The sequence below is a fragment of the Catonella morbi ATCC 51271 genome, from assembly GCF_000160035.2.
GTDB lineage: Bacteria > Bacillota > Clostridia > Lachnospirales > Lachnospiraceae > Catonella > Catonella morbi.
On the sequence record NZ_KI535367.1, the window covers coordinates 435,088 to 492,758 of the forward strand.

A 57,671-nucleotide genomic window follows, 5' to 3' on the forward strand; every position below is an offset into this window, starting at 1 on the left:
AAAAGAACTGCTACACTGCTGTAAGCGACGGAGAAGTACTAACTGTTCTCATCATCTTCGCCGTCGGTAACGACCTTCCAGCAGTTCTTGTTGTGCTGTCAAGGGTGGCGTGCTGTTAACACAACCTAAAATATCTACAGTTTTCAAGGTGCAAAAGTGCTTTTTTTCTTACTAACGTTTTTTCATATGTCAGTTGACACTATCACTATAATAACCCTAGCCTTATCTTATCTACAATTATACTTCTCATCAGAGTTTTTTACAATAAGATAAAATTCAAACTTTCTGCTTTATCTGCTTCCTATAAGTTCACCTATAGAGTATCCATAAGATTTCACCCTTTCATAGGCTTTTTCCTGCCAGTCTTCTTTTATTGTTCCGTCTTCACTCACAAAAAAGTTTGGATCCATATAGCGGATTATCATAAATTCAGAGGTTTTTTGCCCGAAACCGTCTCCTTTACTAAAATCTATTCCCTTGCCCGTGTTCCTTGTCATAACAGCCTCAAGCAAAGGCAGGGTGATTTCATTTGCCGGTATTACCATATCAGGTGTATCAAAGAAACCACCCTTTTCCTTTGTGTAGATTGTCAAATTACTGATTGCTCCATTTGTCATGCATTTCACCCTGCGAATCATATCAATATCAACCTTGTGTTTTGCCCCACTAATAACTCCGTTAGAAATTCTTATTTCCTTTTCCTTCAAACTAAATGCCAAAGTGATATCTAAATTGTGTAAATTATCAGGAAATGCTTTTGATAATTTACTTGCTGCAAAAGCCACCAGAATCATTTTAGTTTCAATAATATTATGCCCACGGTTATCCGCTTCTGTATCCGTATCTATCTCACATATATTTTTTCCTTGCAGATTTCGCAAATACAAGGTATAGTGCTGATTAGAATTACAGTATGTCATTGGAAATATAGAACCAATCTCATAAAATTTCAGTTCTACGGAATTTTTCCCGCTAAGGCTTGTATAAGAAACTCCCTCACAGTCAACAGAAATTTTATGTGTTTTACTTTCACGCACCATTTTCTGATTATCAAATATAGTCTTCATAGATTTTATCCTCCGGGTGTTTTCAAGATAAATCCATTATACTACAAATATCAGTCTGACACCATCAAAAAAAATGAAATTAAATCAATTTTTTCTTACTCTGCCTCTTCTCTTATAATCTTCTTCAATTTCTCTTTCCCATCCACTTTCAGACAGGCAGCTCTCCACATCTGACACCCTGCTTGCAGACATTACTGCACAAACTGCCTTCGATACACCTGCATATACATTTGCAGTACCAACCTCGTCACAAACATAGTTTACAGCCCTGTCTTTTCTTATACCAAATCTCTGTGCTTCTTCAAAAGCATCAATATTTGCCCCGATGAAGATGAATTCCCATCCATATTTTTCCTGCTGATGTTTTACCATCTTCTGAACCTTGTCATAAGAATATCTGCCGCTTGCATTTTCCATTCCATCGGTAGTAATAATAAAAATAGTCTTCTCAGGTCTGTCTTCCGCTCTTGCATACTTATGTATATTTCCGATATGATGTATTGCTCCGCCAACCGCATCAAGAAGGGCTGTGCAGCCACGAACAAAATACTCCTCTTCTGTCATCTTGCGGACTTTTTCAATCTCTACTCTGTCGTGTAATACCTCACACTCATTGTCAAACAGCACGGTCGAAACCAGAGCCTTTTCTCCTGTACTTTTCTGTTTTTCCATCATCGAATTAAATCCGCCTATGGTATCAGCCTCAAGTCCACCCATAGAACCGCTTCTGTCCAAAATATAAACTATTTCAGTATATCCTTTACTCATAATCTTACCTCCGTTTTTCCTGTTTGTTTTGTTTTTGTTTCTGTGACATCATCATACAATTAAAACAAAGGAAAAAGGTCAACCCTAAGGCGACCTTAAAATTTTTATATCAAATTGTGGTTTATCTAAACATTTGACAACGGCTCTAAGCCATAGTCAAACAGTACGATATCAATTTTTAATACATTATATTCCTGCTTTCGGATGAAATATTCTACAACTGTATCCGTTTGGGATATAGGCGACAGAGCATATCCCGCTATACGAAGGAAATCTACTGTTTCATCCATATTTAAGTGAAGCCCCACAGCCAAAGCAAGCATCTTTTCCTTTGACGGTTTTACCTGTCCTTTTAAAAGCTTTGAAAAATACTGTTTGGATATATTGGCTGCCGCATAAACTTCAGAATTCTTAAGTCCTTTTTTATTGATTAGTTTTTGCAAATGCTTTTCAAAAGAATCCGTATAAATATTTTTTAGCACATCTTCCAATGAAACCTGTGGGGCACAGCTTGCTAACGGCTTTTCCTCTGCCATATAAGGAATTTTCGATGTATATAACTCCTTAACATCTTTCACACCTTCGTTAACCGGTACTAAGGAGGCCGTCTCCGCTCCAAATCTTCGCTCCCTCCGGTATGGCCTGTCCTCTGTGTATTCCTCTATTAAAGCCTCTTCCACCAACCGGTCATCTATAAAACTTCGTACCTCTTCCACCAGCTTGCCGGAAATGCTTACAGCCTCGCTTTCAAAAACTACGAGGGTTATTTCCATCTCGTTCTCTTCCAAAAATGCTGTGAATGCGTCTACCGCGACCTGTACTCCCACTTCCTTCGGAAATCCGTATGTACCTGTCGCAAGCAGAGGGAAGGCAATGCTCTCGCAGCCATAGTCTTTTGCGGTTTTAAGTACCTTTTCATAGCAGTCCCGCAAACATTTAATTTCTCCCTTATTTCCACCCTTCCACCGGGGGCTGCTTACATGAATAATGTATTTTGCCGCTAAATCAAAAGCTTCTGTGACCCCCACTTCTCCGGGCTGCAGAATTCCTATTTTTTTACGTTCGTCAAGCAGTTTTTTCTTTCCCGCAGCACTGTATATGGCGGTTTCTACTCCACCACCGATGGCTACCTCAGGATTGGCAGTATTTACTATGGCATCTGCTTTTACTTTTGTTATATCATTTCTAATTATTCTAAAAGGCATGGGGTGTTCTCCTCAATATTTTGTAGCTTTCACTTATTTGCAAAACCGACAACTTTGAAAGCAAACGCAGTACTTCTAATTAAATATCCAGTTCATATATTTTTGTCGGTCTTCCCTTAGTGTTAGTTGTTTTTTCCAATATAACCTTTGCATACCCACCTGTTACAAGCTTTTGAAGAATCCTGTTAGCATTCCTGACTGTGCCGGTTAATTGCTTTGACAGTTCAGCCGTAGTTATTCTTTTGGACTGATTAAGTTTGGTGATTGCCATAATTTTTTGTACCGTTGTTGTAGATAAATTACAAGTCCTGGCAATTTCAATAGTATTATCATCAAGATTATTCTCAACTCTTAAATAGTTTTCAGAGTCTAAAGGACCAATCAGGGTTTCATTTTCATCAACCACATAGCTTGAATTTCTTAAAATTGACTCTTTTGCTGCTATATATGAATTCTCAAGAGCTTTGTTAAAATTATCGCCAATACCGTAAGAAACCACAAATTTGCCGTTTTGTTTATCTGACAGGTATTTAGTAATTTTTGAAGTTTTACAATTATCCGTAATAAACATAAATTGTGATACTGTAAGTTGGATTTTTATATTATCATCTTCAATCCGGCTATTATATACTATTAGGTTTTCAGCAAAAAAACTCTTTGCAGATTCATTTATTTTATCTGCTGATTTAGCATTTTTATTTAATATATCAATTCTTAATATTACCGGAAAATTACCCCGCATTCTGTCTATGTTAATCATTGTAATAAGTTTTTTTATCGACAGACGCATTTGTTCCCTTGTTGGAAGAGGATAATAAAAAGGTATTCCCTGCTCTTCAAGTGATTTAATAATGCTGCTGTATTGACAAACGACATAATCAATAGCATTATGCTTCCATAAATGTACTATTTCTTTTCTCAGCTGTTCTTCAATTACTGTTATATGGTCTAACCTCAACTCTTTATTCCATTTTTCAATATTAGACAAAAAAAAGTCCTTTTCAACATTCTCTAAAACCGAAGAAGCTGATATCTCATCACATATAGGTATTAAAAAGTCAAATATTACTCTATTCAAGTCAATATTTCTGTCCTTAAGCATCAGGTTAATAATTGACCTGTATATTTCAGCAACTGTTATGTCAAACGAAACTATCGGCTTTCTTACAACCATTTTGTTGTTCAAGATTGCTTCCTTGGCAATCTTCCCACTTACAATAAAGCCATCCACTTCAGATGCATAGGTATTATATATATCTGATATATTAGAAAAATTGTCATAAATTTTTACATCTATTTCGTGTTCTGCACCTATTTTATCAATCAGTTCTTTAACATATGAATATAAATAATTACTGGTAATAATCATAATTTTTAATTTCATTATTTTCACCTCGGCTGTGCTCTATGACATAGGATTGTACAATATTGCTTCACACAACCCCAAATCAAATTTTAGTACTCTCTACACCGGTATTATTATACACATAAAATCCTCTTTTAATCAATAAATCTCATCAGAATTAATAACACATTGATTGACTCTTTGCAAAAAAATATAAAAAACTTGAATTTTATTGTTGACTTTTTCGAGAAAGATGCTATTTTGTATATAGAGTTCTTTATATGTTCCATAAATAATATTTTTATTACTGTTATTATTCTTAAATCAAAGGAGGCTTGTATGGATTATTTAAAACGTGCTCTTGAATTAAACGAAGAAACTCTTGCGAACAGAAGACACATTCACCAAAATGCCGAGGCCGGATTATGTTTGCCTAACACCAAAGAATTTGTCAGAAAAAAATTATCAAGTTATGGTATAGAAGCAAGTGACTGTGGTGAAGGCTTGGTTGCTACAATCGGAAACAAAGGAAAAGTCATACTCCTTCGTGCAGATATGGATGCTCTTCCTATGGATGAAGAGAGCGGCGAAGAATTCTCAAGCAAAACTTCCTGTGCCCATACCTGCGGCCATGATTTACATACAGCCATGCTTCTAACCGCCTCCAAGTTGTTAAAAGAAAATGAGGCTAATCTAAAGGGGACTGTAAAGCTTATGTTCCAGCCGGGCGAAGAAATATTTGAAGGCGGAAAGAACATGCTCGAAAACGGTATTCTTGAAAATCCGAAAGTAGATGTGGCTATGGGATTCCACGTTGCTGCCGGACAGTTTCCTGTAGATATGATTATGTATAACAAAGACTCTACTATGATGGCTTCGGTTGATGTCTTTAAAATTCTTGTGCACGGCAAAGGCGCACATGGTGCATACCCACATCTCGGAATTGACCCAATAAATATTGCAGTAAATATTTTTAATGCTTTACAGGAATTAATTGCAAAAGAAACCGATCCTACCCATTCCTGTATATTAACAATAGGTAAGATACAGGCCGGTACCGCACCAAATATTATCCCGGAGACCGCACTCCTTGAAGGAACAATCCGCACAAACAATGCCGATGCACGGGAGAAGCTGGTAAGAAGACTTAAGGAAGTCTCCGAAGGTATGGCTAAGGTATTTGACGGAAGTGCTGAGGTAAAAATGGTGGCCGGGGTTGCTCCATTAGTTTGTGATAAAGCTCTTACCGAGGAAATAGTTTCTTATATCAGGGGAATAGGAATAGAGAATTTGGCAGAATATCCGGGGGTAACTTCAAGTGCATCCGAAGACTTTGCTTCTGTTGCAGAAAGGGTACCAAGCACATTTATATATGTTTCGGCAGGCTTCTTAGATGACAGAGGAAAATATGCTGTTCATAATCCAAAAGTCAGGTTCAATGAGGAAGTTTGCCCAAGAGGAGCTGCATACTTTGCCCATTGTGCTACGAAATGGTTAGAAAACCACACAGAACAATAAATCGGAGGTTAAAATATGTCAGATAATAATTCTTCAAGCAGTGTCATTGCATTGTCAAAATCTCAAAAATTTAAGGTACAGGCAGGCTGTGTCTGTCTCATGATTGCAACTTCAATGGTTTGGCTTAGTTTGGCGACTATCCAGGCTCCGATTCTCCAAAAAATGGATGCTATGAAATATTTTTCATTGCTTTCAATTTTTTCTTCGCTGGGATTGTCAATTATGACGCCTATAGGCGGAAAACTAAGCGATCTTATCGGCAGGAAAAATATTATACTTATTGCCGGCTCCATATCTGCTATTTGCGTAATTGGGCTTGGTGTAGTCCATACAATACTTCCTTTTATGATACTTAGGTTATTGCTGGGTGCAGCGCAGGGAACATTTCTTTCAACCCCGTATATATTGGCAAGAGAAATAAATGAACCAAAAGATGTTCCAAAAATAATGGGACTTTTATCCAGTTCAATTGCTTTGGGCGGATTTATGGGAAGTATAATAGCCGGTTATTTAGCCGACATGGGGCATTTAAGTTTAGCCATAATGTTTCCTGCAGTGCTTCTCATTCTTGGTTTAATATTGATAGGAGCAAATCTCCCAAATCACAGAAGAGAAGGCAAGGTCGATATTGATGTCAAAGGCATTATTTTCCTTGCAATAGCCCTTTCAGGAATCCTTCTTGGACTTAATTACGGTCCTAAAATCGGTTGGTTTGATATTAAAATCATCGTCGGATTCATAGTTGGCATAGTTGCATTAATTATTTTTATTCAGATTGAAAAAAGTGCTACAGAGCCTATAATTCCTCTATATTTATTCAAAAACAGTAAGTATATTGTACTGCTTTTAGTCGGTTTTATCTGCTATTTTTACATGAACGGAGTATATGCATATGCTCCGTTGGCTGTAAGGGATGTCCTCGGAAAGTCCTCTGCAACAGCAGGTTCATTACAGTTACCAAGAACCATCATAACACTGTTATTGCCTATATTTGCAGGAGCTTGGGTAGGAAAAAGCACAAAAAACATTTGGAAAGCAATCGGAATAGCTACTTTACTTGTTGCATTACCACTTTTGGCTATGAGTTTCACCGGTCAGAATACAAATGTATTATTATATTTTGTGGCTATTTCTATAACAGGTATAGCAGAAAGTTTCCGTTCCGTTTCCATTACACCTGCTGCCCAATCCGCACTTGAAAGAAAAGACCTTGGTGTCGGAACATCTCTTGTAAACTTTGTTAATACATTGTCAGGTCTGATTGCCGCTGCTGTCTTCGGTGTTGCTTACGATATAAATACTAAGGCAAACCCAAATGATGTAGGCAACATTATATCCGGCATAAACTCAATCTTCTTGATATCTGCAATAGTAAGCTTTATAGGATTTATTCTTGCAATTTTTGTGGTAAGAAAACTGATTGAAGTTAAGGAATAATTTATACGCTAAATCCCCAGGCCGGCAACCGACAGTCTGGGGATTACTGTTATAAATTCTTTTGCAAAGTTCATTTACAACATAAATCTAAATCAAGAGTAAGTTATTTTCTAACTATGCTCTAATTTACCTCACCGAAATCAAAATTTCTTCAAGCATATTACAGCTTTCATCTGGACACTCTTCATCAACCCAACTCCAAGATTCAATATAAGGAATTACATCATGCTGATCTTCTACACATAACATTCCAAACTCTAAGCATCCAAACTCATCTTCTCCACCGGCAAATACAAAGTGATGTGGATCTGTACCAGTATTTTTCACAGTACCTACCCTGTTAGAAAAAGCAGCTTCGATATTCTCTTTAAGCTGACTTAACAAATCCGTAGGAACATCCTTTTTTAATTCAATTATTGTCCTGTACATACAAACTCCTTCATTAGCGTTTATAACCCTATTATTTAAGAGTTTAAACCACCTGCATTCTTCATTATACAATGTCCAGCTACCATTTTCATATCTAGCAATTTTATTATATGCTTTAGAATTATCATAAACTACAACAAAATCGCACAATTGCGCTACTCTCGTTAACATGTCTAAAGATGTCGCATATCGCTTTCTTATGACATCTTCAGGTATCCCATGTCCACCATTTGCAACTCTACGCTTAACTCGTTCTATTGCCAGTTCCGGACTATTTAATCCAATATAATATAGATTAACTAAAAATCCGTTTTCTTTTACCTTCTCAATGGTTCTCAGAATAGTCTGTCCGGTTAAGATTGATTCCTGATTAAATGAAACACCCTGTTTAATAAAGGAGTCCAGTCGTCTTAATGCTTCCCTACCTGCCTTTATCTGGTCTTCCCGATTACTCCAATCACCACCATTTGCAACAAGAATTTCATCTGCATTCACTCTATTTTCATTTTCATCAAATCCCATTGTGCGGTAAATGGTTGTTTTCCCAGCACCGTTTACTCCCGCAAACAAAGTATAAATTTTATTATTATTTTCCATGTTTTTCCTGTCCTATAATCTCCATTTGTTTTCTTTGTAAGAAAAAGTCACCCACGATTTTGTAGAAAAATTCTTCTTCCTCATTTTTAAAATCTACACTATTATTTACCATTAAATAGTTTGGATCAAAAACAGACTTGCATCTTAAATATGCTTCATGCATATTTTTAGCAGCTTCATCAGTTGTATATTCCATAGTTTTTTCCTCCCTTTTCTTTTTTTATTTGGTGATATCATCATACCTCGAAGGGCGTAAAAAAAGGTCAACCCTAATGCGACCTTTTAAATTTACATGATGCAAGCGTCAAATCAGCCATTTGAAAGTGGTTCCGGACCATAGTCAAACAGTACGATATTTATTTTTAAGACATTATATTCCTGCTTCCTGATGAAATATTCAACAACTGTATCCGTCTGAGATATCGGCGACAATGCATAGCCCGCTATCCGTAAGAAATCCGCCACCTCATCCATATTTAAGCGAAGCCCTACGGCAAGTGCAAGCATTTTTCCTTTGACGGCTTTACCTGCCCTTTAAGGAGCTTTGAAAAATACTGTTTGGATATATTGGCCGCCGCGTACACTTCAGGATTCCTCAGTCCTTTTTTATTGATTAATTGTTCAAACGCTTCTCAAAGGACTCCTTATAGATATTTTTTAGGTCAGCTTCCAAGGCTTCTTTAACATACTTGTCATCTACAAAGCTTCTAACCTCGTAGGCAAGCTTTCCACTTACATTTACAGCATCATTTCCAAATACAACAAGGGTTATTTCCATCTCGTATTCTTCTAAAAATTCCGTAAATGCGCTGACTGCAACATCTACTCCGATATCCTTATGAAAACCGTATGTACCGGTCGCAAGAAGGGGAAATGCTATACTGATTATTCTCATTATACTACAAATATTCACTCAGAACTACCATATTAACCTATCTTCTAATACAGTTTCCTATAGTAACTGTCTATCCAAATCTATGATTTTTCTTATTTTTATTCGCCCTTTTCTCAGTCTACTCGTCTAGAAAAATGTTACGAAGCAGGAAATATTCCCCTAGAAAAGTGTAGTAAATCCTCAAATACTCCCCTAGAAAAGTGTAATAATCACTTGAAATCTCCCCTAGAAAAGTGTAATAATTACTTGAAAACTCCCCTAGAAAAGTGTAAAATCATTATAGGAGGTACTTATGAAACGCAGTATTTACAAGGATTTATTAAGATGGAAAGAGAGTCCTGACAGAAAGCCATTAGTCTTGGAAGGAGCGAGACAGGTCGGGAAGACTTGGATACTCAAAGAGTTTGGTTCTAATGAATATAAAAATGTTGCCTATGTCAATTGTGACAACAATCCACTACTTGAAGACCTTTTTATAGATTTTGATATTGACAGAATTATAAGGGCACTGTCTGCAATTACAGAGATTAGTATCAGTGAAAATGATACTCTTATTGTAATTGATGAAATTCAGGAACTTCCAAAAGGTCTGACTGCATTAAAATATTTTGCAGAAAGCGAAAGAAAATACCATGTTGCCGTAGCAGGCAGCCTTTTGGGACTGCAGATACATGAGGGTACGGGCTTTCCTGTTGGTAAAGTAGATGAATTATACATTCACCCAATGAGTTTTCAGGAATTTTTGATGGCATTAGATAAAAATATTATGGTCAGTCAAATAAACGAACATAGTTGGGAAGAAACAATCCCTCTTCACGAAAAATTTGTGGAATTGCTTAGACAATACTATTATACCGGTGGAATGCCTGAGGTTGTAAAGTGTTATGTTGAAACCGGTGATTTAGCCAAGGTCAGAAACCTGCAGAATACTATTCTTAAAGGATATATGCGCGATATTTCAAAGCATGCTCCAAAAGAAGAAGTAAACAGAATTCATGCCGTCTGGGAAAGTCTTCCCTCGCAACTTGCAAAAGAAAATAAAAAATTCATATATGGCGCATTAAAGAAAGGGGCCAGAGCCAAGGAGTACGAAACGGCTATACAATGGCTTATAGATTCAGGCTTAATTATGAAGATAAATAAAGTTAATCAGCCAACCTTGCCTTTAAAGTTTTACGAAGATTACAGTGCATTTAAGTTATTCGCACTTGATCTCGGACTGCTTGGCGCTATGCCTGATGTACCCGCCAAGGAAATATTGGTAGGCAGTAATATTTTCAGCGAATATAAAGGTGCATTTACCGAACAGTTTGTCGCACAACAGTTATATTTTGAAAATCATAAATTATTTTATTATACAAATGAAAATTCTACACTTGAGATTGATTTTGTGCTACAAAAAGAAGATGTATACTTGCTTGAGGTTAAAGCAGAACTTAATGTTCACTCCAAGAGTTTAAAAACTGTTCTTGACAAAAATATAAATTTAAAAGGAATCAGATTTTCTATGCTGCCTTATAAAATTCAGGATAGAATAGAAAATATCCCCCTTTATCTTTGTAATACCTGGGGACGAAAACTAAAACTTTCACAGAAAATAATGTGAATTTTTTCGTAATTTTTTTATTTTTATTTGCCTTTTTCCTCAACTAATGTTATAATCCATATAATATCGTATGGTCGATAGAAACCAGATAAATTAGGAGGTTTGACATGAGTAATAAAAATGAATTTAAAGACATTGCAAAGAAAATAGCATATACCGGCATAGGAGCTATTGCAGTAGCTGCCGAGGCTGCAGGAGGAGTTGTCGAAAAACTGGCTGAAAAAGGCGAGAAGGTTGCTACAGGCAGCAAGGTAATTAATGAAGGTAAAAAAGCTGTCAAAGACTTCAAAGAAAATGTATCCAAAAGTAAGGCTAAAAAGGTTATGGATGCCGTTATTGACATGACAAAAGAAGAACGTGAAGCACTTCGCAAAAAGCTTGACGAGTTTGAAGCAGAAATCGAAAAAGCAGTTGGTGAGGTAGACGGTGTTGAAAATGATGACGATGTTGAAGTAGAATTCTATAACGATTTGAAGTCGGATGACTCCTGCAAAGAAGAATGCAATGCTGACAAAAAAGAAGACAGTGTTGATGACGATGATGAAGATTCCTCTTCACTTGATGGTTGCTGCTGCTGTGACGAGCACAAAGAGAGATAAATACCGGCAATAATTGTTGAATTACAGCTCCGAATGATAACGCTTACTCTGCGTGTTAAGCATTATTATTCGGAGCATTTATTTTAGGTAACAAGCAGTTTACAAGTCTCCTATGGTTTTACTTTTCTCCATTCTGCTATATATTGCCTAAGCATTTTTCTTAAAATTTCAATATCCGTTTCATCAGTCAGGTGAATTCTATCAAATTCCAATATACCGCTGTCATCCAGTTCATCAAATTCTTTTTCAGAAATAGCATTATAAAGGATGTTCCTTGCTCCCATTAAGTCATCCCATATATTCATTTCTTCATAACCAAGGGCTAAAGAATAGGCTCTTGTATCCGGATTATCTCTGCTTTCACTCCTATGTAAAACATAGATTACTTTTTCCAGAGCATTAACTAACTGTATGTATTTATCTTTTGATAATGTAATTTCATCACGCATTTTTGCTTTCCTCCCATAAGGCATCAGTATCATAAGCTTCCAAGGTTATGTTTGTATTATCTATCTATTTACCTTTTATGCTTTCCAAACTAAAACGATTAACCTTCGGCTTACCCATTTTTACTTATCTATTGTCACAGCAAATATATTCTGTATTTAAGTTTGTGCCTCTTCTTTGCAAACTTTGCTTATATAATAATTTCATACTCAAATACCACCACTGATAAGTTTCATGGCGTAGTCTTTCCAAAAATCAGCCTTAATAGTAGCCCAGACTTTTTGACTTGACGGATTATCAAACCCTGAAGTTTTAACATGCCATATTTTATTATTTCCTTCCCCCATATGTTCTAAATGTGTCAATATGGCAAGTGGCGAATCATTACTTTGACCAATATGGTGTAACTCATAAGGTATTCCTGTAGGATCCAATGGTGATTTCTTATTCATAATGCGTTGTAAGTTTGTCATACCATTTTTGTCAACATAGTTTAAATCAATTTTTCTTACCAATGCTGTTCTACCATTAATCATCTCAGGAAACAATCCTATCTTCTTAGATTCTTTATACTGAGCCATATTATTAAATCTTTCGATTATTTCCATAGGATATTTTGATTCCTTCTGAATCTGAGCAACTTCGTTCAGGCTCAATCCGCCTTTAGTTCCTTTCTTCAGAACAAACACTTCTTTTCCGCCACCAATAATAGCCCCACTGATTGCTCCCCACTTAAAGCTTTCTGAAGCTTCCATAGAAGAAACCTTAATAGCCTCATTAAAGTCACCTGTCTGGATACCTCTAACAACACCTGCAGATACCCCTCCAAATGTAGCTGATGAAAGTGCAAAGACTGTCGCAGATTTAGCAGATGCCGCAAATACCACACTTAAGGCAGTCACTCCAGTACCTGCCGATACAACAGAAACTGTAACACATACAAGAATAACACCTGTTCCAATTGCCACATTTTTTATCATCGTTTCAGTCGAAACATCTTTAATTTCTTCAAGTTCTTTTACTGTGGTTGTTCCATTATCACTTAGAGTAAAAATATACTTTTTCCCCTGAAATAATCCATCCAATTCTGCTAATGTATAGCCAAAATATATATTCCCCTGTGAATTAAACGCAACTTCATCAAGATATTCCTTAGATACATAAACTGCAGATACACCTTCAACAACATATTCATCACTGTTAAGCTTTGTAACTGTATCTCTGTAGACCAAATCCTCGATATGTCTTAGGAGTTCTTTATCATCTAAAGACTTATAAACAGGCTCATTTTCTTCTAATGCAAATTTTGATTTGAGTTCTTCAACTTTAACTGTAGAGTTACCAGAACTATTGGTGTCAGCAGAACCGGTCTGTTCATGTACCATTCCACATCCGTTTAACAACAGCACAAAGCTGAGTAAAATCAGAATTATCCTTCTCATTATTCTTCACTCCCACTTTCATTATTATTTAATTCCATACTCCTCACTTCTATCTTTTTCTTCTTGACCTTTAGCACTATAACAATGCAAATAACAACTACAAATATGACAATTCCAATGATAGCTAAATATGGCATCAGTTTTTGTTCCGGTTTACTGTCTTCTATATTATCATCAATCCCAGACATTTCTTCAGATTCCTGAGATTTCTCCGGTTCTATCTCTTGCGTATCTATCTTTTCATCCTCTTCCTCAGCTGCCTTTACCGTAGCAACTTTAATTGTACCATCATCTGCAATTGATGCTCCATCAGCAATAAGTTTATTAATTTCTGTAATCGGTAAACCCGTAGTCATATGAGCACGTATAATGTTGTTTGTACCTACATAAATCTTTTTTGTAGTAAACACCCCTGTATACTGATTACTGACAGTTATATTATAAATCCCTTCATCGGTATATTCGGCTCCATCCTTTGCTGAGCCATTAAAGCGTGTATCTTCTACAAGCCCATCAGCACTATCTTTCAACACTTCTTTTTTAATGTTAATTTTTAAATATCTTGATTTAGCCAAATCAAGTTTGAAGCCGTTTTCTGTCATAGCACTATTAGTTAGTTCATTGCCTGTTTTAACATCAAATGGATAAACCATACAATTACTGTTGCGAACAGAAAATTTGAAAAAAATACGGTAATGACCTATTTTATCAATAAATTCATCACTGGTTATTTCATAATTAAGGGCTACCTCATAGTCACCCTCTTCAAATAATTTTACCTTCGTATCTGCTCCAACAGTTGCATTGGCTTCAAGATAGTTAGTATAAATAGTCGGTTCTGTTTTAACATTATTATGGTCAGTATAACGAATAATTAAAGCACCGCGACCAAATTTCATTTTAGGTGTCTCAAAATACTGATCGTATCCCTCATTATCAGAGGTAACAGTTATCTTTTCATTACCGTTTAACCCATTAATATTCTGTTTCAGCTTAAACCACAGTGTAACTTTATCTCCGACATTTTTAAGAAATACAGTATTTTCATTATTATCTGTTATCTCATCAGTATATCCGCTAACAAAAAAATTACCCAACTCCCAGCCATAGTGCGGATCTTTCTTGGAAATCATTTCCTCTCCAAAATAACCATCAAAATTTTTTACTCTAACTCTTTTCCCAAGACTATATGTCTCATTAGAAACATCAGCTTTTGATTCGCCGGAATCTGTATATGCATAAAACTCATATAGTTCTGCACATTTCTTATAATCGTACTTATCAGTATTTACAAATAAAAAGTTACTTTCTTCGGTTCTGACAGAAAGTTCATATACAACCACAACTCTGTAATAACATCCATTTATTAACTGTACATCTGTTGTTGAATAGATTGAATCTGTTCGTATAGTAGTATCACCAAACGCATTATAAATTGTTTCAATATCTACCCAAGTCTTTCTGTCTTTAGAAGTTTGCAGTATAATTGTTCCCTTCATAATGGCAGAATCCAATTTCATATCAGCCACTTTTTTACTTTTGTCATTCACAAGGTGCCACTCATCTTCGTTAGCATTAAGCAAAGTATCACTATAATTGTAAAATAACTCTAAATTACCACTACCAACTTCATAAGTAGGAACTCCGGATTTTTCACTAACATTGGCTATATCTCCCGATACGTAGAAAGTGCCATAGGTATTTCCTTTATCCGTTTTCTGAAATATATTATTATTATGAAATTCATAAGAGCTGTTCTTATCAAACTCATACAATCGTCCACTAACTTCTGTTTTTCCGTTTTCTGCAAACACAGCCTTCGTAAACACTAACAAGAATAGTGTCATAACAGCATATAGTCCTATAAGCACTTTTAATCCTTTAGCATAAGTCGATTTTTTATTCATCACAATATCCCCTTTTCTTTTTTGCATGTTGTAAAATAAGAAATACTTTCACAAGTGAGCTATATTATTTTTTGTGATTTCAACACTTGTATCAAAAAATATTCTCTATAATAGTATATGTAAATTATGCGAATATATTTTTATTATTTTGTCAATATCTCATTTTATTATTTTATTGCAAATTATCAAAATAATCAATTGCTATATTTGTAATTTTACATTGAATTTCAAAATATTTCGTTTTTATGTTTTTACAATCACAAATAGATACTAAAAAAAGAGCCTGATGAAATTACACACCAGACTCTTTTCTCTATATTTTCATTTACAAAGGGGCAATAATTAGAAATCAACTTCTGTGTCATAGTAGCAGCACTTAAGAAGTTTTTCCATCTCTTCCTGCTTAGGCTGTCTTGGGTTAGAACCTGTGCAGGCATCAGCAATAGCATTCTTAGCAATTTCAGGAAGTCTCTCAAGGAAGATATTCTCAGGTACAAAGCTCTTCTCAGCAGGGAAGCTGTCTGCACCGTAAGTGCCGATTCCGTGAGGAATTCTAAGACTGTCGTTCATTCCTCTTAAGTATTTAATAAGGTTAGCAATCTTCTCACCTTCAGAAGCACCGCCAATTCCCATATAATCTGAAATATATGCATATCTCTTAGCAGCTGTAGCATCCTTAGCATTGAAAGCTATTACCTTTGGAAGGTACATTGCGTTTGCGGCACCATGAATGATATGCGCACCCTGATCCTCAAATACGGCACCTGTCTTATGTGCCATAGAGTGAACTATACCAAGGAGAGCATTGGAGAATGCCATACCTGCAAGACACTGTGCATTATGCATTTTTGCTCTTGCATCCTTGTCACCCTTATAAGAATCAACAAGGTCAGCCTTAATCATGGTCATTGCATGAAGTGCAAGCGGATCTGTATAATCACAGTTTGCTGTAGATACATAAGCCTCAATAGCATGTGTAAGAGCATCCATACCTGTATGTGCAACAAGCTTTTCAGGCATTGTCTCCGCAAGGTCAGAATCTACAATGGCTATATCAGGAGTGATTTCAAAGTCAGCTAAAGGATATTTGATACCCTTTGAGTAATCTGTAATAATTGAAAATGCTGTAACTTCAGTAGCTGTACCCGAAGTTGAAGGGATAGCACAGAAATGAGCTTTCTTTCTGAGTTCAGGTATGCCGAATATCTTGCACATATCCTCAAAAGTACATTCAGGATGCTCATACTTAATCCACATAGCCTTTGCAGCATCGATAGGTGAACCACCACCCATAGCAACTATCCAGTCAGGCTCGAACTTAAGCATAGCTTCCGCACCGCGCATAACTGTCTCAACTGAAGGATCCGGCTCGATTCCCTCAAAAAGTTCAACCTCCATACCTGCTTCTTTAAGGTAATTTACTGCTCTGTCAAGGAAGCCGAATTTCTTCATCGCACTTCCGCCCACACAGACTATAGCCTTCTTTCCTTTGAGATTCTTAAGGTTTTCCAATGAACCCTTTCCATGATAAAGGTCTCTGGGTAATGTAAATCTTGCCATTTAAATATCCTCCTAACGTTTATTTGAAGATTGCAGTTTTAAGCCTGTAATCTTTGACTATTTTTTAACAATCTCTATTATATACTTTTTTGGATAAAAAGCAAATGTTTTTAGCAATAATTTACAAATAATTCATAAATTTATGCATTATTTTGAAAATAATATTCACTATCATTTTACTTAAACATATAAATGCCGGAAGGTATAAGAATTCAATATAAGCTTTCTTACAGGAGAATTTATAATCTTTCAGCACTTCTGTCCTATATTATAATAACTTTCTGTTAAGCCTTCCACTTAAATACCGCCAACCTGTTGTTCAAATTTTTACCCACTATTGCAAATAGTTTGCCTCTTAAGGTGTATTTTTTCATTTCTTCATTATAACTTATTTCTGATAAAAGCTTATATCTTGAATCCAGCTCCTCATAATCCTTGCCTGATTCGGTTCCCCAGCCTATCTTAGCATTTGTATGCTTAATCGTATCATGTTTATCATAATGTTCTTCAAGCCACTTAGAATGAAGTTCTACCAGAAGAATCCCCTCCTTAAACGAAGTACAAAGCATATTTAAGCAGGTCTTTACCTGTTCTTTTGAAAAATACTCCATTACACCTTCCAGTATTACAATTATCTGTTTGTCCTTCGGTATATGCTCTGTCCAAAATCCATCAAGTGCATCCCCGTCAAGCATTTTACAACGCTCGCTGTCCTCAAATACCTTTCTCCTTACCGCAATCTGGTCAGCAAGGTCTACATCAAACCAGGTTATCTTACCGTTATCAACCTGAGAGAACTTGTTATCAAAGCCACAGCCAAGATTTATACAGGTTGCATCAGGATATTTTTCTATAAGTTCTTTTAATTTATCCCTGAACAATATGGTTCTGGCAATAACCCCCTCATGAGACATAAAACCGTCAAACTTGCTTACATCCACTCCCAGGGTATCTATGATTTTTTTAGCTACCTCATCCTTTATTCTGGCATTTGCCCTTGCTGTTTCACTTGCCTTTATTGCAAGGGGAATCAGTGCTGTCTCCTGTACGTCTCCAAATTGTAAGTCCATTAAATTATCCTCCGTAATTCTTTGTTAGGTCGGACTAACTATATCATAATTTTTATAAAATTTCCATATCTAAATCACAATTTTTCTCATCATAGGTCACAGACCTCGTATCCCACACAGTACAGCAGGATAAATTATTTTTGAACTATGGCTATGGGATAATATTACCAAACATCTATAAAATATCGTAATTGGAGCCTGTGGCTTGATTATGATGTTTTGCCTAAACCTTTCTGTCAAATATTTCATAAAAATTTGGAAACTCAATTCAAATCTTAATTTATCAGTTGACATAAGCTTCATATTAGGGTACATTTCAAACAGCAGACTTTTTAATCCGCTGAATAATATAACCCAAATTTTGGGTATAGTTAGGAGAATTTTATGAGCAAACCATGTATAGTAGGGATAGCGGGTGGCAGTGCTTCCGGCAAAACCACCATAGTAAATAAGATCAAAGCTTCATTTGGCGATAACATACTTGTAATAAGCCATGACTCTTATTATAAGGCTCACAACGACCTTAGCTACGATGAGAGAACAAGGCTTAATTACGACCACCCTGATTCATTTGATACCGACCTTATGGTAAGAGATTTACAGAAACTGATGGATGGAAAAGAAGCCGATATACCTGTTTACGATTTTTCAATCCATAACAGAACTGATGCTACCACCCATGTGTTTCCAAAACATGTGATTATAGCTGAAGGTATACTCATCCTGGCAAATAAGGAATTAAGAGACCTTATGGATATAAAGGTTTTTGTAGATACCGATGCGGACGAGAGGCTTTTAAGAAGAATAAAGCGTGATGTAAGTGAAAGAGCCAGAACCATTGATTCTGTTATTAACCAGTATCAGCAGACTGTTAAGCCTATGCACGAACAGTTTGTAGAGCCTTCTAAAAAATATGCGGATATCATCATCCCGAGAGGCGGGGAGAACTCTACCGGAATAACCATCCTTACCGAACATATTAAGCATATGCTCACTGTATAGAAAATTATATCTATGATTCGAAGTTTCCTTTTTGATTGTAATGTAAAGAATAAATCATTCCCGGCAAACCGAATCATAAAAACTCTCCCCAAGGAAGTTCAAACCTCCTTAGGGAGTTTCTCTTTTAAAAATGCGTAATAAATAATATCGTAATCAAGCTAAAGCCCCCCATTACGATATTTCGCAGATGTCCGGTAATATCACCTATAGTCACAGACCGAAAGCTATATCCAACTGTACTATACGGAACAAGAGGTCTGTGAACTATGGTGTGAATAATTGGGGTTTAATATTAATTATATATATTTCTTGCTAAATCGCATTTTTAATGCTAAAATACATTGCATACACGAATACATTTTAGAATAATCTTTTGTAACGGAGGTTTTAATGGCAAAGAAAAAGTATACCGAAATGACCAAAGAGGAATTACTTGCATTAAAAGACACACTCAAAGTCGCTTATAAAAAGATGCAGGCAAGGGGTTTAGAGTTAAATATGAGCCGCGGCAAGCCTTGTGTTGACCAGCTCGATCTTTCTATGGGAATGATGGATTCCTTAAACAGTTCTTCAGATCTTCTCTGTGAAGACGGAACAGACTGCCGTAACTACGGGGTACTTGACGGTATTCCTGAGGCAAAAGAACTTATCGGGGACATGATGGAAGTTCCTTATGATCATCTTTTTTTATATGGAAATTCCAGTCTCAATGTAATGTATGATACAGTTTCACGCTCAATGACACATGGTGTTATGGGCAGTACTCCTTGGTGCAAACTCGATAAAGTGAAATGGATATGCATAGTTCCCGGCTACGACAGACACTTTGCCATCACTGAATACTTTGGTATAGAAAGTATATCTGTGCCTATGCTTAAAACCGGCCCTGATATGGATATGATAGAGAAGCTTGTAGCCTCTGATGAAAGTATCAAGGGTGTTTGGTGTGTGCCTAAATATTCAAACCCTACCGGCAATTCTTATTCCGACGAAACAGTCAGAAGATTTGCAAGGCTTAAACCTGCTGCAAAGGATTTTAGAATATACTGGGATAATGCTTATACAGTTCATCATCTCTATGACCATGATCAGGATCACCTTATAGAGATCCTTGCGGAATGTAAGCGTGCCGGTAACCCTGATTTAGTATATAAATTTGCTTCTACCAGCAAGGTAAGTTTCCCGGGCTCAGGTATAGCCGCCCTTGCTACCAGTCTTAACAACCTTGAAGATATTCAGAAGCAGGTTGCAGTACAGACTATCGGACATGATAAAGTAAATCAGCTCCGTCATGTAAGATTCTTCGGAAATATTCATGGACTTGTGGAGCATATGAGAAAGCACGCAGACATACTCAGGCCTAAATTTGAAGCGGTTGAAGAGATACTTGAAAAAGAGCTTGCAGGAACAGGAATTGCTTCCTGGACTTCTCCAAAGGGCGGATACTTTATTTCCTATGATACTCTTCCGGGCTGTGCAAAGAAGGTAGTTTCCCGTTGTGCAAAGGCCGGTGTGGTTATGACTCCTGCAGGTGCTACATTCCCGGGCGGAAAAGATCCGCAGGATACAAATATCCGTATAGCTCCTTCTTTCCCTCCTATTAATGACTTAAAAACAGCCGCCGAGTTACTTGCACTTTCCACAAAGCTTGTAACCGTAGAGCATTTGCTTGAAAATATGGAAGGCTCAGAACCTGCTGCTGAAACTAAAACAAAAAAATAAAATATCCCCAATTATTCACGAAACATCTTCGGAAACACATAATCAAGCCGTAGGTTTGAAATTATGTGTTTTAGAAGATGTTTGGTAATATTCCCCATAGTCACAGACCGAAAGCTGTTTATCCTACTCTACTATCTGAATAAGAGGTCTGTGACCTATGGCGTGAATAATTGAATCTTATTTAGTCCTTAAACATCTGCAAGCTATCGTATTTTGAAAACAGTCTTACAATTATGATATTTGCAGGTGTTTTTGCTATTTTAAATTGTAATTTTTTTGTGATTAATTCATTTGCTTTTTAATATTTTTTTTAATATAATTAGCTTGTTACCGACTGCGGTAAACTAAAACTTTGGAGGAACCGATATGAAAGTTCTAATTATAGGTACAAATCATGCCGGTATAGCGGCAGCTAATACTTTGCTTGACAATTACCCGGGCAATGAGATTGTAATGATTGATAGAAATACCAACCTTAGTTATTTGGGCTGTGGTACTGCTCTTTGGGTAGGAAGACAGATTGACTCTTACGAAGGACTCTTTTACACCAATGCTGAAGCTTTTGAGAAAAAGGGTGCTAAAATAAGTCTTGAAACCTCTGTTGAGAGTATTGACTTCGCTAAAAAAGTGGTTTACGGCACAAAGAAAAACGGTGAAAAATTTGAGGAAAATTACGATAAACTCGTGCTTGCTACCGGTTCTCTTCCAATATCACCTGCACTTGCAGGTAACGATTTAGAAGGACTTAAGTTCTTAAAGCTCTTCCAGGAAGGGCAGGAAGTTGACAAAGAAATCAGCAATCCTAATGTAAAGGAAGTAGCTGTAATAGGCGCAGGCTATATAGGTGTAGAAATAGCTGAAGCCTGTCTTCTCCGCGGCAAAAAGGTAAGGCTTTTTGATATAGCTCCAAGCTCTCTTGCAAGCTATTATGATAAATGGTTCACTGATGATATGGACAAAGCTATTTCTGATGCAGGTATCGAGACTCATTTTGGTGAAAAAGTACTTGAATATAGGGGAAACGGCAGAGTTTCATCCATAGTTACCGAAAGCGGAGAATATCCTGCTGACCTGGTAATCAATGCTATCGGTTTTGTTCCGAATAACCTGCTTGGAAAAGACCATCTTGAACTTTGGAAGAATGGTGCATATTCAGTAGATAAATATCAGCAGACCAGTGATCCTGATGTATATGCTGTAGGCGACTGTGCTACTATCTATTCTAATGCACTCAGAGACAAAACATATATAGCTCTTGCTTCAAATGCAGTTCGTACAGGTATAGTTGCCGGTCATAACATAGGCGGCACCAAACTTGAAGGTGCAGGCGTACAGGGTTCCAATGCTATCTGTGTATTTGGCAGAAAGCTTGCTTCTACAGGTCTTTCAGTGGCTGCTGCCGAAAGATTCGGTATGGAAGTGGAATATACTGATTTTGAAGATACCCAGCGTCCCGGCTTTATGAAAGAAAATGAAGATGTTAAGATACGTATAGTATATGAAAAGTCTACCAGAAGAATAGTCGGTGCTCAGCTTTCTTCAAGAGAAGATGTATCTATGGCTATACATATGTTCTCTCTTGCTATAGAAGAAGGTGTTACTATTGATAAGTTAAAACTCCTTGATATCTTCTTCCTTCCGCATTTTAATAAGCCATATAACTACATTACCATGGCTGCGCTTAATGCGAAATAAAATCAACTCCCAATCGCAATAAGCAGTGTGAACAACTGTGAATTTTAATAAAATCAGCTAATTTATAACGCTAAAGACGCTGCAGGTATACACCTACAGCGTCTAATTATTTACTCCAAAAATCAATTACTTTACTTTTATTTTAAGCTTAGCAAGTTGTTTAGCAGTTAATTTCTTGCCATCAACAAATACTTTAAGTTCAATTTTGCCTGTTTTCAGTCTTACAGCCTTAAAAGTAATCTGTTTTTTGGTAAGCTTATTTAATGCTTTAAGGTTCTTTGAATTTAAGTACAGTGTAAAATTCTTTCCTATTACTTCAAATGCACTTATTTTCTTAGACACCAGCTCAGATAAAGCTGCGGCTGTGATAGAGGCATTTATCTTTGCTTTATTCTGTGGAAGAACAACCTTCTTGGCATTAATAGAATTTAACTCTTTAAGAGCGCCAAGATTTACTGTTTTCTTTGAAGAAGGCAGTGTTAAGACTTTCTTCTCTGTAGCCTTTCCCTGTGGAGTTTCAGTATCAGTAACATCTGTTACTGAAGGTGCTTTACCTTCTTCTTTTGTCTCAGGCTTCTTCTGCTCTTCCTTTGTTTCTTCTTTCTTTTCCGGAGCTGCCGGAACTGCAGGGTATGGCACAACAGGAGGGTTCGTATTATTCTCCTCTTTTCCGTTTAATGCGGCTGCTACCGTTTTCAGTTGATTTATGATTTCTTCTAAAGCCTTTTTATCAACATTATCTTCCCGTAAAATCTTTTTTGCATTGTCTAAAACTTTATCAAATTCTTCCTGTTTTTCCTTGTCAGCTTTTTTATATCTGACATCTTCCTTAAGAGCTTCTGCTTTGGCAATTGCTTCCTCAAGTGTCTTCTTTAAGGCTTCAACTTCAGGATCAGGCTGTGGATTTGGTGCTTTTGCTTCTTCATATTCAACTATAAATTCAGCAATCTTATACCAGTTACCGTTTTCCTCAGTAATTCTTAGCTGTACTTCGGTGGTAACAGGTCGTTTTCCCGCTTCGACTTCTACAGTTGTTTTATCAGTTCCTGCTATTTCACCTATTTTCTTCCAATTGTCTCCGTCTTTTACTTCAATATCAGCCGTATTTATGAAGTCATCTTCCACATCATCAGGATAAATAATTTTAACTTTATTTACCTTTATCGGCTTTGTATAGGTCAATTTCACCCAGTCGCCTACTATCTGAGAAGATGCAATCCAAGTATAGGTATCCTTTTTCCCATCTACCATTCTGTCAAGTTTGAATCCCTGATAAACTAACTGTTTTGATGACGGAACTGCTGTCAGCGGTTCATTTGAAAGCCCGTCAAGTGCCTTTACAGTCTCTTTTAATTTTTCCAGCTTTTCACTTATTGCCTTAACATCAAACTCGCTTCCTGTAATAAGTTCTTCAGCCTCCGCAAGTGCCTTATCAAATGCATCCTTTTTTTCTCCGGTTGCATACCTGTATTCAGCCTTTTCCTTTAATCCCCTTGCCTTTTCAACCTCACTCCAAAGCTCTTTTATTTCCTTAGGATCAGTATCATTTGGGATAACCATTACCTTAAAAGTAGTTTCTTTATTAAGGCCTGTGACTTTTACCGTCTTTTCTCCAAGAGTAGATGTATCAGGTTCTTCAACTGTAAAGCTTTCATGTGTAAGAGGAAGTGAAGATTCTCCTCCCCAACTCGAATATTTTACCTTAACATCATAATCAGCCTTGTTGAAAGCCTCAAGCCTTTTTATTGTATTGCTTATCTTTGGTACTACCTTAAGGCTAAAGGCTGCTTTTTCAACATTTATTTCCGCTTTACCCTCTTCCTTTACATCAATACTTCCTTTCTTAGGGATAATCTGTGATCCCCAATTTGATGCATTGCTTATCTCATAGTTATACTTCTTTCCCTTAGTAAGAATAAAGCTGTATACATGATCTTTAATTGAAAATGGTTCTATCTTTTTATCCTCTTCATCTTTAAGTACAAAGTTTACCTGTGCATAGCCGTCAATAACAAGGTGAATATCATACTTTACAGCATTTTCATTCTTATGAAGCTTTCCGTATAACTCCTTCAATTCCTTTACAAATTTGTTTACTTTTTCTTCATTTCTTTTAAGCGTATATATTACCTGTTCACTCTCAACAAGCTTTGCCTGAATTTCATCAAGTATACTGTCCAAATCGGTATTATCAAATAAAATTCTTGCAGCCGATCTGTTATTAACAATCTTAGAATATTCTTCCTTCAGCTTTATAAGCTCTTCCTTATAAGATTCATCATATTTTAATTTAATCTCACTGCTGTTTCCCTTATAGTCATTCAGAGTAAGAGTTATCTCTCCTTTGTCAGCCGGAAGAGTTATAGGACTATGGTAGTTTGGAGTTATACCCCTTTGATAACTGCCTATCTCTTTAGCCTCGGCTTCTCCTTCTGCCTTGAAGCTGAGCTTTACTTCATACCAGTCTCTGGTAAGAGGTGAACGAAGTGCAACCTTTTTCACTCCTGCCCATACTATGTCATCTTCTGTCATAGGTCTTGCATAGCTATCATTAAACTTGCCTCTGTAACTTATACCTATTTCACTGTTCTTAGGCTTTATGGTAAGATCGTAGAAATATCCGTCTTTTAGGTTAGGAACGGTTACAATTCCATTATCGTCGGCCACATCTATCTTATACTCAGATGCTGTTTTGTCATACGTATATTCCTTTATAGGCTCTACTGAAGCTTCATACAAGGTATTATTGTCTTTGCCCTTTTTAAAGCTGAATGATATTTTCTCAGGCTCTTCAGCTTCTGCTTGAAGTTTAACAAGTCTTTCATTAAATTCTTTTTCAGGAATGATTTCAGCTACTTTAATTTCTGTAGGAAGCTTTGAAAAATCAACAACTTTCTCTGTTGCCTTACTTTCCTTACCATCTTTTCCTACCTTAACAAGGCTGAATTTTATTTCCTTACCTTTATCAAAGAAATAATCCTTTACATAAAGCTTTTCATCATAAATTCCGCCAAGAAAATGTTTCTTGCCTTCACTTTCAGCATAAACACGGTATTTATCAACATCTTCATACCTGTCAAGCTTCCAGGAGAATACCATCTGCTTATCATCATAGACACGATCTATCTTAAAGTTCTCAGGAGCTGTAATCTCAGTCTCTGTATCAGATACGGAAATACTTCCTATATTCATCTGATATGTATCTGCATTTCCATCGAATACAAGGCTTATAGCAGCAATTTTCCTGCCTTTGTATGCGGATAAATCTACCTGAGCCGACTTAAATTCATCGCTCTTTGTTTCTGTACTTTTAACTTCAAGTTCTACTGTTTCTTCAGGTTTATCTTCAAATACAAGACCAAGTTTCATCTTAGCAGCATCATCTGAAGTCTTTCTGAATATGAGCTTTGCTTTAGTTGATTCTGTTACATCAAGAGCAGTCTTAAATAACTTTAAGTTGTTTTTAGACTTAAGGTCTCCGTAAACTACGAGTGAACTTCCGCCATTGTAAGCACCTATCTGCTTAAACGGTAATTCTCTCTTATTTCCCTCTGTATCATTTCTTACTTCTTTTTCACCAAAGTCAAAATCAGCCTTTAACTTAGAACCTTCTGATTCAAACCACCACTGCCAGCTAGGTAGGATATCCTGATCATTTAAATTTGTCCATGCCTCATCATTTACAGCCTTACCCTTAACAAAGTACTGCATACCCTTACCTATATTGAAATCTGTATAAAATTTCTTTCCTCTTATAACAGAAGTCTCAGCCTTAAAATCAGCTACTCCCGGCCAGTAAGATGCATCATTTACTACTACATCTTCTCTCTTATATCCCGGATGGCTTCCTGTATCTTTAGGATCACAGGTAACACCAGAAAAATACATACGCTCCCTCTCAGCTATCATCCACTGATATTCAGGTCTCTGATGAACCGGAAGCTTACCGCTTAATCCAAGTTTTTTCTCAAGATCATCCACTCCCCTTTGGTACATATCGCTAGGTGTGAAAAGTGCAATACTGCATAGCGGATTCTTGTCTGTCTCAGAGGTGTATGAATTTTTTACAAGATTGTTGTTAGCTATATATTTTCCCTGATTAGCCTCTATACCAAGGAATACAGCTTTGTACGGATCCACTCCTATTTCTTTGGCATGCTCTACAAACTTATTAACATTACTCCAGCCATAGTTTACAAAGACCGAATCATGTATCTTGGCACGATTATCATCTTTCAGCCACTGTGACTTAGACCGGTTAAAGTAGGAGTTTGTATCATAAAACTGTGTATATAGTCCTTTCTCTGAAAGATATGCCATAAAATCTTTAAAACGCTCATCATATCTTTCCTCATTATTCAGGAAGTACCCATCTATTCCATACTCTTTTGCAAGGGCAATCAGTTTCTTTGCCACCACATAATCTCCGTTTGTATCCTTGACAAACATTTCGTTTATTGTCTGTCCCGGACGGAAATGCGGATCAAAGTATACGCAGGCTATAGCCTTTACACCATTCTTATGTGCGGCATTGATATAAGCCTGATTCGGAATATTTACTATTCCGAACTCAAATCCTCTTGCACGCCAGTCACTTGTAACCGGATCATAAAGTCCTTCCGGAACACCTACGGTCGCCGCACCATGCCAAGGACAAAAATAGTCTGTATACTGCCAGAAATTGAAGGCTACATTTCCATAGGAGTTATTTGCAATAGTACTATTAAAAAATGAATTTCCATAGTCACCCTGCATAAGCATAACTTCCGTCTTGTCGTTTAATGAAGGATTTGCCTGAGTTTGAGTAAATGCCTCATTCCTTTTTTGAAGCGGTACTCTTGCCCTCATAAGGTCCGAAAAAGGATCTGTTTCTTTATCCCAGGCCTCAATATTTCTTACAGTATAGCCACTGAAATGCGGCTGTGCTGACTTAATTTTGGCACTGTCTATATCAGGCCAGGTATCAGCATAAGCTTTGTTCCCCATTGAAATTCCCGCAAAAGCAGAAATTGCCATACTCATTATGCAGAGTCCGGCAATTTGCATCTTTGTTCGTTTTCTCATAACTCCTCCTTTTGTTAAAAAATGTTAAATTATTGAATACCCCATATCAAAATATACATCATTATATAATTTTAATCAATATTTTTTCAATTTATAATTATTTTTCTGCAATTTTTAACAATATTTATATTGTAATTTTATATAGATTTAACAGAATAATTTAATTAATGTTAAATATAATGTTAAATTTTTTTGCACGCTAAAGCCCCTCACCATACCGGCAAGGGGCTTTTTTGTTTCTTATTCATTTTTTTCAGTAGCTTTGTCAGTAGCTTCGACTACATTTACAGTACAGATATCGTATTTACCATTTGCAATGGAAGAAATAATATAGGTTTTTCCAACCTTTTTAGCTAATATTTTCCCACTGGCGCTTACAGCAACAATTTCCGGATCATAGCTTGAAAACACTCCGGTCTCTGCTGTTGTATTTGGCTTAAGAATAGCCTGCAAAGTCTTTCTTTTGCCTACTTCAAGTGTAACCGTACTCAAAGTAAGCCTTATACTTATAGCAGGTGGACCCACATATACCTTACACTTAAACACTTTGTCTTCCTTCACTGACCTACCCTTAAGTGTAACTGTTACTGTGGTCTCGCCTACTTTAAGTGCAGAAAGTTTACCCGACTTTGAAACACTTACAATGCTTTCATCTTCCGACTTATAATGCACCTTCTGGTCCTCTGTCAAGTTATATACTTTCAAAAGAAAGGAATCATCTGTTACCAAAGATAATTCGGTAACATTTAACTTTGGCTCTGCCACATTCTCTTTTGTCAGTACCGCCCCGGCATATAGTTTTATTCTATAAGCACCGGGGGACAAAATTAAACAAAGCATAACCAAGACTGACAGAGCGACTTTTTTGCTAAGATTTTTCATCTCAATACCTCCGTCTGTCCTTTGACATTATAATCATAGCTTGCGATTTTGTCATAATCGTGTCATTTAATAGACTTTATTTAGCTTGAAACTGACACAAAAAAACACTATAATTGTTATGTATACCTAAACGCCAATTATTCACGCCATAAGTCACAGACCTCTTATTCTGTATAGTACTCCGGAATAAACTGTTTTTGGTCTGTGACTATGGGTTGATATTACCAAACATCTGTAAAATATCGTAATTTTAAGCCTTCGGCTTGATTACGATATTTCACAAGATGTTTCGTGAATAATTTGGGTTAAATATTATTCAACTCGGAAGGATGTATAAATTATGCAAAATATACTTATAGCGGATGACAATGCCGATATTACAAAGGTACTGGCTGCCTACACCTCAAAGGAAGGCTACAATCCTGTGATTGCAACCGACGGTGAGGAAGCTCTTAAGCTGTTTGATGAAGTCTCTCCTTCTGCCGTACTTTTAGATGTAATGATGCCTAAGATGGACGGATATGAAGTCTGCCGTAAAATCCGTGCCAAATCAAATGTTCCGATTATCCTTGTTACAGCCAGAGGTGAAGGCTTTGAGAAAATAATGGGACTTGATATAGGCGCGGATGACTATATAGTTAAGCCTTTCAGCCCAAGCGAGGTCATGGCGAGGCTCAGGGCTGTTCTCAGGCGCATGGTAGCCCCTGAATCTTCTGCAAATGTTGCAAACGAAAATTTTATCAAAATAGATAACCTTGAAATTAACCTGGATGAATATTCCCTCAGTATAGGCGGTGAAAAGATCGCTCTTACAAAAAAAGAAATAGAAACCATGTGGACTCTTGCAGAGAATCCGAATAAGGTATTTACCAGGGATAACCTGCTTGACAGCCTCTGGGGTTTTGACTACTTTGGAGACAGCCGCACTGTAGACTCACATATAAAACGTCTCAGGGCTAAACTCGATACCGTAGAACATCCTAACTGGTGTATAAAAACCATATGGGGTGTGGGCTATAAGTTTGACATTGATGCTTAAATTAAACAGAGGAGTTGACATATGAAGATATTTAATAACTTAAAAGGCAAAAAAAATGATGACATTGTCATTGACGAAAATCTGGATAAGAAATTAAAAAATGCTAAAAGATTCGGAATTTTTATCGTCTGCGCCCTAATAATCGCTTTCGGTATTTTTTCAAGCATCTATTCTGTATCCGAGCAGGAGCAGGCTGTAATCACACAGTTCGGAAAGGTGGTCGGAGTTGAATCTGCCGGGTTGCATTTTAAAATACCTTTTATACAACAGAGTATAAGGGTAAATACCACTACTCAGGGTATGGCTATAGGCTATCAGGAATCCGGAACCAACGATCCTATAGAAGATACTTCAGACTATGAAGACAGTATGATGATTACTAAGGATTTTAATTTTGTAAATATAGATTTTTACCTGGAATATAAAGTGGCAAATCCTGAAACTTTTCTTTTTAATACCGCCGAACCGCTTGAAACTTTAAGGAATCTTACCAAAGCTTCCATCCGTTCCACCATTTCCAAGTACCTTGTGGATGAGGTAATGACTACCGCCAAGGGAAAAATCCAGTCAGAGGTTAAGGATAAGCTGATTGCTGAAATGCAGAAAATAAATCTTGGTATAGAGGTAGTAAACATTTCAATTCAGGATGCAGAGCCGCCTACAGCCGAGGTTGTACAGGCATTCAAGGCAGTTGAAACCGCAAAACAGGGTGCCGAAACTGCCTTAAACAATGCAAATAAATACCAGAGCGAAAAACTTCCGTCCGCCAATGCCGATGCCGATAAAATTCTTAAAGAGGCTGAAGCCTACAAAGAGAACCGCATAGCAGAGGCTGAAGGGCAGGTAGCCAGATTCAGTGAGACCTACAAAGAATATAAGAAATTTCCTCTTATAACCAAGAAGCGTATGTTCTATGAGACTCTTGAAGAGGTATTGCCAAATCTCAATATTATAATTACTGACGGAAACACACAGTCAATTTATCCTGTTGACAAATTCAATAATTAATGGAGGGACTTATGAAAAATAAAAAAATCTTACTCTTGGTAATACTTGTTCTCGCTGTTTTTCTTGGAGTCAGCTCTACATATTCACTTAGGGAAAATGAATACGGTATCAGATTACAGTTTAATAAAATAGTTGCCATAGACGAAAGCGCGGGACTTTATTTTAAAATACCTTTCATACAAAATGTAAGAAAGGTACCTAAGTCCATCCAGCTCTACGATATTCGTCCGAGTGATGTAATGACTTCCGACAAAAAATCAATGATAGCCGATATGTACATCCTCTGGCGTGTTGTAAATCCAACCGTTTATTATCAGACCTTAAATGCAAATGTAAATAATGCAAAGGACAGAACCGGAATTACGGTTTACAATTCCGTAAAATCTGTTATATCCTCTATGACACAGGATGAGATAATAGAAGCCAGAGGTGAGAAACTCACACAGACGATAACTTCCGATGCTAATCCTGACATTCAGAAATACGGCATTGAGATAGTGCAGGCTCAGCTTAAGTCCCTTGATTTGCCTGATGATAATAAACAGGCTGTATATGAGCGTATGATATCCGAAAGAAACAATATTGCCGCCTCTTATACCGCCGAGGGTGAAAGCAAGGCTAAAAAAATTCAAAACGAAACCGATAAGCAGGTAGCCATTCTCAAGGCTCAGGCCGAGAAAAACTCCGCCAAGCTAAAAGCCGAGGGTGAGGCAAAGTATATGGAAACCTTACAGCAGGCCTATAACGACAAGGATAAGGCTGAATTTTACAATTATATCAGAAGCCTTGATGCCCTCAAAGTCTCCCTTAGCGGAACAGGTGAAAAGAAACTTATGCTGGGAAAAGACAGTGAACTGGCTAAGATTCTTTACGGAAAAATAGAATAAATCCAATCAGGTGGTGTTTTCATGAAAGATATTTTTTCTGTTAAACCTGCCATAGTAAAGAAAAGGACTTTGAAACAGATAGTTCATAGTCTTTTCTTTATTATGTTCAGAAATTATGCATTGGTAGTAGTTACTTTTGCTATACTTACAGGGCTGATTTTTGTCCAACTTTACTCAAAATCTGCCATAGTAGCCAATCAAAAACTTCTTCTAAAGCAGGCTGAATCCATAGCAAAAAGAGTAGGTGTGTTTGTGGACGATGATGATTATATTACTTATCCATCTTTTCTTGAGGTACTTGAAGAACTTGAAACCACTGATATATGGATAATATCAAATCCGAATTCAAAGACTCCTATGCCCAAAAAATATAGCAACATAGATATATCAAGGGAAACCCAGCCGGAAATCTCTTCTCTTTTCGATACAGTTTTTTCGGGCAAGGCAGACGCAATGGACGTGTATTCCGAAACCTATGGTACAAATTATATATTTACTGCTGTGCCTATAACTACTACAAAGTCTCAAAATATTATAGGCGCAGTCTTTGTAAATCAGGTATCCGAATCACAGACAATAGTTATAAACCGAAGTTTTACAATAATCATAATCAGTACCCTTATCGCGCTTTTATTCTCACTGATATTTGCCGTTTTCCTGGCAAGAAGGCTCTCAGTGCCGCTTTCTGTAATGGGTGCTACCGCACTTAGACTTGCAGATGAAGATTATGAGGCGCATACGAACATCAGTGAGGAAGGTGAGCTTGGAGAGCTGGCAGGCGCAATAGATTCTCTCTCGGACAGACTGAGGCAGGCAGATGAGGAAAGGAAAAGTCTGGAGCAGATGCGTCTTGATTTCTTTGCTAATGTATCTCATGAGCTCCGTACACCTATAACCGTAGTCAGGGCATACTCGGAAACCCTGTTAGACGGAATTATTGACGATGAAGCTACCAAGGCAGAATACTATGAAAAAATGCTCACCGAGTGTAAATCGATGGAAAGGCTTGTGGGAGACCTTTTGGTACTTTCTAAAATGCAAAATCCTGATTTTACACTCGAAAAAGAACCTATAAATCTTGTTCAGGTATTTTCAGACATACTCAGAAGCGGCTCAGCACTCGCCAGAGAAAAATCTGTAAATATTAATCTTAATACCGATGGTGATGTCCTTCTTATGTATGGTGATTATGACAGAATAAGACAGATGTTTATGGTTATAGTGGATAATGCGATTAAATTTTCAAATAATAACGGAAACGTTGATATAACAGTAAAAAAAGAGACTGCCAAAGAAAATGTAGATTTCTTCTCATCTACCTTTGCGGGCGATACTTATGTGAACTCAGGCAATAACCTGCTCATAAGTATAAAAGATGACGGCGTGGGAATTACCGATACAGAATTACCTCATATTTTTGAAAAGTTTTATAAATCAAAACTCAGACAAAATGCAAAGGGTTCCGGTTTAGGTCTTGCCATAGCCCGTCAAATAGCTCTTAAACATAATGGTTCTATAACTGTAGAAAGTGAAAAGGGTAAAGGTACAGAATTTAAGTTTAAATTTGCCGAGATAAAATCCATAGAACTTTAATTCAAATCAGTCACGTACCAAAAACAGTTTATCCCGCTGTACTATACGGAATAAGAGGTCTGTGACCTATGGCGTGAATAATTGAAAATTGGAATAATTTTTATTTTTAAAAACTGACACTTGAATATTTTATATTTTCCTAGTAAAATAGATTCGTTACGGAGTGGTATCGAAGTGGTTATAACGGCCCTGACTCGAAATCAGGTAGTCTCTAACGAGGCTCGTGGGTTCGAATCCCACCCACTCCGTTTAAGAAAGAATCCTGCTTTGCAGGATTCACCGCCTGCGGCGGGTCGCACAAGCGACATCTACATATCCGCCGCAGTGCGATCCCTCGGAGAGATTTTTATTTAATAGGGAATTTCGGAGAAATTTCCTATTAAATAAGTAAGTCCCCCGTACTTCACTAAGTACGGGGGATTTTAAATATAATCCAAATGATGGTTTCAGACCTAATTTTTCTCATAAATCCGATACCTGCTTTGTGACAAGCTAAGAGTTTTATCTTCTTATAGATATAGGCAATCAGTAGTCCAGTTTCTCCGCAAGCTTACCGGTCTTCATATCAAATGATAATACTTCATCTATATTTACAGCTACTATGTAAAAATGTTTACCTATATAAAGTCCTCTGTAATTTCCTCCGTAAGAATCAAATTCCGGAAAGTCTGCTCTGAATCTTTCGTAAAAGCCTTTTTCTTTATCAAATCCATATATTACATACTGATTTATCTGTCTTCTCTTCGCAGAACTGTAGTATGAAACCGGAAAACCCATCAGATTTTTTGCTGCATCTACAAGTATTGACTTACGCTCATATTCTGCTTCTGAATTTGAGTAGTCTTCGTCTCTTTCATTAAACAATTTTTTAGCTATTTCCTTCACATCAGCAGGATTAGAAATATCAAACATAGAAAGCTTAAGTCCCTTAGTTCCGCCCACCTTTTCATCCGCATCCTGTCCAAGTCCAAAAAGCAGTCCGTTTCCAAACGGATGTAAGTACTCTGAGAAGCCCGGTATCTTAAGGTAACCAAGTATTTTAGGGTTGGCAGGATCGCTTACATCTACACTAAAGAGAGGATCTGTCTGTCTGAAGGTTACGAAGTAAGCCATATCGCCCATAAATCTTGCAGACTTAATATGCTCTCCCTTTGCAAGTCCTTCTATTTTTCCTTTTACCTTCAAATCCTTGTCAAAAATGTACAAAGCATTTTCTGTAGTCTCTTCTCTCGATACAACACTGTCATCAGCAGAGGAAGGTTCACCAATAGGCATTATACCAAACCAATTATTTCCCTTTGTAATTACAAGCCTGAGATTTCCCTTATATTCATCAAGCGAATAATCATTATTAATATTCCCGAGAACAGAAGCACTTGCCTGAGGTGTGATTATTCCATCCTTATAAGAATACTTCATAATCTTAGTCTTTTCACTGGACATATAATAATCAGAATTCCAAAAATAAATATTATCATTACTTACATAAATGTCATAACCTGAATCCATTATCAGCTTTGAATCAATAACTTTCTCAGGATTTTTAACATCTATTGAAGTTACAACTGTATAGCAGTCACCACTTGAATATTCAGGTACATAAATACTTTTTATGCCTATCTTCTTGCCATCTACTTCAGGTATCAAATCATTATATTTTATATCTTCTTTATCAGTAACCGGATAGTAATACAAATTGTAACTATGTGAAAATGTATAAATGATTCCATCCTTCATCCTTGTATTTCCTACAGAACCTTCCTGTCTGTGTTTTGCTTTAAGTACAGGTTTCTCAGGATTAGTTATATCATAAAATAAAATCTCTGTTATATTCTTTTCCCTATATCTTCCATATCCATATTTTCCGGAATAATATATATTTCCGTCAGCAAAGACTACAAGTGTATTTCCTTCTAACATAATATTGCTGTAATAATACTCTATTCCATCTTTGCTCCGGTTAAGGGCTATTCTTGAAGATACAGCTTCCATTTTACCCTTATCAGCCTTTATTATCTTAATTCCCGGCTCACCGTCATATCTGTTTTTAAGCACATAGATATATTTACCATCAGTCTTTACTATATCAGCCTCGTCTACGCCTTCTGTTCTGGTATTTGTCTTTGAGTAATCACCTGCACCGTCACTGTCTTCAGTAACAGCCTGATCGGCGCTCTTAGATAGCTCTTGTGTAGGAGCAGTTGCTGTTGTATCTGCACTCTCCTTTACAGCACCACAAAATTCATTCCTATTGATGCTTTTTTCTGCTGCCTTTGCTAAGTACTTATAAAGTGATTTGTAGTCCTCAAACTGCTTAATTCCATCCACTTTTTTAGCAGTTTTTTTCTGCTTTTTAGCATTAACCTGTTTGCCTGCTACTATATCTGATATACTGGTAATCCCATCTATTCCCATTTCCTCAAGGTTTAGATTTCCTGAACCAATCATAATCGCAAATGCTGCTGCTACAGCTCCAGCCGCTGTTACCAGACCTAATAACCAATTTTTCATTTTTCTCCTCCTTTTTTTATTATTTAATTTGTTCTCCTCTTCACCAAGTCTTTCTCTAATCTTCTCAGGCTGTAGTGAAACCGGTATTTCTATATCTTCATCTGCCAATACCTTAAGTTTTTCAAGGATTTCATCTTCTTTTTCCATATCGGCTCCTACCTCCTATTCTTTAATTATATTTGCCAGTTTAGCTAAGGCTCTTTGTTTTTTTGACCTGACCGTTGCAGGTTTTAGGCCTAAAAGCTCTGCTATTTCATCTCCCTTATAGCCCTCAAAAACAGAAAGGCAGATAATAAATCTTTCTTCATTTTCAAGTTCCATAAGGAGTTCCTTTAGTTCCATCCTGTTAAATTCATCTCTGTGGATTTCTCTTTTTGCCCTCTCATCCGAAAGTTCCACTATATTCTCACTCGGGTTCTCTTTGCATAGGGCATAATCTTTTAATTTCATTTTGCATTTATTGGTTAAGATTTTTATTATCCAGTTCTTAAACAGGCTTTCTTCTCTGAGGCTTTCTATCTGTCTGTATGCATCAAGTACAGCCTCACCTACTATATCCTCTGCATCTTCTTTATTTTTAAGAAAATACAGTGCTAACCTGTACAAGTCCTTCGCCACCTCAGAGTACAGCTTTGTAAATGTTTCTGCATTTCTAATCATAGGTTAACCTCTATCTGCCTCATTGGCATTAAACATGTTTCACTTAATAAGTGTTGGTTTATGGTTAAAATGTTGCAAGGGAAATAAAAATATTATTTATACTCAGACATATCAATTCCTAAAACATCTTCACAGTTAACTATTATTTGTTTCATTAGTTCTATTTGTTCGAATATCTTACATAGTTGCAAAGATAAATCAAGAGACTTTTTATATTCAGTTTTTTCAAGTCTGTATTCAGCAAAAGCTTTACCATAATACAATACTGCTAAGGTATCAGCAAAAATATTTTTCTTACATGTTTCAATCCCTTTATTATCATAAAGCAAAGCTCTACTATACTCTTCCTTTTTTCTATACACACCTGCCAGATTGTGGCAGATTCTTGGGTACATTTCATTATTTTCGTCACACTGGTTTACGCAAAATTTAAGTATTTCTTCATATTTTTCATCCTGCTCACATTTGTCCTCAACTAGGGCTATATTCATAAGTATTCTGATTTCCATTAGTGAAAAGCTGTACTCCTTATAATTATCAAGCGAGAAATCATTTAATGTTTGTTTAATAGCATTTATATACATATTCAGTGCACTCTGATATTCTTTATTTTTATAATATCTAATACCATAAAGAAAGAACTTAAACTGCGTAATTAGTATTTTATAGTATTCATTTTCAATGTTTTCCAATAACTTATCAATCAATTTAAATTCATTTTCAAAATTAGACATTTCTTCATTTATCAGTTTTAAATCTATATTTCTTTGCGTTTGCAATAACATAGAATAATCTGTAATGCGGCTTTCAATAATAGCAGAAACCAAATCAGTCTTATAAATAATCGATAATGCTTCAAGGGTTTCAAGTTTAGGTATTACTTTCCCCAATTCCATTCTTCTAAGAGTTCTTTCGTCTATAAAAGCCATATCTACAACCTGTTTTTGTGTAAGACCTAGTTTTTCTCTTATACTTTTTAGTCTTTCTCCAAATAAAAAAAGGTTATAATACATTTTAATCTCCTTAAGTTTTTATTAATTATGTACTAAATCGGACTTTAAAGTCCGTTGCAATTTGAATATTTTAAATGTATTATATAGGTATAGAGTGATTAAGTAAAGTAGGGGTAATAAATATGTTAAAGAAATTAGGTAAAGCTGTTATGCTGTTTTCAACCTTATACATACTTTTATTTGTTTCATTTAACATATCTGATAGCACTTACTCCGCCGGTAACCGCGGAGAAATAAAGCTATTAAATATTGTAGAAGATTAAAGTACGAGGAGGATAATTTATGAAAAAGATAAATCCAATGAGATATAAAAATGGAGATACTTTCATTAGTGCCTCAATATTGGCATTAAGCAAAGTTTAATCTGACATTGTAGTAAAGGAGGTATTGTAGCTAATATTTTTTAGCTAATAGATAAATGAATAAAATAGGTGCAGTCTTTTCTTTCACACTTGTCATTATTGGCATATTCTTTAGTCTGGTTATGGGTATAATTTCAAAAACATTTCCTATACTGGGGAGAATGGCCAGTAAATTTGCTATTGGTAATATATACAATTCATTAGAATATGTAATTGATTTTACAACTATGTATGTGGTTAGTTTTGGACTTATAATAATAGGTTTAATAATGGCAATTTATTTTTTTAGGAGGGAAAAATATGTTAAAAAATAGTTTCAAAAAATTATGTATGGTATTACTTTGCTCAATCTTAGTTCTTTCTAATACAGAAAAAACTTCTGCTTTTTCTGATGAAAGTCTGACCGTTTCAGGAAATATGGCAGTGCCTAAAGTAGATTACAATTCCGTTATAAGAAAAGATTCAGAAACAACTACATACGGTGTATTAAATGCTGAAGAAATCGCCAAGGCATATGGCATTACTGATTATGAGAGTATTACTGTAACTCTTTTTAACAGACACGAAGACTATAAGCCATTAAATACCCCTTTATTTTTTGATTCTATATATGTTGATAATGTCAGTGGTCCCAGACAGGCTTGTGGTGGCACTAAAATAGCAGAAAATAGTTCTACTAACTTTGCAAAAAAAACTGTTACTAAAACCGTTACAATAACCGGAACCGGTTCAAATACATTTTCAACCAATTTAGGTGCCAGTTTTAGCATTGATGCTAATACAATTAGTGCCGGAGTTGGTTTTAATGTAACCTCAAGCATTTCATTAAGCGACTCCACATCGGCTAAATTAAAATACTTGCAAACTCTTACAGTAATAGGATATCCGGCATATGAGGTATATGAGTATGACATTATGCTTAAAAAATTTTGGAGTGGTCCAGAAAAAATCGGAACAGGACTTGCATATAGATGTACAGGATTTTGTACTATTACAAGAGTGAGATAATTTATACAATACACCACTTTACAACTTTATAAGTAATGTACCTGCCTAAAAAACACCTGTTTTAAGGCATTTATTACTGATGATGATTTTATTGGTGGTTCGATGTTTTGGCATGAAAGTGGCAAAAAATACCGCACCATATAGTGCATAGGAACACACATAATAAAAGGTATTCAATGACTTTTTTGTAATGCCGTATAAAAAACGGACAGAGTGTGCCGATTCCAATGTCGGTATTGAGAGTATAAGCAGGAATAGCGTTTCTGCACTTGGTGATGAAAAAGTTTCAAAATAAGCTGAAAAAGGTGAATTGAAAAAAATATAAATATAAATTTGATTGTACTGAACTTGAATTACGATTTAGAATGATGTATAAGCAAGATGTACTAAAAATTTGACTGATGAAGAGCATGGCTCACAAAAAAACGAACCAAAGGAATCCAGGAAGCTTCCTTTGGTTCTTCTCGTTTAAAGACCGAGCAAGTCTTGTAGGCTAGTTGTCACGATGGTTACAGTCTAACCATTTGCCAATTAGATCGCTGAAGTTGATTTTTCTGAACCTGAATTCCCTATTATCGCAGTCATTGTTTTTTCTTTTATTTCCTTTGCAACTGTTTCCATCTGTGCCAACCTGTCAACATAACCGGATGCCTTTAAAATCGGTTTAAAAATTCCGAGAGCAATCATCATAAGTATAAATAAGCCCTGCCCTGTAATACTTCCATTATTTAAAAGTGTCAGTCCGATATAACAAGATAAAAAAATAAGAAGAATATTTTTCACTAAAATAGTGACTAATCATTCTTCTTAATTCCACAACTATAAATGCAAATACAACAATGAATTACATCACACTTCCTTACTCATTATAAAGTACCCAAGCTTATTATATCCACGCTTTTTGTATACAGAAATTGCATTCTGGTTTTCTTCTTCCACCTCAAGCTTATATCTCACAGCCTGCCCCTTGTACTTTTCTTCTATAAAATGAAAGAAACTGCTGCCTATGCCAAGCCCTCTGTACTCTTCCTTTATATATAAATCCTCTATAAAAATGAGAAGTCCGCCATACTCCGTAGTATAACTCTTAGCAGCCATTGCATAACCCAAAAGCTTCCCCTCTTCCTCAAATACATAGCCCTCTATAAAAGGCAGAGCAGAAAGACAGTCATCTATATCCTTGTATAGAATTTCATCAGATGCCGTATAAAGTACAGCCTCCGAATCATAGAAAACTCTCATCATTTTAAATACTTCTTCTCTGTCACGAACTTCCAAATTTCTTATCTTCAACATATCCTCCTTAAAGCAAACAGGCTTCATCCAAAGTCCTGCTGTAAGCCGGCATAAATTCCTTCATAAATACTTCTACTTCTTCTAAGTTTAGCTCCTTAACCGCCTTAAATGTGGCTTTCTCAGCTTGCAAGAACTCGTTATTCCCAGCCTTCTTCTCATCCAGACATTTAATATAGGCTGAAAGCTTGTCTGCTGCCTTAACCAGAGCTTTCTCATTTTTATACTCATCTGTCGGTTCAAATATTGCTTCATATTCACCCCTCAAATCTTCAGGTAAAATAGACAGCAGTTTGCCACAGGCAGTATGCTCTATTTCCTTGTACACGCTTTTTATATTGCTGTTAAAATACTTCACAGGGGTTGGCATATCCCCCGTAATTATCTCGGTAGCATCGTGGTAAAGTCCTATAAGAGCCGCCCTGTCAGCATTTAACGTTTTTCCAAAGCGCTTATTTCCAATGGTACAAAGGGCATGGGAGAGCATAGCTACTTCAAGCGAATGTTCGCTTAAATTCTCTTCTCTTGAATTTCTCATTAAAGCCCAGCGGTTAATATATTTAAGCCTTGACATCATTGCAAAAAATGAATAGTCCCCTTTCATTTTTCCTCCTATTTAAGCCCTATTACCTTCGCTATAATATTGGATTCATAAAGCAGTTTCAAGAATATGTTTCCCTCTATCTGTCTCATTCCGTCCTGTATAAAAGGTTTATCTATAAATATTATCATAAGTGTAAATATAAGCCATATTATAACAAGTCCCTGGAACAGACCTGCTATTCCTCCACCCACACGATTTAGCTCATTTAATACAGGAAGTTTACTGATAATATTAAGTACATGGCTCAATACAAAAAGCCCTACACTAAGTAAAAGATATACAAGGATAAAAGTTCCTGAGTTAATCACTATACCTGTAAGGTAGATGGCAACCCTATGGTTTACCTCTTTTTGTATCTCTTCTTTAGCTCTGGTAAAATGCTCATTTTTAAGGATATCAGATACAATTTCTTCTACCGCTTTATTGTTTCCCAAAATGTCGGTAGGTATATAGAATTCATCCGCACTAAACTTTACATCATTTTTTGCTTCTTTTATATTTTTCTTTTTACTTTTTTTGCTATTCTTTTTTCCCTTGTCCTTTATAGGATTTTCCTTTTTATCCTCTACAGTTTTTTCATTACCTTTCTGATAATTTTCAAGAGATTTTTCTATCCTCTCTGAAACAGCATTAAATATTTTTTCATTATTTCTTAACTGATTGCTTATAACCGGCGAAATTACCGTACCTGCAAGCAATACAACTATTGAAGAAAAAAGGCCGAATACGGTTCTTACAAGTCCCCTCCTGCTGCCCACGTAGAAACAGGCTGCAAAGATTACAACTACCATTATTAATATAAAATTAGACATTGTATACTCCAAACTATTCATTTAATTTTATTACTTTTAACTTTTTCCCCAATACCGCATAATATTTTGTTTTATTATTGGTGGGAAAAAGGCTTATTATCCCATCATTAAACTTAGTCTTAAACTTCTGATTTCCATTGCTGTCAAATATTATGCAGTTATTTTCAGAATACAACACTGTTTCCCCATCATTAAAGCTCATTCCTTTAGCATTAATATCCACTGCTTCCGCAAAATTCTTACTTCCGCTGTATGTAAATGAATACACTACAGGCTTATCTTTACTCACCGTCTCATTATTTAAGTAATCACTGTCAATATAATCGGAAGAAACAGCAGAACCGCTTGCAACGCTTGTACTGTCTACCATTGCTATATTACTTTCATCTACAAGCACGGCAAAGCCGGTTTCATCCTCTGCTATTCTTTCAATCCTGCCGGCGATTTTCTTTTCCCAGATGAGAGCAGGCTCCCTTTTAGCCTCAAAGCAGACTATCTTATTATCTCCGTATGCACAGACTGTATTATTATCTGCAAATTTTAACTTAGGAAAAATAGTATCTTCAAAAGGGAAAACTCCCACTATTCTGTCGGCATTTGAGTTCTCGCCTATTTTATCAAAGTTATAGAAAGTAAGAGTAGACTTTATTTCATTATTATCAGTCTTTACATATTCGGTTACTAACTTTGATCCATCTTTTGACATAGCCATTGAAAGTGCGTAGCCGTCATCTTTAGAATAGGTTTTTATCTCTGCTTTCAGACTGTTATTGTTATCATAGGGATTGATTAACTGGATATTATATCCTTTATCCGCCTCCATAAGCACTGCAATTTCACCCTGTTCAGATATATCCACAAGCAATATATCCTGAAGCATCTGAAGATTTACCTGTTTTGCAGGAATATTCTTATGATTTACTACCAAAAGATTTCTGCCGCCTATATCTGCAACCACCGCACAGCCGTTATTGGTGGTAATCTTTGGATTTGTCATATTAAGAGCAGCATTCCATTCTATTTCGCCTTTGCTGTTGTAGACAGATATTCCTTCATTATTATAGCAAAGTATTTTGCCATAATCTGTCACATAACCTGAACCTTCCGGAAGATTCTTCGCAGATTCTACAATCGTCTCATATCCGGTGTAAGTTTTCTTACTAAAGAATATACTGACTACCGCAAACGGAACAACCGCTATCAGGATTAAAGCAATTATTATCCCTCTAATCCATTTCCCTGCCGAAGTTCGTCTCTCTTCCTCCTCATTTATTTCATCCGACTCAGAATCTTCCTCTTCCGATATATTAAGTAAAATTGATTTAATTTTATCTTCCTTTAATTCATTTTCATTCAGTTCTTTATTATCAGACATTATCCATTGCCTTTCAATTTTCGGATACCGGCTGCTTATACAGTTCAATCAATTCACCGATAGAAGCATTCGGATTTTTTTCACTTATCTCAATTAAATCCTTCAAAGTTTCTGCATCCACCATTTCTTTACTGAGAAAAACTTCATAATTTTCGGCTATAAATATTTTTCTCTGCTTTATATAAGCCCTTATACCTGACAAATCAGCGGTAATCTCCGCAAGCCTTGTCTTATAGCCGTCAATCTCACTCTGGTTTGTATTTTGTATTTCATCTGTAACTACCTTCTTGGTACTTTCATCAAATACCCTTAAAGCTTCTTTTCTTTTAGCAGCGAGGTCTTCAAGTTGAATTTGTAAATCTTCCAACTGGGCATTATAATTTTCCAGTCCGTAATGCGAATCATCTTCGTCTTTTCTTATACTGTTGCTTATCTTTGCTATAACCTTTTTATTGTTTCTTATTTTTTTTCTTGCATTGTTGCCCGCAAAAACCGTATCTCTGTACTTTGATCTTGAAACACTGAAAATAAAGATATATAACCCGGCAAACACAGCAATACACGCCAGGTACATAAGCACTATCATATAAACTTCAATAGGGTTAGGAAGAAAATACCATATAAGTGAAGGAACACCTGCAAAAAATATAAGAAAGGCCAAAAAACAATATACCATGTCTTTTAGACTTCCCGGCATGAAAAGGGTATAATACAAGCCCGAATTAAAGAAGCCCGGAGTCTTCGTCTGTTTATACAGTTTTTTAGTTTCTTCTTTTATCTGTTTATTTGCTTCTATAAAATTTATAGTTTCAGTACTTATCCTTTCTGAAACCTTGCCATCTCTGTATTTTTCCCTTTTCTGGCTTGTCTTTTTAGCTATGCCTGTTAACTTGTCTTCTTCCAGATCAAAGGTCTTAATTATTTCTTCACGTCTCTTCTTTATGGTATCGGCTATTTCTTTTGCTACCGCCTTCTCTTTATCGGCCAGAGCTTTTTCGGTATTATCCTCCGCCGCCATTAATTCTTTTTCTCTTAGCTCGTTCTGTCCGAGATCCTTTACTTCTTCATAAATTTTCTTAAGAGTTTCTTTTCCTTCATTAAGGATATTATTTGCCATACCTGTTCTCCTTTTTATAATATAGCCCCAATTAGGGTAATAGTGTTCAATAATATTCACTAAGCAAATATTAAACAATCTTCTCATTTTTTTAATAATCTGAACACAAATTTAACACATTTAACATTTATACTGTTACTTGTAGATGAAGAAAACTTTCCCCAAAGAAATACTTCATCTTCCCCCTCTCATTTAAATGTAGAGCTGCTGTACTATTACAGCAGCTCTACTGTTTTTAAAGTACAGTTCTGCCAACAAAGGCACGAAGCAGGGTTACTTCATCAATATTTTCAAGATCGCCTCCCACAGGAACTCCGCTGGCAATTCTTGTCACCTTTATTCCCGTAGGCTTAATTAGTTTACTTATATACATAGCAGTAGTCTCTCCCTCAAGGCTGGAACCTGTAGCTATAATAACTTCTTCCACATCATTATTCTGAAGCCTTACCATAAGTTCCTTCAGCTTGATATCGGCAGGTCCTATACCCAAAAGAGGAGAAATTACACCATGTAGTACATGATAAACTCCGTCATATTTTTTAGTTTTTTCATAAGCTGCAAGGTCTCTTACATTCTCAACCACCATTATCATATTGTGATTTCTTTCCTTATCGGCACAAATCGGGCAAAGAGGAGAGTCTGTCAGAGTAAAACATTCCTTACAATAACAGACATTCTCCTTCGCCTGACTTATTGCCAAAGATAAAGCCTCTACATTTTCCTTAGGCATACCTATAATATGAAAGGCAAGTCTGCCTGCGGTCTTTACTCCTATGCCCGGAAGCTTTGAAAGTTCCTCGACCAGCTTATTAACCTGTTTTCCATAATAATCCATTTAGAAAGGGAATCCTCCACCCAAACCACCAAGACCACCGGTAAGCTGCTCCATAGAAGCGTTGCTTGCCTCTTCCACCTTGCGGAGAGCCTCACCAAGTGCCGCTGCTACAAGATCTTCTAATGTTTCGATATCCTCAGGATCTACAACTTCTTCTGCAAGTTTTACTCCGAGCACTTCTCTTTTACCGTTTAACTTAACAGTTACAACTCCGCCACCGGCACTTCCTTCAAACTCCCTGGTTTCCATTTCTTTCTGTTTTTCTTCCATCTGCCTCTGCATACGCTGTGCCTGTTTCATTATATTTCCCATTCCGCCCGGTATTCCACCACCCGGAAATCCACCTCTTTTTGCCATTTTGTTTATTCCTTTCTTATATAATACTTTTAATTAAGGGAAATCATCTCCCTATATGCCTAAGTTTGGCATTCACTATAGTTTATCTCATTTAATCCTCATATGTCAATAATCCCGAAGCAGGTAAATTGCTGACGATTATTTCTATAATAAGTTTTAAAGGTTTTTCCCAAGTATGAAGAGGGGCTGTCGCAATAAGTAAAAGTACAACAAAATATAGTAAATTTATCATTAAATGATTACTGTATTTTGTGTATCTCATTTGTAATGCGACAGCCCCCATAATTAACATTTAGTATCAATTTTATTCATACTGTTTCCTGAAATAATAATACTGTCTTCTTTTATCATTTCCCCATCCAGAAAAGTCCTTACTGTCCAGTTCCCAAAGTCAGTTTCATCTATTTCGGTTATATCTAACCAGAACCTTAACATAACCTTATCATCATCCGATTCTTCATAACTGCCAAAATCATTTTCCGTGAATCTATACAGTTCTCCATCAGGCTTATACCAGGCTACGGTTGCAATATGAAGTCCTTTTATTTCATTAAAGCTAAGCACACACACAGCTTGTTTGTCCTTGTCTGCATTAAATATCTTTGATTCTTCTTTATCCGGTACAACTTCCATCATTTTATGGAAAATGCCGTATTCAAGAAGCGTTGCGTAGCTTTCTATCTCTTTATCTACTACTCCGTCTTTATCAATGGTAAGCACAGACCAGTAGTTTTCATCATCTATACATATATTTTTGTTTTCCTTGTCTATAAGCTCAAGTCCGTCACCAAGAAGATATTTATAATGATATTCTCCCTCTGTAAATTCTACGCCTGTCTCATGACGGCTTTCATCCTTTGACATATAAACAGGCTCTTCAAGGTGTTTGAATATTAAATCAACTTTATTCAACCTATAATTCTCCCAATATGTGAAATATGCCTCCTTCTCTGCCTTTTCTTCCATCATAGTAATTACAGGCTCTGAAGCTGTCACAATTTCAAAGAAAAAATTTTCTGTCATTATTACATATTGATAAATCTTTGTTCCTATAAGTTTTCTTCCGACTATTTTTCTTACTTCCTTTGCATAATCCCCATCTTCTACTTCATAGATCACATTCTTGCGACGATCAGGCTTGAATTTCATTATATCTTCAAAAATTTTATTTAATGCCATGCCTTCCTCAAATACTCTGACAGAATACATATTCTTAAATTCCAATTTAATATAATTTATGATTCTGCCATTATGCCAATTCTCAAGTTTTATTACCGGATTGTTATCCTCTACATAGGAGATATCCCCAATATAAACATCTTTAGGTATCTCATCCTCACGATATATTTTCCAATTTTCCATAGCCTATCTAACCTTTCTTAATTTCTTCATTAGTGTAAGCCTGCACTCCCAAAAAGAAACTACATCAATGTATAAATTTTCTGTAATGACAGTATATTGTTTTGCATCCCCAATATCTAAAATCCCACCTGAATACCGGTTTGCTTCTTTCAGATATTTTCCATCTTCAACTTCATATATAACATTTGAGAAATTATCCTCTTTCAGTCCTTCAATATTCTCATACATATCCAAATCTACAAGTCTTCTATCAAATATCCTTACAGCCTCAGTAATTCCAAAATCAAGAATCAGCCTATTCTCTTTACTTCTTAACTCTATAATCAAAAAATTTGAATCTCCGCAAATAACCTTTGCTTTGTAGTTTCCTTTCGGAATCTCTCCCTTACGATATTCTTTCCATTTTTCCATATTATACCTCAATCATCTAATAATATCATACTACTCCACAGTTCCATCCTGTAAATTTATAATTAGTTGTCTTCCATCACAATCAAGCCATAACCTTTCATTTTCCAACAATTCATAATTCGTAACCATCTCTCTGAATGCAGTACTCCATTTTTCTTTTTTCTCACTATAACAAATTAATTCTAAATCACATAATACATAAACATCGTTTCTAATATTTATTACATCTAAAATTACTGTGGACAATTTTTCATTAAATAATATTTTTTCATTATTAAAATCAAATAAAATCAAATTTTTCCCGGTAGCAATATAGCACAACCCACTTTCTCTGTCCAAATTAAATATAGGTTCTATTCCATAATTGCAGTAAGCCATTCCAAAAACTATATAATTTCCAAAACCTACTGCTGCATAACTATCTTGTTCATCTTCACAAAAAATAATCTCTTTACATTGTAACAATTCTTTCATTTCATAAAAACTGTCAACCTGATAAAGTGTTATATTTTCTGTCTTAAAATCAATCCCCTTTATTTCTATAATTTCAGGTTCTGATTTACTTACAAAACTCATATTATAAGTATTCGTAACTATAATATATATGTGCCCTTTGTCCCCTTCCAACTTGCTACTTACTATTCTTTTTACTTCACTTGTATAATTTTCATCCTCCACTTCATAAATGATATTTTCATTCTGCTCAATTGTTTTTTCATCGGATATTTTAAAAGAATTCACATTTTTAAATTCTATTTTTATCTGTTTATCTATTTTATACTCATCAGCTCAGGTTGCCAGTTTTACAGTCAATCTTCCATCTTCCCCAAAACATATGTCTGTTGTATAAGTTGCTTTAGGAATTTTGGCTTTACAATATTCTTTCCAAGCTTCCATATTCCCTCACTTTCTGTAATATTTTTATATATAACATAAGGAAAGAGGCACTTATGCAGCTCTTCTCCGTTTAATCCTCATATGTCAATAATCCCGCGGCAACCTTATCAAGTCCTGTCATTCTTATGTCTCCGCCCTGTTTGGCTTCTTTTTCAAATTTAGCTTTTACTTCCACATTGACACCGACTTCTTCAAAAATTATTTTCTTCACAAGTTCTATGCTTTCCTCTTTATCAAGCCATTCTTTATCAAAGGCCTCAGACACTGCTAAAACCAGCAAATTCCCATTTTCGGAGTAATAAGGTCTTGCATTGTACAATACTGTTCTAAGCGGCTGTTTTACTTCCTTTGCATTTATTATACTTCCAAATGAAGCGGCTATCTTTTTAATATCATCCGGAAGTGCCTTTACTTCAGGTGCTTTTATCTCCTCTTCTTCCTCTTTCTCCGAAGGAAGTTCTGTCTTCTTAATTCCTGTAAACTCACCGCTCTCAATAATTTCTTCAAGCTTATTTATCCTGGCTATAAGACTTTCCCTGTCTTCTTCCATTTCGGGTCTGCAAAGCTTTATAAGGGCAATTTCAAGCTCGGCACGTTTTGAAGTAGAATATTTAATATCTGCCGATAATTTTGAAAATATTCTTATATATCTGTATAAATCATTTTCTTCACCGATTTTAGCTACCTCTTTAAGCTCAGCAAGCTTATCCGTACTTATTTCAATCCTGTCTGCCGCAGCCTTAGACACTCTTAATAAAAGAAGATTTCTGAAATACCAGGTAAAATCAAGAGTAAACTGCCCTATATCAATTCCGTTCATCGATATTTCCTCGGCTATATCCATACAGGTTGTAACATCACCTCTTTTTATTGCTATATAAAGCTTATTAAACAAATCCGTATCTACAGAGCCAAGGACATTGAGCACCTTATCATAGGTTAATTTTTCATCAAACGAGAAGGCGAGGCACTGGTCAAGAAGACTTAGGGCATCTCGCATAGAACCGTCTCCCTTTCTTGCAATAAATTTTAAAGCTTCCTCTTCGTAAGTATTACCTTCTTTATCCATCAGTTCCTTAAGCCTGTCCGAAATAGTCTCTATGGAAATTCTTCTGAAATCATATTTCTGACATCTTGATTTAATAGTAGGGAGTACTTTATGAGGCTCTGTGGTAGCCAGAATAAAAATTGCATATTCAGGCGGCTCTTCGAGGGTTTTTAAAAGAGCATTGAAGGCCCCGCTTGAAAGCATATGTACCTCGTCAATTATATAGACCTTATATTTTGTGTCTGTCGGAGAATATTTTACCTCCTCAATTACCTCACGCATATTATCTACGCCATTGTTGGTAGCGGCATCTATTTCTATTACATCTAAAGTCCTGCCCTCCCCTATTTTCTTACAGGTCTCACAAACTCCGCAGGGACTTCCGTCTTTTGTATTTTCACAATTTACTGCCTTGGCAAATATTTTTGCCACACTGGTTTTTCCTGTTCCTCTGGTACCTGAGAACATATAAGCATGACCTATTTTTTCATGTTTAATCTGATTTTTAAGTACAGTAACTACACTGTCCTGCCCCTTTACTTCATCAAAACCCTTAGGTCTGAATTTTCTATATAAAGCTGTGTACGACATGTCTACCTCCCTGATACAATACCAAACCTTGTCCTTGTAATTATTACACACAAAGGTATAAATTCCTCGATATTTTTTTATATAAAACGCATAAAAAACTTGTAAATATATTCATTTATAGGTATAATAACTATAAAGGTATATTTACTTTTTTGCAACTAAAATCTAAAGGTTTTAGAACTGTAGCAATTTATTCCAAATTATCTGCTAAAATACGGATTTTTATAGTAGTTAAGAGCAGCCGCCAGACTTTTATCACTATAAAATATCTAAAAAGTATATAATTTGAGATTATCTAAGGAAGGTCAAAATATGGTCAAATCAAAAGTTAAAAGTATTCCGAAAGAACTTAAGCTTTTCAGGGAGGGTGAGAACTATTTTGCCTATGAATATTTTGGTGCCCATAAAACTACAAAGAGAAGAAAAGAAGGTGTAATTTTCAGAGTATGGGCTCCAAATGCTAAAAACGTATCTGTAGTCGGTGATTTTAACGGCTGGGAAGTAAATGCCTCTTCGGCAACACCTGTAGCCGAAGGCGTTTGGGAAGTCTTTATTCCTGATGTTCCTGAATATAGTGCGTATAAATATGCAATTACTCATCACGATGATTCAATTCATTTTAAGGCTGATCCTTATGCCTTTCACAGCGAAACTGACGGAAGTACAGCTTCAAAGGTATATTTCTTAGACGGCTGCTTTAAATGGTCTGACGATGCCTGGCTTAAGAAAAGAGCTGATATCTTCAAGCCTGCTCCGATGAATATCTATGAAGTTCATGTAGGCTCCTGGAAGATACATGCGGACGGTAACCCTTTAAGTTATCGTGACTTGGCTGATGAGCTTATCCCTTATGTAAAAGACATGGGCTATACCCATCTTGAGCTTATGCCGATAACCGAATATCCGCTTCCTGCCTCCTGGGGCTATCAGGTAACGGGATATTTTTCCGTGACCTCCAGATACGGTACTCCCGCAGACTTTATGTATTTTGTAAACAAGGCACATAAAGCCGGACTCGGTGTACTCATAGACTGGGTACCCGCACATTTCCCAAAAGACGACTTTGCTCTTGCAAGATTTGACGGCACACCTTTATATGAAGATCCAAATCCGTTAAGGGGAGAACATAAATCCTGGGGAACTCTTATATTTGATTTCGGAAAAGCAGAAATTCAGTCTTTTCTTGTTTCAAGCGCAATGATGTTTGCCAAAGAATATCACATAGACGGTATTCGTGTAGATGCAGTTGCCGCAATGCTTTACCTTGATTATGACAGACCTGACGGACAGTGGTGTCCTAACGAACATGGCGGGCATGAAAATCTTCAGGCAATAGCATTTTTACAAAAATTAAATCATGCTATCGCTACTAAGGCAGAAGGTACAATTATGATAGCCGAGGAATCTACGGCCTGGCCGTTGGTTACCCGTCCAAGCGGTGACGGCGGATTAGGTTTCCATTATAAATGGAATATGGGATGGATGAACGATAGTCTGTCTTATATTAAAACCGATCCTTATTTCAGAAAATATGAACATCAAAAGCTGACCTTTCCGATGATGTATGCATATTCCGAAAATTACATACTTCCTGTCTCCCATGATGAGGTAGTATACGGAAAGGGCTCACTCCTTAATAAGATGCCGGGTGATTATGAGCAGAAATTTGCCGGATTTAGAGGTTTCCTGATGTATATGCTCAGCCATCCGGGTAAAAAACTTCTGTTTATGGGAAGTGAACTTGGGCAGTTTGATGAATGGAATTTCAATAAGGAGCTTGATTGGAATCTGCTCGATTATGAGACCCACCGCAGACTCCACGACTTTGTAAAAGATGCAAACCACTTCTACTTAGATCATAAGGCTCTTTGGGAAATAGAAGATGACTGGTCGGGCTTCTCCTGGCTGAATGCTGATGATGCGGATCACAACATAATATCTTACAAGAGAGTAGCAAAATCCGGAAGGGAAATCATATTTGTTATCAATTTCTCACCTGTATTAAGAGAAAACTATTATCTGGGTGTAGACAAGAAGAAAGCATATAAAGAAATTTTTAATACAGATGATGTCAAATACGGTGGCAGCGGCTTACTGAACGAAGGAAAACTGACTACCAAAAAAGGCGAAGTAAACGGAAGAAAACAATATCTCTCCCTTACCATACCACCATTCGCCGCAGTTGTTCTTGCATAAATTTGCAAATAGGATAACAGTAGCAAATTAACCGGTTAAATATTTTATATTATATAGGAGGTTTTTATGTTAAGAAAGAAAGAGTGTCTTGCTATGCTGCTTGCAGGCGGTCAGGGAAGCAGACTTTATACTCTTACCAAAAAGGTCGCTAAGCCGGCAGTTTATTTTGGAAGTAAGTATAGGATTATAGATTTCCCGCTGTCTAATTGTATTAATTCAGATATTGATACAGTTGGTGTACTTACCCAGTATCAGCCTTTAGAGTTAAACGACTATATAGGCAACGGTTCACCTTGGGATCTTGACCGTAACTACGGCGGTGTACATATACTCCCACCTTACCAGAAAAGCAGGGGAGCAGACTGGTACAAGGGAACGGCAAATGCAATTTATCAGAACCTCAATTTTATAGAAAGATATGATCCGGAATACGTAATCATTCTTTCAGGTGACCATATATACAAGATGGATTATAATAAGATGCTTAATTTCCACAAGGAAAAGGGTGCAGATGTAACTATAGCCGTGCTTGAAGTTACTCTTGAGGAGGCTAAGCGCTTCGGTATCCTTTCTACAGACGAAAATGACCGTATAACAGAGTTTGCCGAGAAACCTGCTAAACCAAAGAGCACAAAGGCTTCTATGGGTATTTATATATTTAATAAAGATATACTTGTAAACTACCTGAAAGCTGACGAGGAAAATCCTAAGTCCTCAAACGACTTTGGTAAGAATATAATTCCTGCAATGATAGAGGATGGCCGCGGACTTTATGCTTATCCTTTCAAGGGTTACTGGAAGGATGTAGGAACTATCCGCTCTCTTTGGGAGGCAAATATGGACTTGCTCGGTGAAGCTCCGGAGCTTGATCTCTCCGATCCGGACTGGAAGATTTCTTTCCGTCACGCTCCTATCAATCCTCAGTATATAGGTAATGATGCCAATATTTCGGATTCTATTATAGCAGAAGGTTGTGACGTAGAGGGTACTGTTATTAACTCCGTACTTTTCTCCGGAATCAGAGTCGGCAAAGGCACTGTAATTAAAAACAGCGTAATTATGCCAAATGTAGTCATTGGCGAAAATGCCGAAATCAATTACAGTATAATGGATGTAAACTGTCATGTAGGAAATGAGGCAGTTATCGGTGAAGAAGATGCTGAAAAAGATATTACTGTAATCGGTGCGGAGATAACTATACCTGACGGTAAAAAGGTTGAAGCAGGTTCCATGGTTGAAGAAGATCTGAAGTAACTATAAAATTTAATTACAATTTGTAATAGAATATATAAGAAATGAGGTTAATATGGCAACAGCGGGATTAGTTTTTTCAAATATTCATGATAGAAATGTTTCACAGCTAACCAGTGGCCGTACAATGGCTTCCGTTCCGTTTGGCGGAAGGTACAGGCTGGTAGACTTTGTGCTTTCAAATATGGTAAATGCCGGCATAACCAAAGTCGGCCTTATCACCAAATCTAACTACCAGAGCCTTATGAAGCATGTGGGCTCAGGTAAGGATTGGGATCTTGCCAGAAAAAATGAAGGTGTTATCATCCTCTCTCCTTTTGGTGAGGCAGGAAGCGGTCCGCTTTACACAAACCGTCTTGAAGCCCTTCAGAACTCAGTTACCTTTATAAAACATTGTGATGAAGAATACTTTATTATGTCTGACTGTGATATAGTATGCAATCTTCCTTTTGACGAGATTATTGATTTCCACAAGACTTCCGGTGCAGATATAACAGGTGTATATCAGGAAAATAAATCTACCCGTACTATAGAGCGTACCAGCAGTATATTCGAAATAGATGCAGATGGAAGAATTACCGACCTAAAGGTTCAGAAAACCATAAGCGGAAAGAAAAATTTTTCCATAAATGTATGGGTATTCAACAGCCAGTTACTTAAAGATTTGGTTCGTGATTCTCTTATCTACGGAACTGTAAGTCTTTCAAGGGATATTATCGCACCACGTCTTGAAAAATTCAAAGTTATGGGCTATGAGTTTACCGGACATCTCTCCTGTATAGACTCTTTAGCAGGATATTTTGAAGCCAATATGGCTTTACTTGAGAGAGATGCACGCCGTCAGCTCTTCCATAGCGCAAGCTACCCTGTATATACCAAAGTTAAAGACTCTGCCCCTACCAAATACGGCACTCATGCAAGAGTTAAAAACTCTATTATAGCAGATGGATGCCGTATAGACGGAATAGTTGAGAACTCCATACTTTTCAGAGATGTAACCGTTGCACAGGGCGCAGTTATACGCAACAGTGTAGTTATGCAGGACTGCGTGCTTGAGAGAAATTCATCCATTGACTACCTTGTAATGGATAAGCGCTCAGTGGTGCGCGGCGGCAGATATCTAAGCGGCTGTGAAGGACATCCGTTCTTCATTGAGAAAGGTTCCGTTCTTTAAACATAAATATCATTAGCGTCAGGAGGTTATCCACCTACTGACGCCGTGATTATATAATCTGTTCTTTCAAAAGGGAGGTTAAAATGGCTAAGAAGAAGCTTAAGGATGCAGTAAAAGACAGTAAGGTTAAAGCAGATGCAAAAAAAGAAGAAAATAAAATAGTTGAAGAAGCAGAAAAAGTTAAAGTAGTTAAGAACGAAATTAAAGTAGATCTTGTAACAAAACCTATGGTGCTTCCAAAGAAAATTGAAGTTAAAGAGCCTGAAGCTGTAAAGGCTGTAGTTACACCGGTAAAAGAGGAAGAACCAAAGGAAAAAGCGACAGAAAATAAAGAAGAAACTGTAAAGGAAAAAACGGTAGCTGCAAAAAAAGAAGTGACAGACGAAAAACCTAAAAGAGGTCGCAAAAAAGCTGAAACAAAAACTTCTGAAAAGGCGGAAGCTAAAAAGCCTGCAAAAGAAAAGGAAGTTAAAACTGAAAAGAAAGAGGCCAAAGCAGAGAAAAAGGTAAATAAGAGTGCGAAAACCGAGAAAGCTGAAAAGCCTACTAAGACTGCTAAGACGGTGGCTAAGAAGACTGAAAAGCCTGCTAAAAAAGAAACTGTTAAGAAGGACACTACCAAGACCGGACGTTCTAAAAAAGAAGTTAAAGAAACCGAAAACAGTATTGAACAGGTGGCTGCTATGATAAATAAAGAGATAACAAAGGAAGCTGATAAATCAGATAAACCTGCTCCTGAAAAGAAGAAAATTCTTTTTGTAGGCTCTGAGGTACTCCCATTTGCCGCTACAGGCGGGCTCGGTGAAGTGCTCGGAAGTCTTCCGAAGGCACTTGCTGCCAGAGGAGACTATGATGTAAGAGTTATGATGCCTTATTACAGCGATATGGGTGAACAGTACAAGAATTCCGCTAAATATCTCTGCAATTACAATGTAGGACTTTCCTGGAGAAATCTTTACTGCGGACTTTTTGAATTAAAGCAGGACAATGTAACTTATTATTTCGTAGATAATGAATATTACTTCCATCGTGACGGACTTTATGGCTTCTATGATGACGGTGAACGTTATGCATTCTTTAGTAAGGCAGTCATGGACAGCTTCTACTTTATAGACTTTATGCCCGATATTATTCACGCAAATGACTGGCAGACCGCACTTATACCTATTTATAATAACTGTAAATACCACTATGATATAAAGCTTATCTTTACCATACATAACATTGAATATCAGGGACAGTATGATCTTAAGATTATGCCTACTGTATTTGATCTTCCTCCTGAAGCAGGTGCTTATGTAGAGTATGAAGGCTGTGTAAACCTTGTAAAGGGTGCTATTGAGACCAGTGACTGTGTAACCACTGTCAGCGAGTCTTATGCAAAAGAACTTGAAGATGCTGCCTTTGCACATGGTCTTCAGGATATGATAAGGAAAAACAGCTGGAAGACCAGAGGTATCTTAAACGGAATAGATACTGAAGGTTATAACCCTGCTACAGATATAGCTATATCTCACAAATTTACTTCTGATGACTTCTCAGGTAAGCTTCAGGATAAGCTTGAACTTCAAAGACTTGCAGGTCTCAGAGAAGATGCCCGTATCCCTGTGATAGCTATTATTTCCAGGCTTGTGGCACATAAGGGACTCGACCTTATCACTCAGGCTATGGAAAGCATAGTAAGAAATTGTGAGGTACAGCTTGTCGTACTTGGTAAGGGTGACAGAAAATATGAAGACTATTTTGTTTGGTTACAGAATCAGTACCAGGGAAAAGTTTCTGCTATGATTACTTATAATAAGGATCTTTCCAGAAAAGTATATGCCGGAGCGGATATGTTCCTTATGCCAAGTAAGTCCGAGCCTTGCGGACTTTCACAGATGATAGCCTGCCGCTACGGAACAGTACCTATCGTAAGGGAAACCGGCGGACTCAGAGATTCCATCACAGACTGCAGCTTCGGTGAGGGTAACGGATTTACCTTTGCAGGCTACAATCCGGATGAAATGTCTGATGCAATTTACCGTGCGATTGACCTTTATTATAATAATCCTGACGACTGGGATAAGCTTCGAAAATATATTTCAACCATAGACTTCAGCTGGGCTAATTCAGCCAACAAGTACGATGAGATGTACAGCTGGTTATTAGGAAGATAAATCTTTATTCTTTGAATATATTGATTAGGGTGTCAAAAAATATTTGGCACCCATTATTTATGATATTTTTATAAAAACTTGCTTTTATTACGATTCTGTGTGATAATTATACAGTTATTGGTTTAACAAGTTTAAATATTTAGGGATCTGCCCTGGGAAATGAGGTTACTGTGTCAAATAAATTGTTTAAGAAAAAACAGAAAGATGCAAAAGAAGTTTCTCCTTCTATTGCCAAAACTACTATAAATTCTAATATAAGCAGCAGTCAGGTCGAGGCTTCAATAATAGATAAGCTTTCAAGACATTTTGGTGCTTCTTTTGAAGAAGCTACCAAAGAACAGATTTATAAAGCTACCGCAATTACGGTTAAAGATATCTTACTTGCTAAAAAACGCGAATTTAAGCAGGCTACCAATAAGTCGGGCGGTAAAAGAGTTTATTATCTCTGTATGGAGTTCCTTGTCGGCCGTTCTCTCAAGAACAATCTTTATAACCTGGGGCTAACCGATGTTTACAGCGAGATATTAAAAAAACATGGCTATGACTTAAATGAACTTTATGAAATGGAGCCTGATGCAGGTCTTGGCAACGGTGGTCTCGGAAGGCTGGCTGCCTGCTTTATGGACTCTCTTGCCTCTCTCAATTATCCTGCTACCGGCTTCTCCATACTCTATGAATATGGGCTTTTCCGCCAAAAAATAGTTGAAGGCTGGCAGATGGAACTTCCTGATGTATGGCTTCCGGGCGGAGAAGTTTGGCTCTCACCACGTACCGACAAGACCTTCTTGGTTAAATTTGGCGGCAATGTCAAGGAAAACTGGACAGATGACGGGCTTACTGTAGAGCAGGTAGACTGTGAAGAAGTAGAAGCGGTTCCTTATGACATGATGGTATCCGGCGCTGACAGCAAGGGTGTAAGTGTGCTCAGAGTATGGCGCAGCCGTGATATAGACACCTTTGATATGAATTCCTTCTCAAGCGGTGATTATGCAAGAGCAACCCTTGCCAATAATAAGGCTGAGCTTATCTCTAAGGTGCTTTACCCCAGAGACAGCCATTACGAAGGTAAGGAACTGAGGCTCAAGCAGCAGTATTTCCTTGTATCTGCCTCTGCACAGAACATAGTTGCAGATCATATGAAATACTACCCTTCCCTTGATAATTTTGCAGATAAAGTTGCTATACATATCAATGACACACATCCGGCTATGATAGTACCTGAGCTTATGCGTATTTTTATGGATGATTATCAGTATTCCTGGGATGATGCTTTTAATATAATACGTAAAACTCTTGCCTACACAAATCATACCGTGCTTGCGGAGGCTCTTGAGAAATGGCCTGAGGATATGATGAGGAGGCTCCTTCCAAGAATTTATCAGATTATCCATGAATTAAACGAAAGACATTGCAGACATATATATGATAAGTTTTTAGGTGACTGGAACAAATCTTCCCATATGGCTTTAATTTCCGGCGGTGTAATACATATGGCAAACCTGTCTATTATGGGCTCGCACAATGTAAATGGTGTATCGGAATTACATTCTGACATACTTAAAAAATCTGTATTTAAAGATTTTTATGATGATACTCCTGAGAAATTTACCAATGTCACCAATGGTATAGCCCACAGAAGATGGCTCTGCCAGGCAAATCCGAGACTTGCCAAACTTTTGGATGACACCATAGGCAATTCCTATAAGAAAAACGGACCTGACCTTATAAAACTGCTTGCTTTCCAAAATGATAACAGCGTTTTGGACAAATTGGCAGAAATTAAAAATGCAAATAAAAAAGATTTTGTTGACCTCCTTTTACATGACACGGGAATTAAGCTTAACCCTGATT

General features: G+C 36.6%; 49 protein-coding genes and 1 tRNA gene (1 of these 50 running past the window's edge). 20 read left to right on the top strand and 30 right to left on the bottom strand.

Annotated elements, in window-relative coordinates:
* Window positions 1-290 precede the first annotated feature (290 nt).
* From GCWU000282_RS05595 to GCWU000282_RS05610, 4 genes are all read right to left on the bottom strand, one after another.
* Entirely contained in the window at window positions 291-1,067 is a 777-nt protein-coding gene (locus GCWU000282_RS05595) for a hypothetical protein (RefSeq protein ID WP_023354060.1), read from the bottom strand.
* Between the two features lie 84 nt (window positions 1,068-1,151).
* Window positions 1,152-1,835, bottom strand: a complete 684-nt coding sequence (locus GCWU000282_RS05600; protein WP_023354061.1) for a vWA domain-containing protein — start codon at window positions 1,833-1,835, stop codon at window positions 1,152-1,154.
* 125 nt (window positions 1,836-1,960) lie between these two features.
* The gene (locus GCWU000282_RS05605) at window positions 1,961-3,040 is read right to left on the bottom strand and encodes a macro domain-containing protein (protein WP_023354062.1); all 1,080 of its coding nucleotides are present in this window, start codon (window positions 3,038-3,040) and stop codon (window positions 1,961-1,963) included.
* 79 nt (window positions 3,041-3,119) lie between these two features.
* On the bottom strand, window positions 3,120-4,424 hold the full coding sequence (locus GCWU000282_RS05610; protein ID WP_023354063.1) for a hypothetical protein: 1,305 nt from the start codon (window positions 4,422-4,424) through the stop codon (window positions 3,120-3,122).
* Window positions 4,425-4,724: 300 nt separating this feature from the next.
* Here GCWU000282_RS05610 and GCWU000282_RS05615 point away from each other — a divergent pair, with 300 nt between their 5' ends.
* Both GCWU000282_RS05615 and GCWU000282_RS05620 read left to right on the top strand, forming a co-directional pair.
* Entirely contained in the window at window positions 4,725-5,903 is a 1,179-nt protein-coding gene (locus GCWU000282_RS05615; RefSeq protein WP_035039627.1) for a M20 family metallopeptidase, read from the top strand.
* A gap of 15 nt (window positions 5,904-5,918) precedes the next feature.
* Complete coding sequence (locus tag GCWU000282_RS05620; RefSeq protein ID WP_023354065.1) at window positions 5,919-7,340, top strand: MFS transporter; 1,422 nt, start codon at window positions 5,919-5,921, stop codon at window positions 7,338-7,340.
* Between the two features lie 126 nt (window positions 7,341-7,466).
* Here GCWU000282_RS05620 and GCWU000282_RS15820 read toward each other — a convergent pair whose 3' ends face one another.
* The 4 genes from GCWU000282_RS15820 to GCWU000282_RS17005 all read right to left on the bottom strand — a co-directional run bounded on the left by GCWU000282_RS15820 (window position 7,467) and on the right by GCWU000282_RS17005 (window position 9,279).
* The gene (locus GCWU000282_RS15820; RefSeq protein ID WP_023354066.1) at window positions 7,467-8,366 is read right to left on the bottom strand and encodes a zeta toxin family protein; all 900 of its coding nucleotides are present in this window, start codon (window positions 8,364-8,366) and stop codon (window positions 7,467-7,469) included.
* Window positions 8,356-8,562: a hypothetical protein gene (locus tag GCWU000282_RS05630; protein WP_023354067.1), complete on the bottom strand. Its 207-nt coding sequence runs from the start codon at window positions 8,560-8,562 to the stop codon at window positions 8,356-8,358. Before GCWU000282_RS05630 ends, GCWU000282_RS15820 begins: the two co-directional genes overlap by 11 nt.
* 113 nt (window positions 8,563-8,675) lie before the next feature.
* Window positions 8,676-8,873 (bottom strand): hypothetical protein, encoded by a 198-nt coding sequence (locus GCWU000282_RS17000; RefSeq protein WP_023354068.1) that lies wholly within the window; start codon window positions 8,871-8,873, stop codon window positions 8,676-8,678.
* 106 nt (window positions 8,874-8,979) lie between these two features.
* On the bottom strand, window positions 8,980-9,279 hold the full coding sequence (locus tag GCWU000282_RS17005; protein WP_242828928.1) for a macro domain-containing protein: 300 nt from the start codon (window positions 9,277-9,279) through the stop codon (window positions 8,980-8,982).
* Between the two features lie 274 nt (window positions 9,280-9,553).
* On the opposite strand from GCWU000282_RS17005, the gene GCWU000282_RS05640 reads away from it, so the two are divergent.
* Both GCWU000282_RS05640 and GCWU000282_RS05645 read left to right on the top strand, forming a co-directional pair.
* Window positions 9,554-10,867: an ATP-binding protein gene (locus GCWU000282_RS05640; protein ID WP_023354070.1), complete on the top strand. Its 1,314-nt coding sequence runs from the start codon at window positions 9,554-9,556 to the stop codon at window positions 10,865-10,867.
* A gap of 107 nt (window positions 10,868-10,974) precedes the next feature.
* Window positions 10,975-11,466: a hypothetical protein gene (locus tag GCWU000282_RS05645; protein ID WP_023354071.1), complete on the top strand. Its 492-nt coding sequence runs from the start codon at window positions 10,975-10,977 to the stop codon at window positions 11,464-11,466.
* A 110-nt stretch (window positions 11,467-11,576) separates the two neighbouring features.
* Here GCWU000282_RS05645 and GCWU000282_RS05650 read toward each other — a convergent pair whose 3' ends face one another.
* From GCWU000282_RS05650 to GCWU000282_RS05670, 5 genes are all read right to left on the bottom strand, one after another.
* Window positions 11,577-11,915 (bottom strand): hypothetical protein, encoded by a 339-nt coding sequence (locus GCWU000282_RS05650; RefSeq protein WP_035039628.1) that lies wholly within the window; start codon window positions 11,913-11,915, stop codon window positions 11,577-11,579.
* A gap of 207 nt (window positions 11,916-12,122) precedes the next feature.
* A complete protein-coding gene (locus GCWU000282_RS15835) occupies window positions 12,123-13,355 on the bottom strand; it encodes an HNH/ENDO VII family nuclease (RefSeq protein ID WP_023354073.1) in 1,233 nt (410 codons plus the stop codon).
* A complete protein-coding gene (locus GCWU000282_RS05660) occupies window positions 13,355-15,262 on the bottom strand; it encodes a hypothetical protein (RefSeq protein ID WP_051384136.1) in 1,908 nt (635 codons plus the stop codon). The genes GCWU000282_RS15835 and GCWU000282_RS05660 overlap by 1 nt, the downstream gene beginning before the upstream one ends.
* A gap of 342 nt (window positions 15,263-15,604) precedes the next feature.
* Complete coding sequence (locus tag GCWU000282_RS05665) at window positions 15,605-16,822, bottom strand: iron-containing alcohol dehydrogenase (protein WP_023354075.1); 1,218 nt, start codon at window positions 16,820-16,822, stop codon at window positions 15,605-15,607.
* Window positions 16,823-17,106: 284 nt separating this feature from the next.
* Entirely contained in the window at window positions 17,107-17,892 is a 786-nt protein-coding gene (locus GCWU000282_RS05670; protein ID WP_023354077.1) for a class I SAM-dependent methyltransferase, read from the bottom strand.
* A 384-nt stretch (window positions 17,893-18,276) separates the two neighbouring features.
* Between GCWU000282_RS05670 and udk the strand changes: the two genes are divergently transcribed.
* From udk to nox, 3 genes are all read left to right on the top strand, one after another.
* A complete protein-coding gene (gene udk, locus GCWU000282_RS05675) occupies window positions 18,277-18,894 on the top strand; it encodes a uridine kinase (protein ID WP_023354078.1) in 618 nt (205 codons plus the stop codon).
* Window positions 18,895-19,284: 390 nt separating this feature from the next.
* Window positions 19,285-20,616: an aminotransferase class I/II-fold pyridoxal phosphate-dependent enzyme gene (locus tag GCWU000282_RS05680; protein ID WP_023354079.1), complete on the top strand. Its 1,332-nt coding sequence runs from the start codon at window positions 19,285-19,287 to the stop codon at window positions 20,614-20,616.
* 366 nt (window positions 20,617-20,982) lie between these two features.
* Complete coding sequence (gene nox / locus GCWU000282_RS05685) at window positions 20,983-22,311, top strand: H2O-forming NADH oxidase (protein WP_023354080.1); 1,329 nt, start codon at window positions 20,983-20,985, stop codon at window positions 22,309-22,311.
* A gap of 126 nt (window positions 22,312-22,437) precedes the next feature.
* On the opposite strand, the gene GCWU000282_RS15840 is transcribed toward nox, so the two are convergent.
* The gene (locus GCWU000282_RS15840) at window positions 22,438-27,375 is read right to left on the bottom strand and encodes an endo-beta-N-acetylglucosaminidase (RefSeq protein ID WP_023354081.1); all 4,938 of its coding nucleotides are present in this window, start codon (window positions 27,373-27,375) and stop codon (window positions 22,438-22,440) included.
* 240 nt (window positions 27,376-27,615) lie between these two features.
* Window positions 27,616-28,257 carry an Ig-like domain-containing protein gene (locus GCWU000282_RS05695; RefSeq protein ID WP_023354082.1) on the bottom strand — a complete coding sequence of 214 codons (642 nt, stop codon included), beginning with the start codon at window positions 28,255-28,257 and terminating at the stop codon, window positions 27,616-27,618.
* A 340-nt stretch (window positions 28,258-28,597) separates the two neighbouring features.
* Here GCWU000282_RS05695 and GCWU000282_RS05700 point away from each other — a divergent pair, with 340 nt between their 5' ends.
* From GCWU000282_RS05700 to GCWU000282_RS05720, 5 genes are all read left to right on the top strand, one after another.
* A complete protein-coding gene (locus GCWU000282_RS05700) occupies window positions 28,598-29,296 on the top strand; it encodes a response regulator transcription factor (protein ID WP_023354083.1) in 699 nt (232 codons plus the stop codon).
* 21 nt (window positions 29,297-29,317) lie between these two features.
* The gene (gene hflK / locus GCWU000282_RS05705; protein ID WP_023354084.1) at window positions 29,318-30,304 is read left to right on the top strand and encodes an FtsH protease activity modulator HflK; all 987 of its coding nucleotides are present in this window, start codon (window positions 29,318-29,320) and stop codon (window positions 30,302-30,304) included.
* Window positions 30,305-30,315: 11 nt separating this feature from the next.
* Entirely contained in the window at window positions 30,316-31,191 is an 876-nt protein-coding gene (gene hflC, locus GCWU000282_RS05710) for a protease modulator HflC (RefSeq protein ID WP_035039629.1), read from the top strand.
* A gap of 21 nt (window positions 31,192-31,212) precedes the next feature.
* Window positions 31,213-32,784, top strand: a complete 1,572-nt coding sequence (locus tag GCWU000282_RS05715; RefSeq protein WP_023354086.1) for a sensor histidine kinase — start codon at window positions 31,213-31,215, stop codon at window positions 32,782-32,784.
* A gap of 160 nt (window positions 32,785-32,944) precedes the next feature.
* Window positions 32,945-33,032: transfer RNA gene (locus GCWU000282_RS05720), tRNA-Ser, on the top strand.
* Between the two features lie 277 nt (window positions 33,033-33,309).
* Here the strand turns inward: GCWU000282_RS05720 and GCWU000282_RS05725 are convergent.
* The 3 genes from GCWU000282_RS05725 to GCWU000282_RS05735 all read right to left on the bottom strand — a co-directional run bounded on the left by GCWU000282_RS05725 (window position 33,310) and on the right by GCWU000282_RS05735 (window position 36,968).
* Window positions 33,310-35,442, bottom strand: a complete 2,133-nt coding sequence (locus GCWU000282_RS05725; protein WP_023354087.1) for a beta-propeller domain-containing protein — start codon at window positions 35,440-35,442, stop codon at window positions 33,310-33,312.
* A 15-nt stretch (window positions 35,443-35,457) separates the two neighbouring features.
* A complete protein-coding gene (locus GCWU000282_RS05730; RefSeq protein WP_023354088.1) occupies window positions 35,458-35,955 on the bottom strand; it encodes an RNA polymerase sigma factor in 498 nt (165 codons plus the stop codon).
* A gap of 92 nt (window positions 35,956-36,047) precedes the next feature.
* Entirely contained in the window at window positions 36,048-36,968 is a 921-nt protein-coding gene (locus GCWU000282_RS05735) for a helix-turn-helix domain-containing protein (RefSeq protein ID WP_023354089.1), read from the bottom strand.
* Between the two features lie 122 nt (window positions 36,969-37,090).
* On the opposite strand from GCWU000282_RS05735, the gene GCWU000282_RS16590 reads away from it, so the two are divergent.
* The 3 genes from GCWU000282_RS16590 to GCWU000282_RS15845 all read left to right on the top strand — a co-directional run bounded on the left by GCWU000282_RS16590 (window position 37,091) and on the right by GCWU000282_RS15845 (window position 38,338).
* Window positions 37,091-37,231, top strand: a complete 141-nt coding sequence (locus GCWU000282_RS16590; protein WP_023354090.1) for a hypothetical protein — start codon at window positions 37,091-37,093, stop codon at window positions 37,229-37,231.
* Window positions 37,232-37,386: 155 nt separating this feature from the next.
* Window positions 37,387-37,644, top strand: coding sequence for a hypothetical protein (locus GCWU000282_RS05740; RefSeq protein WP_023354091.1), 258 nt, complete (start codon window positions 37,387-37,389; stop codon window positions 37,642-37,644).
* Window positions 37,631-38,338, top strand: coding sequence for a hypothetical protein (locus GCWU000282_RS15845; RefSeq protein WP_023354092.1), 708 nt, complete (start codon window positions 37,631-37,633; stop codon window positions 38,336-38,338). Before GCWU000282_RS05740 ends, GCWU000282_RS15845 begins: the two co-directional genes overlap by 14 nt.
* A gap of 531 nt (window positions 38,339-38,869) precedes the next feature.
* On the opposite strand, the gene GCWU000282_RS16595 is transcribed toward GCWU000282_RS15845, so the two are convergent.
* The 12 genes from GCWU000282_RS16595 to dnaX all read right to left on the bottom strand — a co-directional run bounded on the left by GCWU000282_RS16595 (window position 38,870) and on the right by dnaX (window position 49,040).
* The gene (locus GCWU000282_RS16595) at window positions 38,870-39,028 is read right to left on the bottom strand and encodes a hypothetical protein (protein ID WP_156913120.1); all 159 of its coding nucleotides are present in this window, start codon (window positions 39,026-39,028) and stop codon (window positions 38,870-38,872) included.
* Window positions 39,029-39,187: 159 nt separating this feature from the next.
* Window positions 39,188-39,631 (bottom strand): GNAT family N-acetyltransferase, encoded by a 444-nt coding sequence (locus tag GCWU000282_RS05755; RefSeq protein WP_242828929.1) that lies wholly within the window; start codon window positions 39,629-39,631, stop codon window positions 39,188-39,190.
* A 10-nt stretch (window positions 39,632-39,641) separates the two neighbouring features.
* Window positions 39,642-40,235 carry a 5'-deoxynucleotidase gene (yfbR, locus tag GCWU000282_RS05760; RefSeq protein ID WP_023354095.1) on the bottom strand — a complete coding sequence of 198 codons (594 nt, stop codon included), beginning with the start codon at window positions 40,233-40,235 and terminating at the stop codon, window positions 39,642-39,644.
* Window positions 40,236-40,243: 8 nt separating this feature from the next.
* A complete protein-coding gene (locus GCWU000282_RS05765; RefSeq protein ID WP_035039631.1) occupies window positions 40,244-41,047 on the bottom strand; it encodes a CvpA family protein in 804 nt (267 codons plus the stop codon).
* Window positions 41,048-41,060: 13 nt separating this feature from the next.
* Entirely contained in the window at window positions 41,061-42,422 is a 1,362-nt protein-coding gene (locus tag GCWU000282_RS05770; RefSeq protein ID WP_023354097.1) for a DUF5711 family protein, read from the bottom strand.
* Window positions 42,423-42,435: 13 nt separating this feature from the next.
* Complete coding sequence (locus tag GCWU000282_RS05775) at window positions 42,436-43,539, bottom strand: hypothetical protein (RefSeq protein ID WP_035039633.1); 1,104 nt, start codon at window positions 43,537-43,539, stop codon at window positions 42,436-42,438.
* 235 nt (window positions 43,540-43,774) lie between these two features.
* Window positions 43,775-44,374: a recombination mediator RecR gene (recR, locus tag GCWU000282_RS05780; RefSeq protein WP_023354099.1), complete on the bottom strand. Its 600-nt coding sequence runs from the start codon at window positions 44,372-44,374 to the stop codon at window positions 43,775-43,777.
* A complete protein-coding gene (locus tag GCWU000282_RS05785) occupies window positions 44,375-44,731 on the bottom strand; it encodes a YbaB/EbfC family nucleoid-associated protein (RefSeq protein WP_023354100.1) in 357 nt (118 codons plus the stop codon).
* A 285-nt stretch (window positions 44,732-45,016) separates the two neighbouring features.
* Window positions 45,017-46,093 carry a hypothetical protein gene (locus GCWU000282_RS05795; RefSeq protein ID WP_023354102.1) on the bottom strand — a complete coding sequence of 359 codons (1,077 nt, stop codon included), beginning with the start codon at window positions 46,091-46,093 and terminating at the stop codon, window positions 45,017-45,019.
* 3 nt (window positions 46,094-46,096) lie between these two features.
* Window positions 46,097-46,504: a hypothetical protein gene (locus tag GCWU000282_RS05800; RefSeq protein WP_023354103.1), complete on the bottom strand. Its 408-nt coding sequence runs from the start codon at window positions 46,502-46,504 to the stop codon at window positions 46,097-46,099.
* Between the two features lie 30 nt (window positions 46,505-46,534).
* The gene (locus GCWU000282_RS05805; protein ID WP_023354104.1) at window positions 46,535-47,245 is read right to left on the bottom strand and encodes a hypothetical protein; all 711 of its coding nucleotides are present in this window, start codon (window positions 47,243-47,245) and stop codon (window positions 46,535-46,537) included.
* Between the two features lie 226 nt (window positions 47,246-47,471).
* Window positions 47,472-49,040, bottom strand: a complete 1,569-nt coding sequence (dnaX, locus tag GCWU000282_RS05810; protein WP_023354105.1) for a DNA polymerase III subunit gamma/tau — start codon at window positions 49,038-49,040, stop codon at window positions 47,472-47,474.
* 312 nt (window positions 49,041-49,352) lie between these two features.
* Here dnaX and glgB point away from each other — a divergent pair, with 312 nt between their 5' ends.
* From glgB to GCWU000282_RS05835, 5 genes are all read left to right on the top strand, one after another.
* Complete coding sequence (gene glgB / locus GCWU000282_RS05815; protein ID WP_023354106.1) at window positions 49,353-51,236, top strand: 1,4-alpha-glucan branching protein GlgB; 1,884 nt, start codon at window positions 49,353-49,355, stop codon at window positions 51,234-51,236.
* Window positions 51,237-51,302: 66 nt separating this feature from the next.
* Window positions 51,303-52,490: a glucose-1-phosphate adenylyltransferase gene (locus tag GCWU000282_RS05820; protein ID WP_023354107.1), complete on the top strand. Its 1,188-nt coding sequence runs from the start codon at window positions 51,303-51,305 to the stop codon at window positions 52,488-52,490.
* 52 nt (window positions 52,491-52,542) lie between these two features.
* Window positions 52,543-53,661, top strand: coding sequence for a glucose-1-phosphate adenylyltransferase subunit GlgD (glgD, locus tag GCWU000282_RS05825; RefSeq protein WP_023354108.1), 1,119 nt, complete (start codon window positions 52,543-52,545; stop codon window positions 53,659-53,661).
* Between the two features lie 83 nt (window positions 53,662-53,744).
* A complete protein-coding gene (locus GCWU000282_RS05830) occupies window positions 53,745-55,820 on the top strand; it encodes a glycogen synthase (protein WP_023354109.1) in 2,076 nt (691 codons plus the stop codon).
* Window positions 55,821-55,990: 170 nt separating this feature from the next.
* On the top strand, window positions 55,991-57,671 hold the 5' portion of the coding sequence (locus GCWU000282_RS05835; protein ID WP_023354110.1) for a glycogen/starch/alpha-glucan phosphorylase. Its footprint extends 818 nt past the window's final position; only the first 1,681 of its 2,499 coding nucleotides appear in the window; the start codon lies at window positions 55,991-55,993; its stop codon lies beyond the right edge, outside the window.

What these genes read in the sequence shown, in the direction of transcription:
- GCWU000282_RS05595 (WP_023354060.1), bottom strand. Translation starts at nt 1,067, where the DNA reads ATGAAGACTATATTTGATAATCAGAAAATGGTGCGTGAAAGTAAAACA.
- GCWU000282_RS05600 (WP_023354061.1), bottom strand. Translation starts at nt 1,835, where the DNA reads ATGAGTAAAGGATATACTGAAATAGTTTATATTTTGGACAGAAGCGGT.
- GCWU000282_RS05605 (WP_023354062.1), bottom strand. Translation starts at nt 3,040, where the DNA reads ATGCCTTTTAGAATAATTAGAAATGATATAACAAAAGTAAAAGCAGAT.
- GCWU000282_RS05610 (WP_023354063.1), bottom strand. Translation starts at nt 4,424, where the DNA reads ATGAAATTAAAAATTATGATTATTACCAGTAATTATTTATATTCATAT.
- GCWU000282_RS05615 (WP_035039627.1), top strand. Translation starts at nt 4,725, where the DNA reads ATGGATTATTTAAAACGTGCTCTTGAATTAAACGAAGAAACTCTTGCG.
- GCWU000282_RS05620 (WP_023354065.1), top strand. Translation starts at nt 5,919, where the DNA reads ATGTCAGATAATAATTCTTCAAGCAGTGTCATTGCATTGTCAAAATCT.
- GCWU000282_RS15820 (WP_023354066.1), bottom strand. Translation starts at nt 8,366, where the DNA reads ATGGAAAATAATAATAAAATTTATACTTTGTTTGCGGGAGTAAACGGT.
- GCWU000282_RS05630 (WP_023354067.1), bottom strand. Translation starts at nt 8,562, where the DNA reads ATGGAATATACAACTGATGAAGCTGCTAAAAATATGCATGAAGCATAT.
- GCWU000282_RS17000 (WP_023354068.1), bottom strand. Translation starts at nt 8,873, where the DNA reads ATGCTTGCACTTGCCGTAGGGCTTCGCTTAAATATGGATGAGGTGGCG.
- GCWU000282_RS05640 (WP_023354070.1), top strand. Translation starts at nt 9,554, where the DNA reads ATGAAACGCAGTATTTACAAGGATTTATTAAGATGGAAAGAGAGTCCT.
- GCWU000282_RS05645 (WP_023354071.1), top strand. Translation starts at nt 10,975, where the DNA reads ATGAGTAATAAAAATGAATTTAAAGACATTGCAAAGAAAATAGCATAT.
- GCWU000282_RS05650 (WP_035039628.1), bottom strand. Translation starts at nt 11,915, where the DNA reads ATGCGTGATGAAATTACATTATCAAAAGATAAATACATACAGTTAGTT.
- GCWU000282_RS15835 (WP_023354073.1), bottom strand. Translation starts at nt 13,355, where the DNA reads ATGAGAAGGATAATTCTGATTTTACTCAGCTTTGTGCTGTTGTTAAAC.
- GCWU000282_RS05660 (WP_051384136.1), bottom strand. Translation starts at nt 15,262, where the DNA reads ATGAATAAAAAATCGACTTATGCTAAAGGATTAAAAGTGCTTATAGGA.
- GCWU000282_RS05665 (WP_023354075.1), bottom strand. Translation starts at nt 16,822, where the DNA reads ATGGCAAGATTTACATTACCCAGAGACCTTTATCATGGAAAGGGTTCA.
- GCWU000282_RS05670 (WP_023354077.1), bottom strand. Translation starts at nt 17,892, where the DNA reads ATGGACTTACAATTTGGAGACGTACAGGAGACAGCACTGATTCCCCTT.
- udk (WP_023354078.1), top strand. Translation starts at nt 18,277, where the DNA reads ATGAGCAAACCATGTATAGTAGGGATAGCGGGTGGCAGTGCTTCCGGC.
- GCWU000282_RS05680 (WP_023354079.1), top strand. Translation starts at nt 19,285, where the DNA reads ATGGCAAAGAAAAAGTATACCGAAATGACCAAAGAGGAATTACTTGCA.
- nox (WP_023354080.1), top strand. Translation starts at nt 20,983, where the DNA reads ATGAAAGTTCTAATTATAGGTACAAATCATGCCGGTATAGCGGCAGCT.
- GCWU000282_RS15840 (WP_023354081.1), bottom strand. Translation starts at nt 27,375, where the DNA reads ATGAGAAAACGAACAAAGATGCAAATTGCCGGACTCTGCATAATGAGT.
- GCWU000282_RS05695 (WP_023354082.1), bottom strand. Translation starts at nt 28,257, where the DNA reads ATGAAAAATCTTAGCAAAAAAGTCGCTCTGTCAGTCTTGGTTATGCTT.
- GCWU000282_RS05700 (WP_023354083.1), top strand. Translation starts at nt 28,598, where the DNA reads ATGCAAAATATACTTATAGCGGATGACAATGCCGATATTACAAAGGTA.
- hflK (WP_023354084.1), top strand. Translation starts at nt 29,318, where the DNA reads ATGAAGATATTTAATAACTTAAAAGGCAAAAAAAATGATGACATTGTC.
- hflC (WP_035039629.1), top strand. Translation starts at nt 30,316, where the DNA reads ATGAAAAATAAAAAAATCTTACTCTTGGTAATACTTGTTCTCGCTGTT.
- GCWU000282_RS05715 (WP_023354086.1), top strand. Translation starts at nt 31,213, where the DNA reads ATGAAAGATATTTTTTCTGTTAAACCTGCCATAGTAAAGAAAAGGACT.
- GCWU000282_RS05725 (WP_023354087.1), bottom strand. Translation starts at nt 35,442, where the DNA reads ATGGAAAAAGAAGATGAAATCCTTGAAAAACTTAAGGTATTGGCAGAT.
- GCWU000282_RS05730 (WP_023354088.1), bottom strand. Translation starts at nt 35,955, where the DNA reads ATGATTAGAAATGCAGAAACATTTACAAAGCTGTACTCTGAGGTGGCG.
- GCWU000282_RS05735 (WP_023354089.1), bottom strand. Translation starts at nt 36,968, where the DNA reads ATGTATTATAACCTTTTTTTATTTGGAGAAAGACTAAAAAGTATAAGA.
- GCWU000282_RS16590 (WP_023354090.1), top strand. Translation starts at nt 37,091, where the DNA reads ATGTTAAAGAAATTAGGTAAAGCTGTTATGCTGTTTTCAACCTTATAC.
- GCWU000282_RS05740 (WP_023354091.1), top strand. Translation starts at nt 37,387, where the DNA reads ATGAATAAAATAGGTGCAGTCTTTTCTTTCACACTTGTCATTATTGGC.
- GCWU000282_RS15845 (WP_023354092.1), top strand. Translation starts at nt 37,631, where the DNA reads ATGTTAAAAAATAGTTTCAAAAAATTATGTATGGTATTACTTTGCTCA.
- GCWU000282_RS16595 (WP_156913120.1), bottom strand. Translation starts at nt 39,028, where the DNA reads ATGATGATTGCTCTCGGAATTTTTAAACCGATTTTAAAGGCATCCGGT.
- yfbR (WP_023354095.1), bottom strand. Translation starts at nt 40,235, where the DNA reads ATGAAAGGGGACTATTCATTTTTTGCAATGATGTCAAGGCTTAAATAT.
- GCWU000282_RS05765 (WP_035039631.1), bottom strand. Translation starts at nt 41,047, where the DNA reads ATGTCTAATTTTATATTAATAATGGTAGTTGTAATCTTTGCAGCCTGT.
- GCWU000282_RS05770 (WP_023354097.1), bottom strand. Translation starts at nt 42,422, where the DNA reads ATGTCTGATAATAAAGAACTGAATGAAAATGAATTAAAGGAAGATAAA.
- GCWU000282_RS05775 (WP_035039633.1), bottom strand. Translation starts at nt 43,539, where the DNA reads ATGGCAAATAATATCCTTAATGAAGGAAAAGAAACTCTTAAGAAAATT.
- recR (WP_023354099.1), bottom strand. Translation starts at nt 44,374, where the DNA reads ATGGATTATTATGGAAAACAGGTTAATAAGCTGGTCGAGGAACTTTCA.
- GCWU000282_RS05785 (WP_023354100.1), bottom strand. Translation starts at nt 44,731, where the DNA reads ATGGCAAAAAGAGGTGGATTTCCGGGTGGTGGAATACCGGGCGGAATG.
- GCWU000282_RS05795 (WP_023354102.1), bottom strand. Translation starts at nt 46,093, where the DNA reads ATGGAAAATTGGAAAATATATCGTGAGGATGAGATACCTAAAGATGTT.
- GCWU000282_RS05800 (WP_023354103.1), bottom strand. Translation starts at nt 46,504, where the DNA reads ATGGAAAAATGGAAAGAATATCGTAAGGGAGAGATTCCGAAAGGAAAC.
- dnaX (WP_023354105.1), bottom strand. Translation starts at nt 49,040, where the DNA reads ATGTCGTACACAGCTTTATATAGAAAATTCAGACCTAAGGGTTTTGAT.
- glgB (WP_023354106.1), top strand. Translation starts at nt 49,353, where the DNA reads ATGGTCAAATCAAAAGTTAAAAGTATTCCGAAAGAACTTAAGCTTTTC.
- GCWU000282_RS05820 (WP_023354107.1), top strand. Translation starts at nt 51,303, where the DNA reads ATGTTAAGAAAGAAAGAGTGTCTTGCTATGCTGCTTGCAGGCGGTCAG.
- glgD (WP_023354108.1), top strand. Translation starts at nt 52,543, where the DNA reads ATGGCAACAGCGGGATTAGTTTTTTCAAATATTCATGATAGAAATGTT.
- GCWU000282_RS05830 (WP_023354109.1), top strand. Translation starts at nt 53,745, where the DNA reads ATGGCTAAGAAGAAGCTTAAGGATGCAGTAAAAGACAGTAAGGTTAAA.